Genomic DNA, 57671 nt, shown 5'->3' with positions numbered 1-57671 from the left:
GGCTGCTGGTCGTCGACGCGGCCCGGGGCCGACTGGCGGGGCAGACCTCGCCGCGTATGGACAACGACCGGCACACCTACGCGCCCTGGCTGCCGACTCCGGTGGTCGTCGAGGCGGCGGGCGAGGGCCGGGGCGGTGGCCGGGTGTACGGGGCGGCCCCGGACGGCAGCGTCTTCGGCGCCACCGCGGCGGATCTCTGCAAGGGCTGCGCGCGCTGACTGAGATACGGGTGCCCTCGCGCGAGGGCGCGTGCCCGGCGGAGTGAGACGAGTGGGGCGCGCGGGGGCGCGCGGTGTGGTGCGGCGGGCTTGCGGGTGGCGTCTTGGTGGCTGCGTCTTGGTGGCTCGGTGTCGCGCGAGCCGGGGATGCGGGGGCGGCGCGCCCGGTGGGCATAGGCGTTGGGTACGCCGACCGGCGAGCGGGTGAGCGGCGCGCTGGGTTTCCGTACCGGACGCGTCACCGTATGTGCCGCTGCATGTGTTCGCCGTACGCGTCACCGTATGCGTCGCCCCGGTCGGCTGAGGGGCGGACGACGGCGGCCGAGCCCACTCCTCAGGAGGAGGGGCCCGGCCGCGCGACGGTCGTCAGCCGAGCTTGGAGACGTCGCGGACGGCGCCCTTGTCCGCGCTCGTGGCCATCGCGGCGTACGCCCTCAGCGCCGCCGACACCTTGCGCACGCGGTCCTTCGGCGCGTACACGCCGCCCAGGGCCTCGCGCCGGGCCGCCAGCTCCTCCTCCGTCACAAGGAGGTCGATGGAACGGTTCGGGATGTCGATACGGATCCGGTCGCCGTCCCGCACCAGCGCGATCGTGCCGCCCGAGGCCGCCTCCGGGGAGGCGTGCCCGATCGAGAGCCCCGAGGTGCCGCCGGAGAAGCGGCCGTCCGTCACCAGGGCGCACGCCTTGCCCAGGCCCCGGCCCTTGAGGAAGGAGGTCGGGTAGAGCATCTCCTGCATCCCGGGGCCGCCCTTCGGCCCCTCGTACCGGATGACCACGACATCGCCCTCGGTGATCTCCTTGCGGAGGATCTTGTCGACGGCCTCGTCCTGGGACTCGCAGACCACGGCGGGCCCCTCGAAGGTCCAGATCGACTCGTCGACGCCCGCGGTCTTCACGACACAGCCGTCGACGGCGAGGTTGCCCTTCAGCACGGCGAGACCGCCGTCCTGGCTGTAGGCGTGGGCCACGTCCCGGATGCAGCCGTTCGCCGCGTCCGTGTCGAGCGAATCCCACCGCTCGGACTGCGAGAACGCCTCCGCCGAGCGGCGGCAGCCGGGCGCCGCGTGCCACAGCTCGACCGCCTCGGGCGAGGCCGAGCCGCCCCGGACGTCCCAGGTGTCGAGCCACTCCTTGATGGAGGCGGAGTGGACGGTGTGGACGTCCTCGTTGAGCAGACCGCCACGGTAGAGCTCGCCGAGGATGGCGGGGATGCCGCCCGCGCGGTGCACGTCCTCCATGTAGTACGTCCCGCCGGGCGCCACATTGGGCGCGACCTTCGCCAGACAGGGAACGCGCCGGGACACGGCGTCGATGTCCGCGAGACCGTAGTCCAGCTCGGCCTCCTGGGCGGCGGCGAGCAGGTGCAGGATCGTGTTGGTCGAGCCCCCCATGGCGATATCCAGCGCCATGGCGTTCTCGAAGGCCGCGTGGGTGGCGACGGAGCGGGGCAGGACGCCGGCGTCGTCCTCCTCGTAGTACCGCCGGGTGATCTCGACGACCGTGCGCCCCGCGTTCTCGTACAGCGCGCGCCGGGCGGTGTGGGTGGCCAGGATCGAGCCGTTGCCCGGCAGCGAGAGGCCCATCGCCTCCGTCAGACAGTTCATCGAGTTGGCGGTGAACATCCCGGAGCAGGAACCGCAGGTCGGGCAGGCGTTCTCCTCGATCCGCAGCACGTCCTCGTCGGAGACGGTCTCATCCACCGCGTCGACGATCGCGTTGATCAGGTCGAGCTTGCGGACCGTGCCGTTGACCAGGGTGGCCCGGCCCGCCTCCATGGGGCCGCCGGAGACGAAGACCGTGGGGATGTTGAGCCGCAGGGCGGCGTTGAGCATGCCCGGGGTGATCTTGTCGCAGTTGGAGATGCAGATCAGGGCGTCGGCGCAGTGCGCCTCCACCATGTACTCCACGCTGTCGGCGATCAGGTCGCGCGAGGGCAGGGAGTAGAGCATGCCGCCGTGGCCCATGGCGATGCCGTCGTCGACCGCGATGGTGTTGAACTCACGGGGGACGGCCCCGGCCGCCTTGATCGCCTCGCTCACGATCCGGCCGACCGGCTGGAGGTGGGTGTGGCCCGGGACGAACTCGGTGAAGGAGTTGGCGACGGCGATGATCGGCTTGCCGATGTCCTCGCTCGCTACGCCCGAGGCGCGCATGAGGGCGCGCGCGCCCGCCATATTGCGGCCGTGGGTGACTGTGCGGGACCTCAGCTCGGGCATCGTCGCTCGCTCCTCGGTGATGTGTCTGGGATGGGGCGGAAGAGAGTTTCCCGCCGGATACGAGCCTACGCCCGGCTCCAAGGTATGGACAGCCTGTCCGCGATGTGAGATATGAGGACCGAGGTGTGGGCGGGGGCGCGGTGGCGCCCGGGGTGGCGGGAGAGGGCCGCCGGGAGAACGCGCGGGCTGGCCGGGAGGCGGCGCTCCGGGGCGATCCGCCACCCCCGGGGCGGGGCGGCACGGAGGCCGTCACAGCGGGGCGGCGCGCTCAGGCCGCTCATGAGCCGCACACCGGATCGGAGGCCGCCGCACGCCCCGGAGCGGCCCCTCGGGCCAGATGGCGGCGGGCGAAGGCCAGCGCCTCGGCGAGGTCCGCCTCGCGCTCGGCCGAGGACATCGCGCGCCGGGTGTTCACCTCGACCACCACATGGCCGTCGAAACCGGTGCCCGCCAGCCGCTCCAGCAGCTCGGCACAGGGCTGGTCGCCCCGGCCCGGCACCAGGTGCTCGTCCTTGGCCGAACCCTTGCCGTCGGCGAGGTGGAGATGGCCGAGGCGGTCGCCCATCCGGTCGGCCATCGCCATGGTGTCGCTGCGGGAGGTAGCCGTGTGCGAGAGGTCGAGCGTGAAGTGGCGGTAGTCGTCCTTGGTGACATCCCACTCGGGGGCGTACGCGAGGAGCTCACGGTCGCGGTAGCGCCAGGGGTACATGTTCTCCACGGCGAAGCGGACAGCGGTCTCGTCCGCCATGCGCGCGATCCCGGTCACGAAGTCCCGCGCGTACTGCCGCTGCCAGCGGAACGGGGGGTGCACGACCACGGTCGAGGCGCCCAGCCCCTCGGCCGCCGCGCGAGCGCGCTGGAGCTTGACCCACGGGTCCGTGGACCAGACCCGCTGGGTGATCAGCAGACAGGGCGCGTGAACCGCGTGAATGGGCGTCCCGTGGTAGTCGGAGAGCCTGCGCAGCGCCTCGATGTCCTGGCTCACCGGGTCGGTCCAGACCATGACCTCCACACCGTCGTACCCGAGGCGCGCGGCCATCTCGAAGGCCGTCGCCGTCGACTCCGGATAGACCGAAGCGGTCGACAGGAGGACCTTCGTCTCGGGGACTCGCGTCACGGGTTCCGCCACCTCTGCCACGGGAGACAGGGTACGGGGCCGCACTGACAGGGGCGGAGGTCCGGACGGGGCTGGGCCGCCCGGGTCCCGGCAGGGCTCCGACCGGCCGGGGCCGCCTGCCGCGCGCGGGTGGTGGCGCCGTCCGTGGGTGGGGTGACGCTGCTCCGCGCGCGGGCCGCGGCACTGTTCCGTGGGTACGGTGACGCTGCTCCGCGTGTGTGCGGTGACGCTGTTCTGCCGTCGGGCCCGCGCCGGATTCGGTCGTTCCGCCGTTGGCCGTTCCGCCGACGGCCGGGGAAGCCCCCGTTCCGTAGCGGTCAGGGGCCGTGCCGTACCGGATGGGCGTCCGTTCCGTACCGGTCGGCTGTCGCGCCGTCTCTGTACCGCCGTACCGCCGTACGCGACCGGGGAGCCACGCACGGGACACGGAACCGAGGAGCCACACGCGGAACGCGGGGCCCGCGCGCGACCAAGGAGGCGGAGAAGGTCGCGCCACGCCCCGGGATGTCGCGCCATCCCGGGGATCGAGGGCCCGTCCGCGTACGGGACCGTACCGGCGGCCCGTTCAGCCCACCAGCGGCCCGTTCAGCCCACCGGCGGGTGGTCCAGCCGCCGGTGGGATCAACCCACCGGCAGGTGGTCCAGCCGCCGCAGGATCACGCCCTCCCGCAGCGCCCATGGGCAGATCTCCAGGGTGTGCGCCCCGAAGAGGTCCATCGCACCCTCCGCGACCAGGGCGCCCGCGAGGAGCTGGCGGGCCCGCCCGACCGAGACACCGGGGAGCGCGGCACGCTGGTCGGACGTCATGGTGGTGAGCTTGGGCACCCACTCCTGGAGCGACTTGAGGCTCAGCTCCCGCTGTACCAGCTCGCCCTCGGTGGAACGGGCGGCTCCGGCGATTCGGGCCAGCTGCTTGAAGGTCTTGGAGGTGGCCACGATGTGGTCCGGCTTCCCGAACCGGCTGAACTCACCCACCGTACGGGCGATCTCCGCCCGCACCTGGCGGCGCAGCGCGCGGACGTCCTCGGGGCTCGGCGGGTCACCAGGGAGCGCGGCGGCCGTCAGCCGACCCGCGCCCAGCGGCAGGGAGACAGCCGCGTCGGGGTCCTCGTCCATGCCGTAGGCGATCTCCAGGGAGCCGCCGCCGATGTCGAGGACGAGGAGTTTCCCGGCCGACCAGCCGAACCAGCGGCGGGCCGCGAGGAAGGTCAGCCGCGCCTCCTCCTCGCCGCTGAGGACCTGGAGCTTCACATCGGTCTCGGCATGCACCCGGGCCAGGACCTCATCGGCGTTGGTGGCCTCCCGCACGGCCGACGTCGCGAAGCTCAGGACCTCCTCGCAGCCCTGGTCCTCGGCGGCCTGGAGCGCGCCGCGTACGGTCGTGATCAGCCGGTCGACCCCGGCGGCACCGATCGCCCCCTTGCCGTCGAGCAGCTCGGCGAGGCGCAGCTCCACCTTGTGCGAGTGGGCGGGCAGCGGTCGGGCGCCGGGGTGGGCGTCCACCACCAGCAGGTGCACCGTGTTCGAACCGACGTCGAGGACTCCGAGTCTCATGGACGGAAACGCTACTGCCGTCACGGACATACGCTTGACCTGTGGCAAAGACGAAAAAGGCGAAGCAGGGCAAAGCGAAGCGGCATGAGATGTCTTCCACGTCCTCCGCGCCCCCTGGGAGCGCGCGGAGCGACGAGAAGGGCCTGGACTTTCCCCGGGCCTGGGTGGAGTTTCCCGATCCCGCCGACGACGAACAGGTCTTCCGCTGCGATCTGACCTGGCTGACCTCGCGCTGGAGCTGCGTCTTCGGCAGCGGCTGCCAGGGCATCCAGGCAGGCCGCGCCGACGACGGCTGCTGCACCCTCGGCGCGCATTTCTCGGACGACGACGACGAGAAGCGGGTCGCCGGGCATGTGGCGCGGCTCACTCCGGATCTCTGGCAGTTCCACGACGTCGGTACGGAATCGGGCTGGGTCCAGGAGGATGACGACGGCGACCGGCAGACGCGCCGCTGGGAGGGCTCGTGCATCTTCCAGAACCGGCCGGGCTTCGCCGGGGGCGCGGGCTGCTCCCTGCACATCCTGGCGCTCCGCGAGGGACGTGAGCCCCTGGAGACCAAACCGGACGTGTGCTGGCAGCTTCCCGTGCGGCGGACATACGACTGGATCGAGCGCCCGGACGACACCAAGGTGCTCCAGGTCTCCATCGGCGAGTACGACCGCCGTGGGTGGGGTCCTGGCGGTCATGACCTCCACTGGTGGTGCACCTCCGCCACCTCCGCCCATGGCGCCGGGGAGCCCGTCTATGTGACGTACCGGCCCGAGCTGGTCGAGCTCATGGGCCAGGACGCCTACAACGTGCTCGTCTCCCTGTGTGAGGCCCGTCTCGCCTCCCCGCTCGCCATGGTGGCGCCACACCCGGCGGACAGCTGAGCCGTATCCGGCGGATCCCGCGAGGCGCCCGGTGGCGGGCTGGGCCGCGATCGGTGGGTGGCGGGGTCTTGTCGGGACGCGGCTACGGTGGCGGGCACGCGACCCTGGTGACGCGCCGCTGCTACGGGCTCCCTGGCGGCGCGCGTCCTGGGCTCCTGGGCTCCTGGGCTCCTGAGGTAACGCGCACCGGACGGCTCCCTGGTGACGCGCACACCGGCCACCGGCGCGCGAGGCCGTGATGACGGGCCCGCGCGGCGGCGCTCGGAACGTGCGCCCCCGCTCGCGGCGGACCCGTCTCAGGGAGATGACGGGCTGGCGCTCGGCGTCGGTACCGGTGGCTCGGCCGACGCCGTGGGAGTGGGCGCCGGGGTGGGACTCGCGGAAGCGGTCGGCGTCGGGGTCGCTGCCGGTGGCGGGTCCGTCGGCGCGGGAGCCGGGCCCGCCGGGGGCCGGGCGGGACGCCGTGCGCCCCGGCCCTCGATGGTGACGACCGCCCCCGAGGGGTCGATGCCCAGCCGGGCCCGCCACGGGCCGACGGGTTCGCGGTCCCGGTCGATCGCCACCCTCAGCGTGATCGACTCTCCGGGGTGCAGCACCCCGGAGGAGCGGCTCACCGTGAGCCACCGGGCGTCCGACCACAGCGACCAGGTGACCGGTGTACGCCCGGAGGCGCTGAGCGTGATGAGCGTGCTGTCCCCGGAGGGCTGCGCCGACACGGTCAGCCGACCGGGGCCCAGACCGCCCCGTACGGGGGGCGCGACACCTGGACGCGCGCCCGCGACCTCGACGGAGACTCCGTCCGCCCGCTGGCCCGCGGCGAACCGGGGGCCGGGCTCCGGCTTGGTGTTGCCCGCGCTCTCGTAACGGTCGTACGGGCCCTGTCCCCGGCCCCCGCCCGCCTCCGAGGCGGTGACCGACGCGCCACCACGGTGGCCCTCTCCGGTGAGGGGGGCGCTCCGGTAGGCCGCCCAGAGGGCGAGGACCGGGGCGGCGACGACCGTCGCCACGACCGTGGTCGTCACCGCGCGGGCGCGCAGCCGGTCACGGCGGGCCGCGTCGTCCTTGGGATCGAGCGGGAATCCGCCGCGTCCGAAGCGGGGAGCGGCGGCGCGCGCACGTGACGCGGCGCGCGTCGCGTGCCGGGCGGCGGCGCGGTCCGCCGCGATCAGAGGGAGCCTGGCGGGGGTGACATCCGAGCCAGGCCACGGTCCCTCCGCCTCGGCACGCTCGGCGGCGCCCCGGCAGCGCGGGCAGTCGTCGACGTGCCGGACCAGTTCGGTACGGAGGGCGGCGGAGAGCAGGACACGGTGGTCCCCGGTGAGCCGCGCCACGGAAGGACAGCCCCCGCTCTCGACCACGGCGAGTGCCGCCCGGGTCCGCTCCACCTCGCATGCCCCGGCGGCCAGCAGTTCCCGCGCCGCGACCGGGGCGAGCCCTAGGACAGCGGCGACCTCCCGGGGGGTGAGCCCGTGCCGTACCGCCAGTTCGAGGGCCTCGCGCTGCTCCGGGGAGGTACCGGCGGCCTCGGGCCAGGCGAGGAGGGCCAGCTCGGCGTGGCGGGCCGGATCCCCACCGCCGTCCGCCTCTCCTGGTGGCGCGTCCCAGGCGCCCCTGACCCGGCGCAGACGCACCCGGGAGGCGCGCGGCGCGCGCCCTTGCCACGGGTTCGGCACCTCCATGGGCGACGAACGGCTCACGGCACGCTCCCGCCGGTACACGTGATCCGCGTAGCCCGCGCGATGCACGTGGTTCGCGGGGTCGGTGTGGTCGGTGTGATGCGCTGGGTCCGCGGCGGGCTGGAAGAGGGCGGCCGGCACGGCACGCCCCGGCGGAACGAACCGGCTGGCGGGCGAAGGCTGCGGGGCCCACCCGGCGGCGCGCGTCGGGGCGGGCCCCGGTCCCGGGGAGGCGGGTGTCCAGGCGCCGGGCGCGCCCGGCGGCCCTGAGGAGGCGGGGGCGGAGGACAGAGGCGGCGCGGTGGGGGTCCCCGGTGCCGTGCCCGGCTCTCCGGGTGCTCCAGCGCGGGCGGCGGGCGGCGGGCCGGGTGACGGGCGGCGGGCGGCGGCCTGCCGCTGGGGCAGCGGCGGAGGAGTGCCACGCGGTGAGGCGTGCGCGCGCCGGGCGTGCGCGGGCGCTCGGAACTGCCGCTCCTCGGCCAGCCGCCGCCGACAGGCCCAGCGGGCCACCGCGTACAGCCATGCCTTGCGGCCCGACTCGTCGTCCGGGGCGCGCGCGTGGTGGCGGGCGGCGATGGCCAGGACGTCTCCGAGCAGCGCGGTCGCCGCCTGATGGTCGTGGATCGCGGAGAGACAGTAGGTGAACAGCCCGTCGAGATAGGGCTCATAGCTCATCGGCTGCTGCCGCGTGGCCGGTCGTGGAGCGCGCCGGCGCGCCCGGTGCGCGCCGGTGGTGTGGGTGGGAGGTTCCAGCCTGCTGCTCATCACGCGGCGACCGTAGGCGAGGACCTCACCCGGTTCGTACTTCTTGAGCGCTTTTAATTCTTACGGGTGAACAGTTCGCTCAAAGGGGGACATGAATTTGAGATTCCGCCCGGCGAGTGGGAGGGCGTCGGCCTTACCGCGGGGTGCTCAGGACCGCACAGAGGGGCCGTACAGCGGGACCGTACGGAGAGGGGAAGGCACGACGAGGAAAGGGAGGCGGCGGGCGGCGGGCGGCGGGCGGCGGGCGGCGGGCGGCGGGCGGCGGGCGGATCAGAACGGTCCGGTGAGGGGGACGTGGCGGGGCCTTTCGGTGGGCCGCTGGAACGGCGGATGAGCGGCGACCACCGCTGACCGGCGCGATCACCGGGACACCGGGATGCGGCCAGCTCAGCCACCACCCGGGCCGTTCGGACGAGCCGGTCGGCCGGTCGGCTCTCCCCGGCCACCGCTCGGCCCGCACCGGCGACGGCCGCCGGCCCGCTGTCGGTGCGGGCCGGTCCGTTGTCAGTGGCGGCCGGTACGGTTTTCGCATGGCTGCCCGTACGAAGACCGCGAAGGACCGGCCGTCCTACCGCTGCACCGAGTGTGGCTGGACCACGGCCAAGTGGCTCGGCCGCTGCCCCGAGTGCCAGGCGTGGGGCACGGTCGAGGAGTTCGGCGGCGCGCCCGCCATCCGGACGACGGCGGCCGGACGCGTCTCCACCGCCGCGCTGCCGATCGCGCAGGTCGACGGACGCCAGGCCACGGCGCGCTCCACCGGCGTCCCGGAGCTGGACCGGGTCCTGGGCGGCGGGCTGGTGCCCGGCGCCGTGGTGCTGCTCGCCGGGGAGCCGGGTGTGGGCAAGTCGACCCTGCTGCTGGATGTCGCGGCGAAGGCGGCGAGCGACGAGCACCGGACTCTCTACGTCACCGGAGAGGAGTCGGCCAGCCAGGTCCGGCTCCGCGCCGACCGGATCAACGCGCTCGATGACCATCTCTATCTCGCCGCCGAGACCGATCTTTCAGCCGTTCTGGGCCACTTGGACCAGGTCAAGCCGTCGCTGCTGATCCTGGACTCCGTCCAGACCGTCGCCTCCCCGGAGATCGAGGGCGCCCCCGGGGGCATGGCCCAGGTCCGGGAGGTGGCGGGTGCCCTGATCCGGGCGTCCAAGGAACGCGGGATGTCCACGCTCCTGGTCGGCCATGTCACCAAGGACGGCGCCATCGCCGGTCCCCGGCTGCTGGAGCACTTGGTCGATGTCGTCCTCCACTTCGAGGGTGACCGCCATGCCCGTCTCCGTCTGGTCCGTGGGATCAAGAACCGGTATGGGGCGACCGACGAGGTCGGCTGCTTCGAACTGCACGACGAGGGGATCGTCGGGCTGGCGGATCCCTCGGGTCTCTTCCTCACCCGCCGCGACGAGCCCGTGCCGGGCACCTGTCTGACGGTCACTCTGGAGGGACGCAGACCGCTGGTGGCGGAAGTCCAGGCGCTCACTGTGGACTCCCAGATTCCGTCGCCCCGGCGCACCACCTCCGGTCTGGAGACCTCACGGGTGTCGATGATGCTCGCGGTCCTGGAGCAGCGCGGCCGTATCTCCGCCCTCGGGAAGCGGGACATCTACAGCGCCACGGTCGGCGGGGTACGGCTCTCGGAGCCCGCTGCCGACCTCGCCATCGCCCTCGCCCTGGCCTCCGCCGCCAGTGACACCCCGCTGCCGAAGAACCTGGTCGCCATCGGCGAGGTCGGGCTCGCGGGCGAGGTCAGACGGGTCACGGGGGTTCAGCGCAGGCTCGCCGAGGCTCATCGGCTGGGCTTCACCCACGCCCTGGTCCCGGGCGACCCGGGAAAGGTCCCCGCGGGGATGCGTGTGACGGAAGTGGCTAATGTGGGGGACGCCCTGCGCGTACTGCCACGCGGTCGCCGACAGGCGGCCGAGGGGCCCGGTGAAGCGGGGACGGGCGGACCGGGCACTCCGGCTCCGCGCCGTGTACGCGCGGACGCCACCCGGGAGGGGGAGCCGCGCCGGTAGACTTTGCCCTGGTCTCGCCCATCCGTACGAGCCGGAGGAGTGCAGTGGCAGCCAACGACCGGGCAGCAGCACCCGGAAAGTCCGGCGCGGGCTCCGGCAACGAAGCACTGATCCGCGCCGCCCTGAGCGCGGTCGCCCCCGGCACCGCCCTGCGGGACGGCCTGGAGCGCATCCTCCGGGGGAACACCGGCGGGCTGATCGTCCTCGGGATGGACCGGACGGTCGAGTCGATGTGTACCGGCGGCTTCGTCCTGGACGTGGAGTTCACCGCCACCCGGCTGCGGGAGCTGTGCAAGCTCGACGGCGCGCTCATCCTCGACAAGGACATCACCAAGATCCACCGGGCCGGGGTACAGCTGGTCCCGGACGCCTCCATCCCCACCGAGGAGACCGGCACCCGGCACCGCACCGCCGACCGGGTCTCACGGCAGTGCGGATTCCCGGTCGTCTCGGTCTCGCAGTCCATGCGGCTGATCGCGCTCTACGTGGATGGGGAACGCCGCGTCCTGGAGGAGTCGGCGGCCATCCTCTCCCGCGCCAACCAGGCCCTCGCCACCCTGGAGCGGTACAAGCTCCGCCTCGACGAGGTCGCGGGCACCCTGTCCGCCCTGGAGATCGAGGACCTGGTGACGGTGCGGGACGTGACCGCCGTCGCCCAGCGGCTGGAGATGGTCCGCCGTATCGCCACCGAGATCGCCGAGTACGTGGTGGAGTTGGGGACCGACGGCCGACTGCTCACCCTCCAGCTCGACGAGCTCATCGCGGGGGTGGAGCCCGAGCGGGACCTCGTCGTCCGGGACTATGTCCCCGAGCCGACGGCCAAGCGGTCGCGAACCGTCGAGGAGGCGCTGGCGGAGCTGGACGCCCTCACCCATGCCGAACTGCTCGAACTCCCCATCGTGGCGCGCGCGCTGGGCTACAGCGGCTCGCCCGAGACCCTCGACTCCGCCGTCTCCCCGCGCGGCTACCGTCTGCTGGCCAAGGTTCCCCGACTGCCCGGCGCGATCATCGAACGCCTGGTGGAGCACTTCGGCGGACTCCAGAAGCTGCTCGCCGCGAGCGTGGACGACCTCCAGGCCGTCGACGGCGTGGGCGAAGCGCGGGCGCGCAGCGTGCGGGAGGGTCTGTCCCGTCTCGCCGAGTCCTCCATCCTCGAACGCTACGTCTGATTCCGGCGGCGCGGAGGCCCCACGCGATGTGGAAGCGCTACGCGGCGCGGAGGTCCCACGTGGCCTGACCCGGCGGCGTGAGTCGTGCCTCCACCGGGGCCCCGCGCGGTCCCGAGGCCCACGGGGTGACCGGACGGGGTCCGCTGACACGGTGAGCCTGAGGACAGAGTGGTGCCTGGGGACAGCGTGGGCCTTGGGGAGATGCCCGCGACGAACACGCACCGGCGCGGTCCCTCGGGCCTCTCCCACCGGACGCGAGAACCCCGGGTGCCCGGGTGGTCGGCCACAGCGCCGGAGCGACGGCCGGGACGGGTCTCTCGGGTACGGATCGGGCCTCCCGGTCATGGCCTCCGACCCCGATACGGAGACGGCCTCCCTTGACGGTCGGTCAGCGGGGAGGCCGTGTCACCGGCGCTGAGGCGAGGGCGGCGCGGGGCGCCGGGACCTGCCGCGGGAGCGGCGCCTTCGGGTTCGGGCGCGCTCTAGTCGCGTTCCAGGCGGAAGGGCTGTGGGGCCACCGTGGCACCCGAGAAGCGCGCTTCGACCAGGTAGTTGCCCGCCGTCGCGGCACGAGCGGACGGTGTGGCGCAGCCCGGCTCGGTCTGGCTGCGGTTCCAGTGCACGGTGTGGGTGATCGTCGCCCCGGCCGGAACCTTCAGCAGCACGCTCCCCGGAGCACTCGGGCAGTCCTTCGACGACCAGACCCGGTCCGCGCCCTCGTTGGTCAGCGTGACGGTGAGGACGGCCGCCCGTGGACCGAAGTCCGCCTTGCAGGTCGTCCCGGAGGAGTTGGCGACAGTGAAGCGGAAGGTGGGCTTCTCGTCCGGTTCGTACGCGACGTCCGTACTGAGCGTCACCTTCAGCGCGCCGGGCGGGCAGTTGGGCAGTGCGGAACCGGCCGAGAGGCGCTCGCCGGGCACGAGGGCGCCACCGCCGGAGCCCGTACCGCCACCGGAGCCACCGCCCTCGGCACCGGCGGATCCTCCGCCGCCGCTGCCACCCGTCCCTGACCCCGGGCCAGATCCGGAGCCGCCTCCCGGGCTGGTGCTGGGTCCGGAGTCACCGCCGCTGCCGCCCCCGCCGGCCGGGGCCGACTCCTCACGGCCACCGGGCCGTTCGTCGATCGCGGTCCCGGACCGGGAGGGTCCCGGGGTGATGGTGGAGGGAGCCGCGGCGGAATCACCGTTGCCGCCGTCGTCCTTACCGCCGCCCCCGCCCGAGGAACTGACGGCCCAGATGGCCAGGACGGCCAGCAGCGCGACCACGGAGAACACCACCGCCCTCCGCCGCCAGTAGATGGTGGAAGGGAGTGGCCCGATCGGATTGCGCAGAGATCCCACGCCTCAAACTCTACGAGAGTTCGCCACCAACTCCCGTCCCACCCGCCGCCTTCTCCCCATGTTCTGCCGATCATCATTCCGGAGCGGCTCATTCCAACCCCTTGCTTTCGTCGGGGGTGACCTTGGCCGGTCGCCCCGGGCGGGCACAGGGGGCGGGCTCACTCGCGTCGCCGATCATGGACAGTGGCGTCATCCGCGGGCTCTACCGCGACATCACCGACTGCGCTCACCTCACCCCCGGCTGGATCCAGGGGTTCGCCGAGTTCTTCACCGAGGCGGGGATCCTCCTCTTCGGAGGACTCCTCCTCCTGGCCTGGTGGCGGGCGCCGGGAGGTGACTCCCGTGCGACAGCCGTGGCCCTGCTGGCCCCCTGGCGACCGTGGCCGGATATATCGTCAGCGCGTCCCTGAAGTCTGTCGTCGCGGAGGAACGGCCGTGCCGGACGGTGGTCGAGGCGGCGGCCTCGCTGGCCGCCTGCCCTCCCGACCGGCGACTGGTCCTTCCCCAAGCAACCACGCCTCCGTCACGGGTGCCGCCGCCATGGCCCTCGCCGTGACCTGGCGGAAAATCGCCGCCACCGCGCTCGCACGGGTACTGCTGATGGCGTTCTCGCGGGTCTTCGTCGGCGTCCGCCATCCCCATGACGTGGCCGTCGGGGTGCTGCTGGGCGCGTTTGTCGCCCTGGCCTTCATGACGGCGCTGACCCGTCTGACCACCAGGCTGGTGATCACGGTACGGAGGAGCGGCGTAGACCCGCCGGCCTGGATCACCGGCCCCGAACCCGCCCACGCCCCCAGGCCCGGCCTCCGTCCCACCAGCTGACCACGACTTCGGTCACGGCGGCTGCCACCGGCGCGGCTAGGCGTGTTGTCCCGGAAGGTCTCACCGGCCCGCGACGCCCCGCACGGCGCCAGGACACGCGAGCCCGGCGGGATCCAGCCGAGAGCCCCCGGGCACTTCTCAGCCGATCACGTGGGGACCGATCGACCCAGCCCGGCCCGCCCCCGTACGGTTCCCCACAGCCGCCCGGCATCGAACCGCGCAGGGTGGTGGTGGGCCACTCGGCCTACGGGGACGGGCACGATCCGGGGCACGCGAGCCCGGCACAGCGCTGAGGGACCTCAGCGCCGTCGGCGCCTGGTCAACCCGCGCGCGAGCCGGCTCACCCCCGCCGAAGCTGGCCCGGCCGAGTAGACCGAGGTCGTCCGCTTAGCGGATGAGCCGGAGCGGGTGCGGCATCTGGGGGTCCGGACGTGCCAGGATCGGCAGTGCCATGACTGACACCACCACAGACCTCTCCCCCAGCGACGCTGCGTCCCTCCACTCCCCCGTCATCGCCTGGTTCGACGAGCACGCCCGCGATCTGCCCTGGCGTCGGCCCGAGGCCGGAGCGTGGGGCGTGATGGTCAGCGAGTTCATGCTCCAGCAGACCCCGGTCAACCGGGTGCTCCCGGTCTACGAACAGTGGCTCTCCCGCTGGCCCCGCCCCGCCGATCTGGCGGCCGAGGCACCCGGTGAGGCCGTTCGCGCCTGGGGCAGGCTCGGCTACCCGCGCCGGGCCCTGCGGCTGCACGGAGCCGCGCAGGCGATAACGGAGCGCCACGGCGGAGACGTACCCAAGGACCACGCGCAGCTCCTCGCCCTCCCCGGGATCGGCGAGTACACGGCGGCCGCCGTCGCCTCCTTCGCCTATGGCCAGCGCCACGCGGTCCTCGACACCAATGTGCGCCGAGTCTTCGCCCGCGCGGCGACCGGAGTGCAGTACCCGCCGACGGCGACCACCGCCGCCGAACGCAAGCTCGCCCGCGCTCTGCTCCCCGAGGACGAGGGGACGGCGGCCCGCTGGGCGGCCGCGTCCATGGAGCTCGGTGCCCTCGTCTGCACCGCGCGGAGCGAGGACTGCGGGCGCTGCCCGATCGCCGCGCAGTGCGCCTGGCGGCTGGCGGGCAAGCCCGCGCACGAGGGTGCCGCCCGTCGCGGCCAGAGCTATGCGGGCACCGACCGCCAGGTGCGGGGCAAGCTGCTCGCCGTGCTCCGGGACGCGCACACACCGGTGGCGCAGTCCGCCCTCGACGCGGTCTGGCACGAACCGGTCCAGCGGGCACGGGCGCTCGACGGACTCGTCGCGGACGGACTCGTCGAACCGTTGGAGGACGGCACCTACCGTCTCCCCGGCACCACCGGCACCTGAGCGCCGACGGGGCCGCGCACGCTCCGTAGTCACAGGGGAACATCCCCCGTTACACAACCGATGGATGGCCGTGCGCCCTCCGACGGCTTCCCCGCACAGCGTCGTGACAACCGCTCCGTAGGTTCTGGGGCGTAACGAGACGGCAGTGCACGGGGACGGAGGCGGTTGGAATGGCGCACGGCGAGGTGCTCGAATTCGAGGAGTACGTCCGCAGTCGGCAGGAGGCGCTGCTGCGCAGCGCCCGTCGGCTCGTGCCCGACCCCGTCGACGCTCAGGACCTGCTCCAGACCGCCCTGGTCCGCACCTACGGACGCTGGGAGGGCATCGCCGACAAGTCGCTGGCGGATGCCTATCTCCGCCGCGTCATGATCAACACGCGAACCGAGTGGTGGCGGGCCCGCAAGCTGGAGGAGGTGCCCACCGAGCAGCTCCCGGACGCCAGTGTCGACGACGGCGCCGACCAGCGCGCCGACCGCGCCCTGCTGATGGACGCGCTGAAGGTGCTGGCGCCCAAGCAGCGCAGTGTCGTGGTGCTGCGCCACTGGGAGCAGATGAGCACCGAGGAGACCGCTGCCGCGCTGGGGATGTCTGCCGGTACGGTGAAGAGCACGCTGCACCGGGCTCTGGCCCGGCTCCGTCAGGAGCTGGAGAGCCGGACCCCGGAGGGCGGCGCCCGCACGGACCAGGAACCCGAGCACATCGGTGTCCAGGGCGTGGTGCGCGGCGGTCGGCGTGGCCGTAGGTACGAGGAGCGGGGACGGGAGCGGTGCGCGGCCTGATGGGCGAACGCGGCAGGGGGGCTTGGGCGGCGAGCACCACGGCGATGGCCGGGCTCGCCGCCATCGGCGTGCTCATCTCCGGCTGCTCCACCGGGGGCGCCGGGGTGCGGGACGCGGGCTCCGCCCAGGCGGAGAACCGCGGCGAGGCCACGCAGTCCGCCCCGCGCGTCAATGGTTCCCAGCCCATGCGCAAGGTCAACGCCGCCCGGCTGATCCAGGGAGACCCAAAGGTCAGCGCCCAGCTGAAGGCGGAGCTGAAGCCCTGCGCGGGCAAGGAGTACCCCATGGACACCTCGTATGGAAATCTGACGGGCTCCACCGTGCCCGACGTGGTGGTGAACGTGGTGACCTGCGGCGATGTCGTCGGGCTCGGTACCTTCGTCTACCGCTGGGCGGGGTCGGAGTACCGGAACGTCTTCGCGCTGGAGGAGCCCGCCATCCACGCGACGATCGACCGTGGCGACCTGGTGCTGACCAAGCAGCTCTTCGAGCGGGACGCTCCCGTCTCCTCCCCGACGGGCGAGGAGATCACCACCTACGAGTGGTCGGCCGGGAAGTTCTCCCGGACCCACTGGGTGCGCAACGAGTACAACAGCCCCCTCAATGAGGACGATCTGCTCCCCATTGATGAGCCCCCCGTCGAGAACGAGAGCTGAGAGCGGCGAATGGCCGACATCCATGTCCTGTTCGTCGAGGACGACGACGTCATCCGGGAGGCGACCCAGCTGGCGCTGGAGCGCAACGGATTCACCGTCACCGCCAGACCTGACGGCCTCCAGGGGCTGGAGGCCTTCCGCACCGACCGGCCGGACATCGCGCTGCTCGATGTGATGGTGCCGGGGCTGGACGGGGTGAGTCTGTGCCGACGGATCCGTGATGAGTCCACCGTGCCCGTGATCATGCTGTCGGCGCGGGCCGACTCGATCGATGTCGTCCTCGGTCTGGAGGCGGGCGCCGACGACTACGTCACCAAGCCGTTCGACGGCGCGGTGCTGGTGGCCCGCATCCGTGCCGTACTGCGCCGCTTCGGCCACGCGGGGGGCGGCTCGACCACGGGATCCACCGCCCAGGGCGCCCTGCTGACCTTCGGTGAGCTGGAGATCGACACGGAGGGCATGGAGGTGCGCAAGGGAGGTGTCCTGGTGGCACTCACCCCCACCGAGATGCGGCTGCTGCTGGAGTTCTCCGCCGCACCGGGCACCGTGCTCTCGCGGGACCGGCTGCTGGAGCGGGTCTGGGAGTACGGCTGGGGTGGCGACACCCGGGTGGTGGACGTCCATGTCCAGCGGCTGCGCACCAAGATCGGCCAGGACAGGATCGAGACCGTCCGTGGCTTCGGCTACAAGCTCAAGGCATGAGGGGGCCCGCTCCCACGGCCCGGTGGATGAGGCGGGATCCACGATGAACACGGCCCCACGGCCGGGGCGGGACGCGTCATGAAGCGGTTGGTCATCCGCACCGGAGTGCGGTGGAAGATCAGCATCGCCATCGCCTCGGTCGGCGCGCTGATCGCGCTCGCGCTGAGCCTGATCGTCCATAACGCCACCCGTGTCTCCATGCTCGACAACGCGCGTGACGCGCAGATGAGCCGCCTCCGGATGGCCCAGATCTGGTACGAGAGCGCCAAGGACAAGGGGCCGCGCGCCCACGATGTGAAGGTCAACGATCCGACGCTGCCCAAGGAGCTCCAGCGGCTGATGCAGCAGAAGCGGCGCGGCACCCTGGTGCAGGAACCCGACAGCGGGCCACCGCAGATCTGGGCCGCCGTGCCCCTCGCCGACGGTTCGGTGCTCTCCTCGCGCGTGCCGTTCGCCGGGCGGAGCGCCACCATCCTCAGGGATCTGGACCGGGCGCTGATCATCGGGTCGGTGTCGGTGGTCTTCGGCGGCTCGGCGCTGGGCGTGCTGATCGGCGGACAGCTCTCGCGGCGGCTGCGGCGGGCCGCGGCGGCCGCGGCGGAGGTCGCCGAGGGCAACACCGACGTACGGGTCCTGAACGCGATCAGCGGGGTCGTCCGCGACGAGACCGATGAGCTGGCCCACGCCATCGACGCGCTGACCGACGCCCTCCAGGCCCGGATCGACGCCGAGCGCCGGGTCACCGCGGACATCGCGCACGAGCTGCGCACCCCGGTGACCGGTCTGCTGACCGCCGCCGAGCTGCTGCCCCCGGGACGCCCGACGGAGCTGGTACGGGACCGTGCGCAGGCGATGCGCACCCTGGTCGAGGACGTGCTGGAGGTCGCCCGGCTCGATGGCGCCTCCGAGCGCGCGGAGCTCCAGGAGGTGGCGCTGGGTGAGTTCGTCACCCGCCGGATCGCGATCTTCGGCCAGGACGTCTCCGTCCAGGTCGTGCACGACTCGTGGGTGAGCACCGATCCCCGGCGGCTGGAGCGGATCCTCTTCAACCTGCTCAGCAATGCCGTCAAGTACGGCAAAGCACCGATAGAGGTGACGGTCGAGGGCCGGGTGGTGCGGGTGCGCGACCACGGTCCCGGCTTTCCGGAGGCCTTGCTCCGCGAGGGCCCGAGCCGCTTCCGTACCGGCGCGAGCGACCGGGCGGGCACGGGGCACGGGCTGGGGCTGACGATCGCCTCGGGCCAGGCACGGGTCCTGGGCGCCCGGCTGACCTTCCGCAACGCGGCGCCGGCGGGCCCGTCCTCCCCCGCCGACGAGCCCGCGGCCGCCGGGGGCGCGGTCGCGGTGCTGTGGCTGCCGGAGCACGCGCCGACGGCGACGGGCAGCTTTCCCGTACTGCGCCTGGGCAGCTGACCGGACGGCCGGACACGGCCGGTATCCCCCTCCCCGTACACCGGCGAACACGCTGGTGAGCGTCCCGACGGGCGCTCTGGCACGCGCTCTGCCCCACACTCCGGCGAGCATCTCGACGAGTCCGAGAAGCGAGCGGCACGGCGCCGGAGGCCGACGGAGGGCGGGAAACCGGGTGAGGAGAGGAATCCGGTGGCGGAGGCGCGCGGCCCGGCGGCGGGACGGCGCGCCGGAAACTAACCGACCGCCGTGCCCGCGCGACTCTGTGTCAGCGATGTCCATGCCTCGATGGTGACACCCGCCACTGACAACGGCCCCCGGCGCTGACGCGCGGGGGGCCGTGGCTCAGGAGGCGGCCGCGCCGGGGACGGCGGGCCTCAGGGCGTACCTCAGAGGGTGACGCCCATGGAACGCAGGTAGCTGACCGGGTTCACGGAGCTGCCGTAGTTCGGGGTGGTGCGGATCTCGAAGTGCAGGTGCGGACCGCTGGAGTTGCCGGTGTTGCCGGACAGGGCGATCTGCTGACCGGCCTTGACCTGCTGGCCCGCGCTCACCTGGACCGTGGAGAGGTGGGCGTACTGGGAGTACGTGCCGTTGGTGTGCTTGACGACGACGGCGTTGCCGTAGGCGGGACCGTCACCGGCACCGTTGCCACCGGCCTTGACGACCGTACCGGCGCCGACGGACTTGACCGGGGTGCCGGTCGGGACGGCGAAGTCCTGGCCGGAGTGGTTGCTGGCCCACATGTTGCCGGCCTTGCCGTAGGTGGCGGTCAGGGCGTAGGAGCTGACCGGCTTGGTCCAGCCCTTGGCCGAGATCGCGGCGGTCGGCTTCGCGGCGGCCTTGGCCTGGATGGCCTGCGCCTGGGCCTGGGCCTTGACGGCGCTCGCGGCGCTCACCTTGACGGGGGCGACAGTGGGGGCGCTGGTGTCCGCCGCGAGCGCCACTCCCGTGCCGAGGACCGCGGACGCTCCCAGACCGGCGACAAGCACGGCTGCGGTGCGGTTACGGAGAACGGACGGGCGGGGGCGACGGGAAGTGAAGCGCTGCATACGGATGGAACCTCCGGGACAGATCTGAGCAAAAGCGAACCCGGCACGGGATGTGCGCCGGGCGGTGCTGCCCCACCTTGGTAACCGAACCACCCACTTCACCTCAAACACCCCAACTACGACATTCCGTCGTAGTTGAAGCGTGAGTGACGCACTTCCTTGACACCCCTCAGGCTCGGCCGCCCGCTCCGGCCGGAGGTACGCGAAAGATCTCCGGCAGGAAGGTTTGGATCCGCCGCGACCCCCGCGAAGTGGGGCGCGGACCCCTGCCGCCCCCTTCGCCGTCCACCGGAACGCCCGGATCCGAGCCGCGCGTCGCCCGCCGCGACCGACCGTCGGGCCACGGCGAGCGGAACGGGCCCTCCGGGCGCCATCCGGCACTCCTAACCGGGTTAGTAGGCGCCGGAGGGCCTGTGTGGCTTGTCACCGGCCGGGGCCTGCCGGTGTTACCTGGGCCACGGCCACGGTGTTACCCAGGCCACCCGATCCGGGCCTCCGCAGCGATCGGGAAGGGCGGAGAACGAGGCGTGCCGGTGACCCAGGCCACTCATCGGGCCGTCTATCGAGCCCTGTCGGGCCACCCAGCGTCCCCGGCCCGTCGACCGAGGGTCCGGGCGGGCGCCCTGACCGTGGCCCGCGCCACCCCGGAAGCCGTCCTCACCTCGTGAACCGCGCCGGTCCGGACCTCCCGGTCGCCTCCCTTCGCCACACCGGACCATCCGCGCGGCCCACCCACGGGCCGGGTCCACCGCCCGCCGGCCGGGGCCGCACCCCCAGACCCGGCACCAGCAACAGGCCCGAAGCTCTCCCTCAGGAGCTGCCCGCCGCCCCAGCCACCTCGGCGGACACACCCGTTTCTCCACCCCGGCGCGACCTCCCGCCCCCGGCCGTCAGCCCCGCGCGGCCGTCTTCCCCGCCCCGCCCCCTCCAGGGATCCTCATGCTCATGACCAGATCTCAGACCCAGCCCCGGACCCGGCGTCCCGCACGCCCCCGGACGCGTCCGCTCCTCATCGGCCTCGCCGCCGTCCTGACCGCCTCCCTGAGCTGGAGCTCCCCGGCCGGAGCGGGCCCCTCCGCCAACGGGCTCAAGGCCGCGATCGACACCCTCCTCACCGACCCACGGCTCGACGGCGGCCAGGCGGGTGTGGTCATCGCCGACGCCACCACCGGCGAGCGGCTCTACCAGCGCGACAGCACCGACCGCCAGATGCCCGCCTCGAACACCAAGCTGGCCACCTCCGCCGCGGCGACCGCCCTCCTGGGGCCGGAGTACCGTTTCGCCACCGAGGTCCTCACCCCGGGCCGCCGTATGGGGTCCACCCTCGTCGGCGATCTCTATCTCCGTGGCGGTGGCGACCCCACCACCCTCGCCAAGGACTACGACCGGCTCGCCGCCGATCTCGCCGCCACCGGGGTACGCCGGGTCACCGGCCTCCTTATCGCCGACGACACCCGGTTCGACACCGCCCGCCTGGGCCGCGCCTGGGCCGCCGACGACGAGTCCTCCTACTACTCGGCGCAGATCTCACCACTCACCGTCGCGCCCGACACCGACTACGACTCCGGCACGGTGATCATCGAGGCCGTCCCGGGCGCCAAGCCCGGCGACCGGCCGACCGTGACGGTGACGCCGAAGACCTCGTACGTACGACTAGACATCACCGGCACCACAGTCCCCACGGGGCAATCCGACACCCTCTCCATCGAGCGGCGCCACGGTGACAACACCATCACCATCAGTGGCAACATCCCCCTCGGTGCCCGTGCCACCAAGGAGTGGATCACCGTCTGGGAGCCCACCGGCTATGCCGCCGCGGTCTTCTCCGACGCTCTCACCCGCCATGGCATCCGCCTCGGCGGACCCACACGCCTTGGCCTCCCCACCCCTCCGGGCGCACGCGCCCTGGCCACCCATCACTCCATGCCCCTGAGGGAACTGCTGCTCCCCTTTATGAAGCTCTCCAACAACATGCACGCGGAGGCACTGACCAAGACGCTGGGGTACGAGACGGCCGGGCGCGGCACCTGGAGCGCGGGCCTCGCCGCGATCAACGCTTATCTCGCCCGGGAGGGCGTAACCACCTCCACGCTCCGCCAGGCCGACGGCTCGGGCCTCTCCCGGATGAACCTCTTCCCGGCCGAGCAGCTCGCACGGCTCCTGGTCGCGGTGCGGGACGCCCCCTGGTACCGCGACTGGTACGCCTCGCTTCCCGTGGCCTGTGCGTCAGACCGTGCGGTGGGCGGCACCCTGCGTACGCGGATGTGCGGCACGCCCGCCGCGCTCAACACCCGCGCGAAGACCGGATCCCTGACCGGGGCATCGGCGCTCTCCGGGTATGTCACGGACGCGGGCGGGCGCGAGCTGGTCTACAGCATCGTCCTCAACGACTATCTGGCACCGTCGGTGAAGAGCGTGGAGGACGCGATCGTGGTCACGCTGGCTCGCTCGGACACCGCCACGGGCACGATCCGGAGCACCTCCCCCCGGACGGCCCGGTCCACGGAACCCCCCGCCGACCGTGAGTGCTCCTGGGAGAAACCCGCCCGCTGCTGAGGTCCCCCGCACACAGCGAAGGAGCCGCCCCGGTCCCACACCCGCTATGGGGCGGGGAACCGGCGCGGCTCCTCCATCGATCGCTCCGGCCCGCGGCCGGATCGCCCGCTCTCAGCCGGTGAGCGTGTCCCGCTCACACCGCCGTGAGCGGGTCACGCTCCCTTGGACGCTCAGGCTTCCTTGGACAGGTTCGGCCCGGCGCCGCCGGCCGCCTGCTCGATCGGGGGGACATCCGGCAGGGCGGACTTCTCCTCGCCACGGAAGGTGAACTTCTTCTCCTCACCCTCACCCTCGGTGTCCACCACGACGATGTGACCGGGTCGCAGCTCGCCGAAGAGGATCTTCTCCGAGAGCACGTCCTCGATCTCACGCTGGATCGTCCGGCGCAACGGCCGGGCACCGAGCACCGGGTCGTAGCCCTTCTTAGCGAGCAGCGACTTGGCCGAGGGGCTCAGCTCCAGACCCATGTCACGGTCCTTCAGCCGCTCATCGACCTTGGCGATCATGAGGTCGACGATCTGGATGATGTCGTCCTCGGTGAGCTGGTGGAAGACGACGGTGTCGTCCACACGGTTCAGGAACTCGGGGCGGAAGTGCTGCTTCAGCTCCTCGTTGACCTTTGCCTTCATCCGCTCGTAGCCGGTCTTGACATCGCCCTGGGCCGCGAAGCCGAGGTTGAATCCCTTGGAGATGTCCCGGGTCCCGAGGTTGGTCGTCATGATGATGACCGTGTTCTTGAAGTCCACGACGCGGCCCTGGGAGTCGGTCAGCCGACCGTCCTCCAGGATCTGCAGAAGGGAATTGAAGATATCGGGGTGGGCCTTCTCGACCTCGTCGAAGAGGACGACGGAGAACGGCTTGCGGCGCACCTTCTCGGTGAGCTGGCCGCCCTCTTCGTACCCCACGTATCCCGGAGGGGAGCCGAAGAGGCGGGAAACCGTGTGCTTCTCGCTGAACTCCGACATGTCGAGGGAGATCAGGGCGTCCTCGTCACCGAAGAGGAATTCGGCGAGCGTCTTGGAGAGCTCGGTCTTACCCACACCGGACGGACCGGCGAAGATGAACGAGCCACCGGGGCGCTTCGGGTCCTTCAGACCCGCACGCGTCCGGCGAATAGCCTGCGAGAGCGCCTTGATGGCGTCCTTCTGGCCGATGACGCGCTTGTGCAGCTCGTCTTCCATGCGCAGCAGCCGGGAGGACTCCTCCTCGGTCAGCTTGAAGACCGGAATGCCGGTCGCCGTGGCGAGGACTTCGGCGATCAGTTCACCGTCGACCTCAGCGACGACATCCATGTCACCGGCCTTCCACTCCTTCTCCCGCTTGGCCTTCGCGGCGAGGAGCTGCTTCTCCTTGTCCCGCAGGGAAGCGGCCTTCTCGAAGTCCTGGGAGTCGATGGCCGACTCCTTGTCGCGGCGGACACCCGCGATCTTCTCGTCGAACTCACGGAGGTCCGGCGGCGCGGTCATCCGGCGGATCCGCATCCGGGAACCGGCCTCGTCGATCAGGTCGATCGCCTTGTCCGGCAGGAAGCGGTCCGAGATGTAACGGTCCGCGAGGGTGGCGGCCTGGACGAGGGCCTCGTCCGTGATGGAGACCCGGTGGTGGGCCTCGTAGCGGTCGCGCAGACCCTTGAGGATCTCGATGGTGTGCGGGAGCGACGGCTCGGCGACCTGGATCGGCTGGAAGCGGCGCTCCAGGGCCGCGTCCTTCTCCAGGTGCTTGCGGTACTCGTCCAGGGTGGTGGCACCGATGGTCTGGAGCTCACCACGGGCGAGCATCGGCTTCAGGATGCTGGCCGCGTCGATGGCGCCCTCGGCGGCACCCGCGCCGACGAGCGTGTGCAGCTCGTCGATGAACAGGATGATGTCGCCGCGGGTGCGGATCTCCTTGAGCACCTTCTTCAGGCGCTCCTCGAAGTCACCCCGGTAGCGGGATCCGGCGACCAGGGCACCGAGGTCCAGCGTGTAGAGGTGCTTGTCCTTGAGCGTCTCGGGGACCTCGCCCTTGACGATCGCCTGGGCCAGCCCCTCGACGACGGCGGTCTTGCCGACGCCGGGCTCGCCGATGAGGACGGGGTTGTTCTTGGTGCGCCGGGAGAGCACCTGCATGACCCGCTCGATCTCCTTCTCGCGCCCGATGACCGGGTCGAGCTTGGACTCACGGGCGGCCTGGGTGAGATTCCGGCCGAACTGGTCCAGGACGAGCGAGGTCGAGGGGGTGCCCTCGGCCGGGCCGCCGGCGGTGGCGGCCTCCTTGCTCCCGGAGTAACCGGAGAGCAGCTGGATGACCTGCTGCCGGACCCGGTTCAGATCGGCGCCGAGCTTCACGAGGACCTGGGCGGCGACGCCCTCGCCCTCGCGGATCAGGCCGAGCAGGATGTGCTCCGTGCCGATGTAGTTGTGGCCGAGCTGGAGGGCCTCGCGAAGCGACAGCTCCAGGACCTTCTTGGCACGGGGAGTGAAGGGGATGTGACCGGACGGGGCCTGCTGGCCCTGACCGATGATCTCCTCCACCTGCTGGCGGACCGCCTCGAGCGAAATCCCGAGGCTCTCCAGGGCCTTAGCGGCGACACCTTCACCCTCGTGGATGAGGCCCAGGAGGATGTGCTCGGTGCCGATGTAGTTGTGGTTGAGCATCCGGGCTTCTTCCTGAGCCAGGACGACAACCCGCCGCGCGCGGTCGGTGAACCTCTCGAACATCGTTAATCGCTCCTCAGAGCGGTCAGGCAGTAAGGGGTCGGTCCCCTCCCTGTCCTTCCGCAGCTTAGTCCCGCAAGCGGGGACCGCTCATTCCAACTGCCGACACCCGTCTGTGGCCTCCTGACCCCTGAACGCCGACAACTGCTCCAACCCGATGGTGCGAGACGATGTTCCCGCAGGCCAGGCAGTTACTCTCTCCATCAGTACGCCGATGGCGAACGTAAGGCCGCCCTGCGAGCGTGTCGCCCCTCCCCACTAGGAATGTCTTACCCGCTGGCACTGACAGAACATGCCGCGCGCACGGTTCCCCTCAGCTATGGGCGAACAACCACACGGCGATCCGTACGACATCCCCCACCCCGCACTATTCGTACCGCCGGCACTGACCCCCTGTGACAACGACCCACCGCGGTCACCCTCCCACCCTGCGTAACTCCCGGAGGTGGCCGGGAGTTCCCGGAATATGTCACGGACCGTTGCACAGCCCCGCGCCCCTTTCGGCACTCCCGGTGGAAGCCAGGGGTCCGCACGACGCGGTTCCGACGGGGCCCGCGGAACGCACGGAACGCACGGAACCGGCAGAGCTGACGGTGCCATGACACCGTGGGCGCGATGGTACGAGACCGTGCTCGACTGGGCGTCCACTGACGGCCCACCCGTGGGCCTGCTGACCGGATCCCGCTTCGACGTCCTGGAAGCACCCCTGGAGGCCGGGAAGGCCGCGCTGCGGCGCCTGGACGCGCTCGGCTGCCCTACCGGGCCGGTCGCGGTCGCGGACGGACGTCTAGGGCTGCTGGTGGCCACGGGCAGCGCCGACGAGTTGCCGGGACTGCTCGACTGGCTGGAGTGGGGCGGGATCACCCTGGGACTGACCGCCCGGGGCGCCGGAGGGCGGATGACCGCCCCACCACCTCCGGGCACCGTGGTCCCCATGCCGCCCGCCGGAGGCGGAGGGACCGGCTCCCGGGAGGCCGCGCACTGGCTGCGGCCCCCCGTGCCGGGGCGCGAGGTGGAGCCGACGCTCCCGGCGCTGTCCCCTTTCGGGCGCGGTCCGGGTGCCAACCAGGGCCACGGCCCCGATCTCGTACGACTCCTGGACACGGTGGCCACGGAGTGCCACCGGGCCCGTTTGCTGCGTACGAATGCGCGAGCGCCGCGAAGCGCGCACACGCACGAATACCCAGCGTGCGAATACTCGGCCGACTAAGAGAGTGCTGAGCGTCCCGCTCAGCCGTTCGCCTTCTCGTACGCCTCACGGACCGTGGCCGGGACACGGCCTCGGTCGTTGACCTCGTAACCGTTGGCCTTGGCCCACGCACGGATTTCGGCGGTGTCCTTGTTGCCACTCACCGACGCGCGTCCCTTGCCACGACCCGAAGCGGCGCGACCACCGGTGCGCCGACCGTTCTTGGCATACGGCTCAAGGAGACCGCGGAGCTTGTCCGCATTGGCGGTGGTGAGGTCGATCTCGTAGGTCTTGCCGTCCAGAGCGAACGTCACCGTCTCGTCCGCCTCGCCGCCGTCGAGGTCATCGACAAGAAGGACCTGAACCTTCTGTGCCACCGGATTTCCTTTCATCGAAAATGCAGTACGCGGAAAGGAAACCGCTTTTTCTTGAAAAACTCAAACCCTTGGCAGAGGTTCAGAACCTCAAGAACGCGGGAAACGTGCGCGATTCGGACATAGGGATCGTCCGCAAGCAGTGATCACAGGTGCAGAAGCATCCGGCTGTTGCCCAAGGTGTTGGGCTTCACCCGTTCGAGCCCCAGGAACTCGGCGACACCCTCGTCATAGGAACGGAGCAGCTCCGCGTAGACATCTCCGTCGACCGGTGTCTCACCGATCTCCACGAAGCCGTGCTTGGCGAAGAAGTCCACTTCGAAGGTGAGGCAGAAAACCTTGCGCACACCGAGCCAGCGCGCGGTGTGGAGCAGCTTGTCCAGTACTTGATGGCCGATCCCCGCCCCCTTGAACTGCGGATCCACGGCGAGAGTCCGCACTTCCGCGAGGTCTTCCCACATCACGTGTAGCGCACCGCAGCCGACGACGGTGGCGTCCTCGTCGCGTTCCGCGACCCAGAACTCCTGGATGGCTTCGTAAAGTGTGACGGTCGCTTTGTCGAGCAGGATGCCATCCCGTACGTAGGGATCCACGAGTCGACGGACCGCGGGCACATCGGTGGTCCGGGCCCGTCTGACGGTGACGGCATTTGCTGCGGCATAAGGCATACGGTGACGTTATCGCTCCGGAGCCGCTCCGCCTTCGGCGGGCGGCTCCGCTCCATCACCACCGGACTCGGGAGGATCCTCGGGCACGGCGACCCGATCCACCTGGACCATACGGACAGCGGCCTGGAGCGACTCCCGCTGCTCGGGAGACATCATGCCGAAGAAGGCGACCAGCGCGGCGGCGGGGTTGTCGCTCTGGGACCACGCGTCGTTCATCAGCGCGGCGGAGTAGGCGGCGCGAGTGGATACAGCGGTATATCGATAGGCGCGGCCCTCGACTTCCCTGCGGAGCCAGCCCTTCTGATGAAGATTGTCCATAACCGTCATGACGGTCGTGTAGGCGATGGACCGTTCCTGCTGAAGGTCTTCCAGGACTTCCCGGACAGTTACCGGACGGTTCCACTGCCAGACACGCGTCATCACGGCGTCTTCGAGCTCTCCCAATTGACGGGGCACATTTCCACCATAGTGGGCAAAACCAGAATGGCAGGTAATGACGTAACAAAAAGGACGCATGATGGTGCGGTGTCAACCGCGCGCACGTGCTGGCGAGCATGCTGCGGCGCCCCGCCCATCCCATCAACCATGCGTGAGCGGACGCACGGGGAAGGGGAAGCGGCGCGGGGAAAGAGTCCGAGCGGCGGGGCCGGAGATCCGGCGGAGGTCGCCAGGGTGGACCGCAGGGCCGGGGGCGGAGATCCGGTGGCGTAGCCGACCCGACGGCGTCGAGAAAGCTGGCGACACCGGATCCAGGCGTGACGACTGGGCGGCCCGGCGGAGCGGCTGACCAAAGGACCGATTCGGGTGGCGCGGTGGAGCCGACGGCCTGCCTCCGGGAAGGGGCCATCGACTCCACCGCCCCTGTCTTGTGAGGCAGGGGCAGTGGACGAGGTGGACCGCGCGGGCGGTCCGTGCCAGGTCAGTCCGTACGCGGGGTCTGACGGGTGGCCTCGGCGCGGGCGATCGTGGCGTCCACGATCGCATCCTCCTTGGCCTTGTTCGGGCCGCCCTGGCTCTTGACGATGGTCACGATCAGAGCGGTGAAGAAGGTGGCCATCACCACGGGCGGCACGAGGGCGGATACGTAGTCCATGACTCCCAGAGTAGCTAGCCCGCCGCGAGCCGCTCCGGTGGGGGCGCGGGGCGGCGGCGCGGCGGGAAGACCTCGGAGGGCTTGGGGACGGGTCGCTCACCCGGGGTGGGCTTGGGAGCGGGACTCGGTGTGGCCGGCTCCGGCTTGGGCCGACGCTGAGGCGTCTGAGGCCGACGCTCGGGGGTGGGCTTGGCGGCGGACTCATCGGCGGCCAGGAACGGCTCGTACGGCTCCCCGGACCGACGAGGCTCATCGACCCGTCCGCCAGGAAGCGCCAAGAGGCGGGTGCGAGGTGCTGGAGTGGTGACTCGTCGGGCCAGGCGGCCGCGCACGGAGTGCTCGGCGAGGATCTGACAGCGCTCCAGGACCACGTCGGCGACGGGATTCGTCCGCAGGGTCCGCAGGGCGGCGAGATCCTCGGGGCGCGGGTCGTAGCCCGCCGCCAGGGCGTCCTGGAGCAACTCCAGATATCCCGTGATGGAACCGGGGAGGGCGTCGCGGTACCGGGCGAGGTCGGCGAGGAGGAAGGCGCGCAGCCGGGCGGCCTCGCGCGTGGCCTCGTCGAGAGAGCCCGCCAGGCGGTGGCAGCCCTGGACGTCCTCAGGGGTGAGGGAGGTGGGGTGGAGGGCGACGGCGAGGGCGCGTCGGAGCACACGCAGCTCATCTGCGCTGAAGGCCATACCGCCGCGGGATCCGTATGGCGTGGGCATGGCCCGACGATACGTGGAGGGTGGACAAAATTCACTTAATGGTGGTTATTCGGGCGTGCCGGAGTCCTTTCGACGAGCCGGAGTCCTTTCGACGAGGGGGAGATGGAGGTGAACTACTGGAGGACGGGTGTCGCGTGTGAGGTTTGGCCAGCGGGCGAGGTCCGGCCAGCGGGAGGGCACGGACCTCCCGGGGGCCGGTGGGCTCCTGCCTCGCTCTCGCTCGTTCCAGCCCTTGTGAGGCCGGCCCGGTCGAGGAGCCGCATCCGCCCCGGTCGGCGGGCGGGCACGGCGTCCTCCGGCCGGAATCCTGGTCGGAAGGAGAACCGAGCTTGTGGCCCGGACTGGCCGCCCGAACCGGTAGAAGGCCGTCGGACCCGATCGGGAATCCGGTGTCGGAACGGGTCGGAGAACTCGCCGGAACCGAGGGGAGACGGGCCGAGGGCCTCGACCGGAATCCGGGCGGGGAGCAGGTGGGATCCTCCCCGCCGGATCAGCGACGGGTGGCGAGGAGTTGTGACCACCATGCCCTGAATCCGATGAGGCCGGGAGCTGACCGTCCACAGCTCAGGCCATTAGTCATATGGATCAAGGCCGCTGTGGACAGCGCGCGGCACGAATGACCGGGTTCGGGCGAAGCTTTCGGCATGACACGAACACATGAGCCCGACCGTTGTCCGGGTCCGGCCCTCAGCGCCCGGTCCGCCCCCGTCCGCCCAATCGGCATCCGGCGGGGCTCTCCCCCCTTACGCGGCCGGGCGGGCCTGTCCGGCTGGGCGGGCCTGTCCGGCCCGCTCTGTTCCTCCGGGCCATTCCGCTTCGCCAGACCACTTCGTTCCTCCGAGCCGACCCGGTCATCCAGGCCGGTCTCTCCCCCCATGCCGCCCGGCCTGGGCGCACCACCCGACGCACCACCCGGCCGGTCCTCGGGCGACGCGCGTGCGCCCGCGGTCAGCGCCCCGCGGACAGTGCTCCGTCAACGGGACACTCCCCTACATGCGCGAGACGTTCCGCTCGTAGACCAGTCGCAGCCCGATCAGCGTGAGCCATGGCTCGTGCTCGTCGATCTCGGCCGCGTCACCGAGGACCATCGGTGCCAGACCGCCCGTGGCGATCACGGTGACATCGTCCGGATCGCCCGTGGTCAGCTCCCGCTTCATCCTGCGGACCACACCGTCGACCTGCCCGGCGAAGCCGTAGAGGATGCCGGACTGCATCGCCTCGACCGTGTTCTTGCCGATCACACTGCGCGGTCGGGCCAGCTCGATCTTGCGCAACTGCGCGCCCCTGACGCCGAGGGCGTCGACCGAGATCTCGATACCGGGGGCGATCACCCCACCGGTGTACTCGCCCCGTGCGCTCACCGCGTCGAAAGTGGTCGCGGTGCCGAAGTCGACGACGATCGCGGGGCCGCCATAGAGCTCCACCGCCGCCAGCGCGTTGATGATCCGGTCCGCGCCGACCTCCTTGGGGTTGTCCATGAGGATCGGCACCCCGGTCTTGATGCCGGGTTCGACGAGGACCGACGGCACATCACCGTAGTACCGCCGGGTGACCTCACGCAGTTCGTGGAGGACGGAGGGGACGGTGGAGCAGATGGAGATCCCCTCGATGCCGTCACCGAGTTCCATCCCGAGCAGGGGGTGCATGCCCATCAGGCCCTGGAGCAGCACCGCCAGCTCGTCCGCGGTACGACGGGCATCGGTGGAGATGCGCCAGTGCTCGACGATCTCCTCGCCGTCGAAGAGGCCCAGGACGGTGTGCGTGTTACCGACGTCGATGGTGAGCAGCATCAGAGATCCGCCTCATCGGCTTCACGGAGGTCGAGACCGATGTCCAGGATGGGCGCGGAGTGGGTCAGGGCGCCGACGGCGAGATAGTCGACCCCCGTCTCCGCATAGGCGCGGGCGTTGGCGAGGGTCAGTCGCCCGGAGGACTCCAGGACCGCGCGGCCCGCGACGATCTCCACCGCGTCCTTGGTCTCGGCCGGGGAGAAGTTGTCCAGCAGGATCAGGTCGGCGCCCGCCTCCAGGACCTCGCGGACCTGGTCCAGGGTGTCCACCTCGACCTCGATGGGCAGTTCGGGGAAGGCGTGCCTGACTGCCTTGAAGGCCGCCGCGACTCCGCCCGCCGCGACCACGTGGTTGTCCTTGACCAGGGCCGCGTCGGAGAGCGACATCCGGTGGTTGGCCCCTCCGCCACACCGGACCGCGTACTTCTCCAGGGCCCGCAGTCCGGGTGTCGTCTTACGGGTGTCGCGCACCTTCGCCCCGGTCCCCTCCAGGGCATCGGCCCAGGCGCGGGTGGCGGTGGCGATCCCGGAGAGGCGGCACAGGATGTTCAGGGCGCTGCGCTCGCCGGTGAGCAGCTCACGGGTGCTGGTGGTGACGGAGAGGAGCTTCTGGCCAGCCTCGACACGGTCGCCGTCGGCGACATGACGCTCGACCGCGAACTCACGGGTGGCGACCACGGAGAGGATCGCCTCGGCGATCTGGATGCCCGCGACCACCCCGGGCTCACGGGCGGTGAAGTCACCGGTGCTGACCGCGTCCTCCGGGACGGTCGCCACGGTGGTGACGTCCACCCCGCCGTCGAGATCCTCACTGAGCGCGAGATGTGCGACGTCCTCGACCTGGACGGGGTCGAGCCCGGAGGCGGTGAGCAGAGCGGCCAGGGCGGGGTCCAGGCCGCAGGCGTACTCCTCCGCGTCGGACGGGTCGGTTCCGCAGCCGCAGGAGTCCCCACAGCCGATCTGGATCAGCGGTACGTCGACGGGGGTGGGTCGTTCTTGGGGCGTGCTCACGGCTGGGACTCCCTCATGGCTGTCGGCGGAAACGTGGTGCTCTCCGTCCGCGTGACGAGGAGCGATCGGTCGGGCGCGAGGCGCACGACGACATGGTGGCGCCCGGTGGTGTCATCACGGTCAGGGTGGTCCTCGCGCCAGTGACAGCCGCGGGTCTCCTCGCGGTGCAGGGCGGCGGCGGTCAGCACCCGCGCGACACAGAGCAGGTTGGTGGTCTCCCAGGAGTCCACCCCGGGTTCGGCGTCCTTCTCGCGGTCAACGGCCGTGGCGGAGCGGTCGAGCGCTCCCAGCGTGTCGGCGGCCTCCCGCAGGCTCGCGGCGGAGCGCAGCACACCCGCTCCCTGGGACATGGTCCGCTGGATCCGGGACCGCGCCTCGGGGGCGATCAGCGGAAGCACGGAATCGGAGGAGGTGGTGAGCGGAACGGGCCGCGGGGCGGTGAGAGGAGCGAGGGAGGCGATGTCATCGGCGATGCGCTCGGCGAAGACCAGACCTTCGAGAAGGGAGTTGGACGCCAGCCGGTTGGCGCCGTGCACCCCGGTGCAGGCGACCTCGCCACAGGCCCACAGCCCAGGGACGGTGGTGCGGCCGCGCAGATCAGTCCGTACGCCTCCCGAGGCGTAGTGGGCGGCCGGTGAGACCGGGATGGGTTCGGTGACCGGATCGATGCCATGGGCACGGCAGGCGGCCAGGATGGTGGGGAAGCGGTGCTCCCACATCTCGGCGCCGAAATGACGGGCGTCGAGGTACATGTGGTCGGCGCCCTGTCCCCGCATCCGGCGCATGATCGCCTTCGCGACGATGTCGCGGGGGGCGAGTTCGGCGAGTTCGTGGGCGCCGAGCATAAAGCGGGTGCCGGAGGCATCGACCAGATGGGCTCCCTCACCCCGGACCGCCTCAGAGACGAGGGGCTGCTGGCCCTCGGAGTCGGGGCCGAGGAAGAGCACGGTGGGGTGGAACTGGACGAACTCCAGGTCGGAGACCTCCGCCCCGGCGCGCAGGGCGAGCGCGACGCCGTCGCCGGTGGAGACGGCGGGGTTGGTGGTGGCGGCGAAGACCTGGCCCATGCCACCGGTGGCGAGGACGACGGCGGGAGCGTGGACCGCGCCGACACCGTCGTGCTGACCCTCGCCCATGACATGCAGGGTGACGCCCGCGGTGCGGCCGTCGGAATCGGTCAGGAGGTCAAGGACGAGTGCGTTCTCCACAGTGGTCAGTCCGGCGGCGCGGACCGCCTCGACCAGGGCGCGGGAGATCTCGGCGCCGGTGGCGTCGCCGCCCGCGTGCGCTATGCGGCTGCGGTGGTGACCGCCCTCGCGGGTGAGGGCTATCTCGCCGGTCGCCGAGGTGTCGAAGCGGGCGCCCGTGGCGATCAGCCGCCGTACCGCGTCGGGCCCCTCGGTGACCAGGGCGCGTACGGCTTCCTCGTCACAGAGACCGGCGCCCGCGACGAGGGTGTCCTCCAGGTGCTGCTCGGGTGTGTCGCCCTCGCCGATCGCGGCGGCGATCCCGCCCTGGGCCCACCGGGTGGAGCCATCGTCGAGCCGGGCCTTGGTCACCACGACGGTGGTCAGCCCGGCCGCCGCGCAGCGAAGCGCGGTGGTCAGACCCGCGACACCCGAGCCGACGACAACGACATCGGCGGTGAGGGCCCACCCGGGGGCGGGGGCCGCCAGCCGTATGCCCGTGCCGTACGCGGGTGACAGGGTCACGAGGGAGCTCCGAAGCTGAGAGGGAGGTTGTCGATCAGACGGGTCATGCCGACCTTGGCGGCGACGGCGAGGATCGCGTCACCGGTGTGGTCGTCGGGGACTTCGGTGAAGTCGGCGGGGTCCACGAGGGCGAGATAGTCCAGGACGAGGGGCGGAGTGGCACGGGCGGCCTCGTCGAGGACCGCACGGGCCGCTGCCCGGGCGGCCGCGGCCCCGGCGTGGGCGGCCTGCGCGACCGCGGCGGCGTCAGCGGCGGCACGGGCCTCCCCTATCGCCGAGAGCGCGGCAGCGCGGGCGAGGGTGCCACCGCTGGCCTCCGCCCGTGCCGCGAGCGCCAGCTGGGCGGCGAGTCGGTCACGGGCCGCGAAGAGGGCACGGGAGAGGGTGAGGGCGGTGGTGCGTTCGGCTGGGGAGAGATAGCGGTTGCGGCTGGAGCGGGCGAGCCCGTCGGCCTCACGCACGGTGGGCACCCCGACGATCTCCACGGGGAAGTTCAGATCGCGCGCCATCCGGCGGATGAGGGCGAGCTGCTGGGCGTCCTTCTGTCCGAAGAGAGCCACATCCGGACGGGTGAGGTGGAGCAGCTTGGCCACGACGGTGAGCATGCCGTCGAAGTGACCGGGGCGGCTGGCGCCCTCCAGGCGCTCGCCGAGCGGCCCCGCGGTGATCGTCACCGCGGGCTGTCCCCCCGGGTAGATCTCGGCGGCCGAGGGAGCGAAGACCAGATCGGCGCCCGCGCCGGCGGCGGTGACGAGATCGGCGTCGAGGGTCCTGGGATACCGGTCCAGATCCTCGCCCACCCCGAACTGGAGCGGATTGACGAAGACGGTGACGGCGACGAGCCCCTCGCGCCCCACCCGTTCCCGGGCCGCGCGGATGAGGGCGGCGTGCCCCTCGTGGAGCGCGCCCATCGTCATCACGACGGCCGTGCGGGAGTCGTCACCGGAGGTTCGCGCGCCGAGGGCGGCGTCCAGCTCGGCGATGGTCGGTACGAGGACGAGAGCACTGGTCATGGTCAAGGTGCCACCGTGAGAGATCGGGCCGGCAGGGAGAGAAGAGGTGAGGCTGCCAGGGCAGGCCGCCCCGAAGGGGGTCCTACGACGGCAATAGCCCGCTGATCAGCCATGGCCGCCACCGGGCGGGTGCATCGCCGCCCGCTGGGGTTCACCTGGCGGAGGAGAGGGTGGGGAGAGAGGGAGAAGGGGCCTGCGGGGCCGGCCGTCCGTGGGGCCGGGGCCGGGCCGGTCAGCGCGCCAGTCGGCGCCGACGCGCGCATGGGCTTCGCACGCGTCATCGAGGGCCACCCGGACGCCGGGCGGCCCGTGGAGCGAAGCCGGGACGGAGGCGTCGCGGTGCGAGCTCCGGCCGGGGCACCCGCCGCGAGACGCGCAGGTCCTGGTGGAGGCGCGGTACCCGCCACTCCGGTGAGCGGCGCCTGGCGCCCTCTTGGGTGAACGAGGCTGGTCATCGGGGCGCGTCCTCGGCGAGGACACCGAGAAGGTCCTCGGCCAGCTCCGGCTTGAGGAGGCCATAGGCGAGGGCGCGATCGGCGGTGGTGCGGGCCATCGCGAGATAGCCCGCGACGGTGCCTGGTGCGTGTTTGCGCAGCTCGGCGACGTGGGCGGCCACGGTGCCCGCGTCACCGCGCGCGACCGGACCGGTCAGGGCGGCGTCACCGGAGCGCAGGGCGTTGTCCAGGGCGGCGCCGAGAAGGGGGCCGAGCATGCGGTCAGGCGCGGACACCCCTGCTGTGCGCAACAGCTCCATCGACTGGGCGACCAGCGTGACCAGGTGGTTGGCGCCGAGGGCCAGGGCGGCGTGGTAGAGCGGCCGGGCCTCCTCGGCGATCCACTCGGGCTCCCCGCCCATCTCGATGACCAGCGCCTCGGCCGCGAGCCTCAGCTCGTCGGGGGCGGTCACCCCGAAGGAGCACCCGGCGAGCCGCTGGACGTCCACGCTGGTGCCCGTGAAAGTCATCGCGGGGTGCAGTGCGAGCGGCAGCGCGCCCACACGGGTGGCCGGGGCCAGCACCCGGGCGCCGAACCGGCCGGAGGTGTGTGCCAGCAGCTGGCCGGGCCGTACGGCACCGGTCTCCACCAGCCCTTCGACGAGCCCGGGCAGCGCGTCGTCCGGAACGGTGAGCAGCACCAGCTCGGCACGGGCCAGCACCTCGGCGGGCGGAACGACCGGGACCTCGGGCAGGAGCGCGGCGGCCCTGCGGCGGGAGTCGTCCGAAACCGCCGAGACGGCGACGGGCCGGTGTCCCGCGAGCTGGAGCGCGGCGGCGAGCGCCGGTCCGACCCGACCCGCGCCGACGATGCCCACGGTGAGACGGGCGGGTCTGCTCTGCGCGTCGAGCGGGTCGTGTGGTGGGGTGGGGTTCACGTGGTACGGCCTTCCGTTCCAGTCCGCGGCGGGTACCGGACGATGTGCCGTCATGCTACGCCAGCACCGAAAACCCCTCGGGTTGTCCACAGGCTGTGGGCGATGATCGGCGGATGACCGAGACAAGCGATCAGCGGGGCGGGGCGGACGAGCATCGCGGGGAGCAGGAGGCCCGGCCCGGTGAACCGGCGACGAGCCACCGGGAGCCCCAGCCCCGGCCCGACGCTGTGGCGACCTCTCCCCCGGGCGGGGCGGACACCCCCGGCACCCGGCCCGGCCCTGGCCGCCCCCCGGGCGGCGGCCAGGGCGTGGAACACGGCATGGACCGAGGCGCGCACCAGGGCAGCCACGCGGACCCGGAGCTGGCCCCGGAAGGAAACCAGGGCGCGGACCTGGACCCGGCCCCTGCCCAGGACGCGACTCCCGGCCCTGCCCAGGCCTCAGGCTCGAACCAGCCCCACAGGGCGGACCAGGATGGGAGCGAGCCGGGTGTTCCGGCCGGGGAGATCACGGCGGGGCGGCGGCCTCCGTCCCCCCGCCCCGCCGACCAGGGCGAAGCGTGGGCTGGTGAACGAACCGACGAAAGGGGCGATGACCAGCCCGCCCGCCAGGACGGCACCGACACCACCGACACCGCCACCGACACCGCCACCGCCACCGACGACCAGACCGACAACTACCGACCCGACGAGCGGCCCGACGCTGCGGCCGACCGGAAGCGGCGTCTGGCCGCGTGGCGGGGGTCGGAACGGGCGCTGTGGCGTTCCTCGGCCGAGTACACGATCGGAGAGCGGCTCTCCGCGCTGACGGCGGAGTCTCGGGAGGTGTACGCGTTCGACCAGACGGTCGACATCTACGGGGACGGCATCGTGGCGGAGCTGGAGCGCCGGGTCGCCGACCGCCTCGGTATGGAGGCGGCGGTGTTCTTCCCGAGCGGCACCATGGCCCAGCAGGTCGCGCTCCGCTGCTGGGCGGGGCGCACCGGGAACGACACCGTGGCCCTCCACCCCCGGTCCCATCCACAGGTGCATGAGCGGGACGCGCTCTCCGTGGTCAGCGGGCTGCGTACGGTCCACCCGACGTCGCGTCCCCACTCCCTGCCCACGGCGGCCGAGGTCGCCGAGTGCGAGGAGCCGTTCGGGACGCTGATGCTGGAGCTGCCGCTGCGGGAGGCCGGATTCGCCCTCCCGTCCTGGGAGGAGCTCCAGGAGGTGGTGGCGGCGGCACGGGAACGGGACGCCGTCGTCCACTTCGACGGCGCGCGGCTGTGGGAGTGCGAGACCCACTTCGGCCGTGATCTCGCGGAGATCGCCGCCCTCGCCGACAGCGTGTACGTGTCGTTCTACAAGTCGCTCGGCGGTCTCTCCGGTGCCGCGCTCGCGGGTCCCGCCGAGGTGATGGACGAGGCCCGCGCGTGGCGTCACCGCTACGGTGGCCAGCTCTTCCAGCAGTTCCCGGTGGCGCTCTCGGCCTTGGTCGGCCTGGCACGCGAGCTGCCCCGGCTGCCGTCCTACGTCGCCCACGCCCGGCTGATCGCCCCGGCCCTGGAGTCCGCCCTCCGTGAGGCGGGCCTGCCCTGGTTCCGGGTCCAGCCCTCGCTCCCGCGGACCCACCAGTTCCAGGTCTGGCTCCCCTATCCGAAGGAGAGGCTGGACGACGCCTCGGTACGGCAGGCGGAGGAGACCGGGGTGACCCTTTTCCGGGGCTGGTACGAGAGCGGCGAGCTGCCGGGCATGTCGATGACCGAGGTGACGGTCCAGGCGGAGGGCCTGACCTGGGACGCGGAGGATGTACGGAAGGCGGTGGGCGACTTCCTGCGGAGGCTGGCGCCCTGACCCCGTCCGCCCGCCGGGGGATCGGCCCAGCGGGCGGACACCCCCGGCGCACCGGAGCGGACCGGGCGCGCCTCGCCCACCGGCGCCCCCACCATCTCGCGCCACCACCCCGCTACCGCCGCGCCCACCACCCCACCACGCCCACCACCCCGCCTACCGCCGCGCCCGCCTCGCGCGGCGCGCCCTCCACCCCCTGCTCCCCGTCCGCTCCCCCGGTCCCGCCCCTCCCTCCGCCCCTTCCATCGGCCCGGCCCCTTCCATCGGCCCGGCCCCCTCCGGCGAACCGGCCCGCCCTGGCGCCGCCCGCCCCGGAAGGAGCTCGCGCAGGACCTGCCAGTCGTCGCGGCCCGGCTGGGGAGGGGTGCGCTCGCCCCAGCGGGCCGCGCGATAGGTGTCGACAAGATGCTGGTGAATGGCGTTCATGGCATTCACGTTCGTTCGCCGCCGCTCCCCGGGTCACCTCGATTGACGAGCACCGTCAACCGATGACGCGTGGATCGGCCCGACCCCGCACCATGGGGCGTGTGAGCGTGACCATCGACATCAGCGGGCTCCCTGAGGAGCGCATCGCCTTCGACATCCACCCCCTCGCGGAACTGGGCGTCGCCCTCCACGCCCTGTCCGAGCCGGGCCACCACCCCGGGCTGCACGGCTGGGCCACCGCGACGGCCACCGCGCTCCCGCCCTGCCTCGCCGACCGGCTCCATGAGGCGGACTTCCTGTGGCGGACGACGTTCTCGGACGTCTTCCTGCCCTTCGCCGGTCTGCCCGCGGACGCCGCGCTCCCCGCACTCACCCCACCGACCCGGTCCGCCCCACTCCTCCCATCCGCCCCACTCCCCGCCCCCGCAGGACCGGCCGCCACGCCCACCGGAGCAGCCACGCCCGCCGCCCCCGCAGGACCGGCCACGCCCACCGGACCAGTCCGGGGCGTGGGCCAGGCCCTCACCCTCGCCGGCGAACTCGATGTGCTGGACCGGCTCGACGACGAACGGTTCGTCTCGGCGGCCCTGGAGTTCAGCTGCTCCAGCGACTACACGGCGGGAGGCCCCTCCGCCCTCAGCGACCCCGGCCGCCGTGAGCGCGCGCTGGATCTCGCGGCGACCCGTGGCCCCCGGCAGCTCGACTTCACCAAGCGGCTGCTGCGCGACCCCGCCGGAGTGCGCGCCTGGGTGCGCAGGCTCTTCGAGGACTGTGAGGAGGCGTTCTTCGCGGACACCTGGCGCCGGGTCGCTCCCCAGCTCGCCGCCGACGCCCGCCACAAGACGGAGGTGCTGCGCCGCAAGGGACTCGCCGACGCGCTGCACGCCGTGTCGGGCGCGCTCACGGTGGACGAGCGGCACTCCCGTATCACCGCCGACAAACTCGCCGAGGGGCGGACGACCGCCGTCGACTCCGCGGTCGGGCCGGGGCTGACCCTGGTGCCGTCCAGCTTCGGCTGGCCGCATCTGATGGTGCTGCACGCGCCGGGGTGGCGCCCGGTGATCCACTATCCGATCGCCTCGCCGGGGCTGCCCGGACCGGCCCCCGTCGAACTGCTCCAGCTGCGGATGGAGGCCCTGGCCCATCCGCTGCGGATGCGCCTGTGCCGCAACCTCGCCCGCACTCCGTACACCACCAGCGAACTGGCCAACTCGTTCGGCATCACCGCGCCCGAGGTCTCCCGGCATCTCGCGGTGCTGAAGAAGGCCGGGCTGACCACGACGCGGCGGCGCGGCCGGTACGTCCTGCACCAGCTCGACATGACCACCGTCGCCCGCCTCGGCAGCGACTTCCTGGAGACGGTCCTGCGCTGACCCGACGAGACCCGCCCCGACACCCGCCCCGACCGTGGGGACGAGCGTCAGACGCTACGAAGGTGTCTGACCCCGGTCCACAGCTTCCGAGCGGCCCGTCGGTACGGGCCCCCCGCGAGCCCCCTGGCACCCGGTCAGCGCCCCGCGCCACCGCCACCGCCGCCCGCGCGCACCAGGCCCGTCTCGTACGCGAGGACGACGACCTGCACCCGGTCGCGGAGGTTCAGCTTGGTGAGGATGCGGCCGACATGGGTCTTCACCGTGGCCTCGGAGAGGACCAGCCGGGCCGCGATCTCACCGTTGGACAGGCCCTGGGCGACCAGCATCATCACCTCGCGCTCGCGCTCGGTGAGACGGTCCAGTTCCTTGTTGCCCGGCTCGCCGGGGCCGCTGGGCAGCATCGGGGAGAAACGGTCCAGCAGACGGCGCGTGGTGGACGGCGCGACCACCGCGTCCCCGCTGTGCACCGAGCGGATCGCGGCGAGCAGCTCGGAGGGCGGCACGTCCTTGAGCATGAATCCACTGGCACCGGCCTTCAGTCCGGAGAACGCGTACTCGTCCAGATCGAAGGTGGTCAGGATCAGCACCTTCGGCGGCTGGGGCGCGGCGCAGATCCGGCGGGTCGCCTCCACACCGTCCAGCCTCGGCATCCGGACGTCCATCAGGACGACGTCCACGGCCGTGGCGCGGAGCTGATCGATCGCCTCCGCGCCGTCGCCCGCCTCCGCGACGACCTCCATGTCGGGCTGGGCGGCGAGCACCATCCGGAAGCCGGTACGCAGGAGCGCCTGGTCGTCGACGAGCATCACTCGGATGGACATGTCAGAGGGTCCTCGATCTCTCGTAGTTCGGTGGGGTCGGTGACGGTGACGGGAGGCGGACGATGTCGGACGCCGTGTGAGCGGCGCACGCCGGGCGGCTCCATACGGTTCCGTACAGCAGCGGTCCCGTACACGGCCGTACGGCAGCGGTTCCGTACACGGGCGCCGTACGGCAGTGGTCCCGTACGGCGCCGTACGACGCGATCCACACGGCAGCGGTTCCGTACGGCGTCCCGCGGCAGCCGGTGTACGGCCCACGGACGCCGCGCACCCACCCGCCCCCGCGCCGAGGCGCCGCACGTCCCTTCTCCCGCGGTTCTCATCCAGTCTTGAGCGGCAACAGCGCGCTGATCCGGAACCCGCCGCCCGGCCGTGGCCCCGCGTCCAGCGTGCCGCCGACCATACCGACCCGCTCGCGCATGCCGATGAGCCCGTGTCCCTGTCCGTCGGCGCCGCCGTCCTCGTAGACATCGCGCGGGGCCCCGCGGCCGTCGTCCTCCACCAGCAGTCCCAGGCCATCGTCGAAGTAGACCAGCCGCACGCTGGCGCCGACCTCGGGACCCCCGTGCTTGCGCGTGTTGGTGAGGGCCTCCTGGACGATCCGGTACGCCGTGAGCTCCACCCCGCTCGGCAGTGGCCTCGGGGTCCCCTCGATCTTGAAGTCGACGGTCAGCCCGGCCTTGCGGACCTGTTCCACCAGCTCCTCGATCTGGCCCACATCCGGCTGCGGCACATACTCACCGCTCTCCGGATCGTCCCCGGTACGCAGCACGCCCAGCAGTCGGCGCATCTCGGCGAGCGCCTGCCGACCGGTGGTGGAAATCGTCGACAGGGCCTGTTTGGCCTGGTCAGGGGCGGCGTCCAGGACATAGGCGGCGCCGTCGGCCTGGACCACCATCACGGAGACGTTGTGGGCGACGACATCGTGCAGCTCGCGGGCGATCCGGGCGCGCTCGGCGGCGACGGCGACCTTCGACTGGGCCTCGCGCTCCTTCTCCAGCCGCATCGCCCGCTCCTCCAGCTGGGCGAAGTAGGCCCGGCGCGTCCGTACCGAGTCGCCGAGGACCCAGGCGAGGACGAAGGGGACCGTGAGCACCACGGTCAGAAAGATCTGCTGACCCGCGCTGGCGTTCTCCGACGGCCAGCGGATCTGGGCGAGTGTGGCGGCGGAGAACCCGCCGATGAGCGCGAGGCTGCGGGCCCAGCGGGGTGAGTCCTGGGCGGCGACCGTGTAGACGATCACCATCAGGGCGAAGTCGCTGGGATTGATGGAGACGTCGACGACCAGCTGGGCCAGGCCGGTGACGGCCGCCAGCACCAGCATCTTCTCCGGCATCCGCCGGCGCAGGGCCACGACCAGGCCCAGCCCCACCACGACCGGGACCACGAAGTACCCGGTGGGCTTGGCGAAGGCGGGGTCCGCCGTCATGACCGCCAGAGTGAACACCGACAGGGTCACGGCCCAGAAGGAGTCGACCCAGGTCGGGTGTCGCCGGAAGAAGTCATAGACACGCTGCACGTAACCCAGCGTAGGGAAGGCTGACTGGTGTAGGGGTCAACCGTCAGAGCGATCCGAGCGGCTGGTGCGTACTCCCCAAGGTGGAGACTGTGCGTGTGACGCGTGAAAGATGGCAGGACGACCGGGCCGCGGGTGCTGGCGGGGAGCTGGGGACGGACACGGCGCCCGACCTGGGCGGGGACACCGGTTCGGACCCTGCCGATCCCGCCCCCTCCCTTGGTGGGGGGCAGAGCTGGCGGGGCTGGCGCGAGGCGACCGAGACCGCTCTCTACGGACCGGAGGGCTTCTATCTGCGCCCTGAGGGGCCCGCGGGTCACTTCCGTACCTCCGTCCACGCCTCCCGGCTCTTCGCCTCGGCCGTCGCCCGGCTCCTCCTGGAGACCGCCGAGGCCCACGGGCTCGCCGAACCCGCCTTCGTCGACCTCGGCGCGGGCCGCGGGGAGCTGCTGACGGGGGTGCTCGCCGCGCTCCCGCCCGGAGCGGCGGTCCGGGCGTACGGAATCGAACGCGCTCCCCGTCCCGCCGGGCTCGACCCCCGGGTGACCTGGCTGGACGAGCCCCCCGCCGGGGTCAGCGGGCTCCTCTTCGCCAACGAGTGGCTCGACAACGTGCCCGTCGACGTGGCCGAGGCCGACGACGACGGCGTCCCGCGCCGGGTCCTCGTCGCCGCCGACGGCAGCGAACGGCTCGGCCCCCCGGTCACCGGCCCCGACGCCGACTGGCTCGCCCGCTGGTGGCCGCTGACCGAACCCGGCGCCCGCGCCGAGATCGGCCGCCCGCGCGACACCGCCTGGGCCCGGGCCGTGGGATCCCTGCGGTCGGGCACCGCCATCGCCGTGGACTACGGGCATACGAAGGAGACCCGGCCCTTCTTCGGGACGCTCACCGGCTTCCAGGCGGGCCGAGAGGTACGGCCGGTGCCGGACGGAAGCCGTGATCTGACCGCCCATGTCGCCGTGGACGCGTGCGCGCTGCCAGGGGCGCGGCTGACCACCCAGCGGGAGGCTCTGCTCACGCTGGGGGTCTCGGCCTCCCGCCCCTCGCTGGAGCTGGCCTCGCGGAACCCGAAGGAGTACGTCCGCGCCCTGGCGCGGGCGGGGGAGGCGGGAGAACTGCTGGCGCGCGGGGGACTGGGCGACTTCTGGTGGCTCCGCCAGGACCGCTGACCGGCGTACGCGCGACCAAGGAGCCGCCTTGAGCGCCAACGGCCGTACGGAGCCACCTTGACCGCTGACCGGCATACGCGCGACCAAGGAGCCGCCTTGAGCGCCAACGGCCGTACGGAGCCACCTTGACCGCTGACCGGCATACGCGCGACCAAGGAGCCGCCCAGACCACCGGTGTACGCGCCACCACGCGGCGGCCAGACCACCGACCGGCCCGCCCGCGACCAGGGAGCCGCCCACGCCCCGTCCCACCCCCGCGCCTCCCGGGGGATACTGACCCCATGACGGAGACCACGTTCGGCATCGGCGGCGCCGCGGAAAGCACCGACATGGTGCTCAACATCGGCCCCCAGCACCCCTCCACGCACGGAGTGCTCCGCCTCCGTCTCGTCCTGGACGGCGAGATCATCCAGCACGCCGAACCCGTCATCGGCTATATGCACCGGGGCGCGGAGAAGCTCTTCGAGGCCCGCGACTACCGCCAGATCGTGATGCTGGCCAACCGCCACGACTGGCTCTCCGCCTTCTCCAACGAGCTGGGCGTGGTCATGGCCGTCGAGCGGATGCTCGGGATGGAGGTCCCCGAGCGCGCGGTGTGGATGCGCACCCTGCTCGCCGAGCTGAACCGGGTCCTCAACCATCTGATGTTCCTCGGCTCCTATCCGCTGGAGCTCGGCGGCATCACCCCGGTCTTCCACGCCTTCCGGGAGCGCGAGGAGCTCCAGAACGTGATGGAGGAGATCTCCGGCGGCCGGATGCACTACATGTTCAACCGGGTCGGCGGCCTGAAGGAGGACCTTCCGGCGGGCTGGACGGGCCGGGCCCGGCACACGGTCGCCGAGGTGCGTTCCCGTATGGACGTCTACGACCGGCTGGTCCTCGGCAACGAGATCTTCCGGGGCCGTACCCGCGCGGTCGGTGTCCTCCCCCCCGAGACCGCGCACGCCTTCGGTGTCAGCGGTCCCATCGCCCGTGCCTCGGGCGTCGACTTCGACCTGCGCCGGGACGAGCCGTACCTGGCGTACGGGGAGCTGCGCGACACCCTGAAGGTGGTCACGCGCCCGGAGGGCGACTGCCTGGCCCGGTTCGAGGTGCTGCTGGAGCAGACGCACAACGCGCTGGACCTCGCCGACGCCTGTCTCGACCGGCTCGCGGAGCTGCCGCCGGGCCCGATCAACCAGCGGCTCCCCAAGGTACTCAAGGCACCCGAGGGCCATACGTACGCCTGGACCGAGAACCCGCTCGGCATCAACGGCTACTACCTGGTCTCCAAGGGCGAGAAGACGCCCTACCGCCTGAAGCTGCGCTCCGCGTCGTACAACAACATCCAGGCGCTGATCGAACTCCTGCCGGGCACGCTGGTCCCCGACATGGTGGCCATCCTCGGCTCGTTCTTCTTCGTCGTCGGGGACATCGACAAGTAGGTCCGCGCACCGGCCGGGGACGGGGAGAGGCGGTACGGCGGCCACGCCCCGGGGCCGGCGGAGCCAGGGCGCGGCACCACGAGCACCCGTCCGTACGAGCCCAGAGGTGCGCGCGACAGAGGGACGCGCCCAGGGCCCCGGACAGACCAGGGGCCCGGTCGGCCGGGCGACCCGGCGGCCCTGCCCGCGCCTTATCCGGCGGCGTTGCGCAGAGCCCCGAGGTCGAGCTGTTCGGTCTCGTCGTGCGCGGTCAGATCGATGACGTCCCGGGCCGCGCGCGCCTCCTCGGTCCGCTGCTCGGCCAGCGCCTCCTCGCCGACCACATCGGCCAGGTCCTCCTCCTGCACGGCCGCGACGCGGACGGAGTGCGCCGACGGGATCGCGGGGACCGGCCGCTCCGGCGCGCCCTGCTGTGTGCCGAAGAAGTCGAAACCGCCCTCGGCACGGGGGCTCTCCGTGCGCCGGGCGCCGTACGGGACGATCGCGGCGGCGGGTACGGGGGAGGCGGCGGATACGGGGGGCACGGAGGGTACGGGGGAGGCGGCGGCCGCCGGGTGGGCGAGCTGCCCCGCCCCGGCGCCCGCCGAGGGCTTCCCCTGCGGCTCCTCCCCCTCCCCGGTCCGCCCGGCGGGGGCATCCGGCGTGGCCTCGGCGGCCCGCGTGGCCCGCCGCGCGGCCCCGTCGCGGGAGAGGTCGTCCAGCGCCTTGGCGGCGCGCTCGAAGAGTGCGGCGGAGGGGGCGCCAGGCGACGCGGTGGCGGGGGCGCTGACGGCCCTGCCGGCAGCGGTGGCGTGCTTGGCACCCGGACCCGCGACCAGCGCCTTGGGGGCCGCCGCGCCGGTCAGCGCGGGAGCAGACCCCCGCGCGCCGGGGACAGCGGCCCGACCGGCGCCCGCGGCGCCATCCGTGCTGTCCGTGTCGTCCGGATGCCCGGCGCCCGCGGCGCCTTCGGCGGCCCCTGTGCGCACGAGTTCCGTGTCGGCCTCGATGGCCAGTTGCCGCTGGCCCTCCAGCGCGCTGGCGCGCTCCGTCTCCGCCGTCGCGTAGCGCCGCAGCAGGGCGGCGTGCTCACCGCGCAGGGCCGCCAGTTCCACCCGCTTGGCGCGGAGCTTGGTCTCCAGCCGGGCGCGCAGCTCGCGGGCCTCCTCGGTCTCGGCCTCCAGCTCGGCTATCCGTTCCTCGGTCTGCCAGGCGTCACTCGCACGCCCCCGGGCGAGGTCGGCGACCTGGAGTCCGGCCGAACGGTCCCAGGACCGCATGATGACCGCGCCGCTGACGGCGGCGACGGCGGCCCCGCTGGCCAGGATCCGCAGCACCAGAGGTTCCGTCAGCAGCCACGCTCCGGCGGCGCAGAGCACCGCCGTACCGGCGACCAGCGAGGGCGGCAGCAGCCTGTGCAGGGGCGGGGAATGACGGTGACGTCCACGAGGCATGGCGTGAAATTTACCGTGCGCGCACGCCGCACGGGATAGCGGCCCAGCACTTGTCTTCCCCCGGTCCCTCCGGATCTCTCCCGATCCCTCGCCATCCGCCTTCTCAACGGAGTTACTCCAGCGGGATCTCCCTGGATCTCACGGCTGACCACCCGCTCCCGGCTCTCCCCTGGTTCTGGTGGGCTCTCATGACGCATTCTTACTTTCCGGTCAGACCACGGGACTCCAGAAAACGCTGGGCCACGTCCTTGGGCTTCTCCCGGTCCTGGTCGACCTTGCGGTTGAGCGTGGCGAGCGCTTCCGTGCTCAGTGCCGTGGTGACCTTGCCGAGCGCCTTGGCTATCTCCGCGTCGCCCGCGTCCTTCGCGTTCACCACGGGCAGGACGTTGTCCGCGTTCTGGAGCTTCTTGTCGTCCTCCAGGAAGACCAGACCCTCCACCACGGCGTCGGTGGTGGTGGTCAGGACAAGCTGATCCACCCCGTCCCGCACGGCCTGCTTGGACTGCGGGGTGCCCACGCCCTTGGGGTCGATCCCGGTGACATCGATGCCGTAGAGGCGCTTGAGGCCGGGGGCGCAGAACGGCCGCACCTCGCACTCGTCACCCGCCGCTATCTTCACCTTCAGCCCTGACCTGCCGAGATCACTGAGTGTCTTCAGTTTGTTCTTCGCCGCGAATTCCTCGCTCACCGCGAACGCGTTCTGGTCGACGGCCGGTCCGGGCGGAAGAACCTTCAGTCCACGTGGTTCCGCGAGCTTGGTCAGGGCCGCGACGGTGGCGTTCACATCGCTGGAGGCGACGGGGTTCTCGTCGGGGGCCTTCACCCCGTTCACCTTCGCGTTGAGGAATTCGGCGAGGGTCGCCGCGTATTCCGGGACCACATCGATCTCGCCCTTCTCCAGGGAGGGCTCATACAGCTCACGGTTCTTCACCGTGGTGACGCTGGTGCGGTATCCGGCGTCGGCGAGGACGCCCGCGTACAGCTCCGCGAGGATTCTGGACTCGGTGAACGAGGCCGAACCCACCACCAGGGAGCCCTTGTCGCCCGAACCCTGCCCGTCGCCGCCCTTCGTGCCCTCCAGGCTGTCGCCGCCGCAGGCGGCGAGCGAGCCCGTCAGGGCCACCACGGCCAGGGCCACTCCCGCGGTTCGCGAGATCTTGCTCATCAGGTTCTCCATCCAGGGGTGGCGCGCGGGCTCATCCGCGTGCCCGACTCGATACGGGAGTACTCGATACGGGAGTACTCGGTACGGGGGTGACGGGCGCGGTACGGCCGGGGCGCCCATCACGTCCGGGGCGGCCTCCACTGTCGCGTGCCGTCGCCGTACGACGCGGGCCGAGCAGCCGGTCGGCCGCCACCAGCACGCCCTCCACCAGCAGCGCGAGCAGCGCCGCCAGCAGCGCCCCGGCGACGACCTGAGGGGTGTTGTAGGTGTTGAACCCCGCCGTGATGATCCGGCCGAGCCCGCCCTGGCCGACCATGGAGGCGATCGTGGCGGTGGCGACGACCTGGACGGCGGCCGAACGCAGTCCGGTCATCAGCAGCGGATAGGCCAGCGGCAGTTCGACCCGCAGAAAGACCTGACGCCCCGACATGCCCATGCCCCGGGCCGCCTCCACCACCGCCCGGTCCACCTCGCGCATCCCGACATAGGCGTTGGTCAGCAGCGGCGGCACGGCGAAGAGCACCAGGGCGACGATGGTGGGCAGATAGCCCTCGCTCCGCAGCGGGGTGAGCATGAAGAGGGCGAGGACCGCGAAGACGGGGATCGCCCGCCCGGCGTTGGAGAGGTTGACCGCGACCGCGCCGCCCTTGCCCAGATGTCCCAGCCAGAGCGCGATCGGCAGGGCGATGGCGCAGGCCACCAGCAGCGCGACCCCGCTGACGTACACATGCTCACCGAGCCGGTTCCAGACACCGCTCTCGCCGTCCCAGTTGGTGCCCGTGGTCAGCCAGGTCCACGCGTCGGCCACCACGCCCATCACGCCACCCCCGCCCGGACCCGGATCCGGGTCCATGGTGTCAGCAGCCGCTGGAGCCCGAGGAGCAGCAGATCGGCCACGACGGCGAGCAGCACACAGAGCACGGACGCGGTCAGCACCTGCGCCTTGAACGTGGTCTGCACCCCGTCGTCGATCAGATCACCGAGGCCACCCCGGCCGACGAGGGCGCCGATGGTGGTGAGCGCGACGGTGGAGACCGTGGCCATCCGCAGCCCCGCCATCACGGCGGGCAGCGCCAGCGGCAGTTCCACCTCCCAGAGCATCCGCAGCGGCCCGTACCCCATGCCGCGCGCGGCCTCGCGGGCCTCGGCGGGCACCGCTTCGAGACCCGCCAGGATGTTGCGAACCAGGATGGTGAGCGAGTAGAGCACCAGACCTGTGACGACCAGGGCGGCGGAGAGCCCGAACACCGGCAGCAGCAGCGAGAACATCGCCAGCGACGGAATCGTGTACAGCAGGGTGGTCAGGCCGAGCACCGGCCCGGCGAAGGCGGGCCGGGAGCGGGCGAGCAGTGCCAGCGGGAAGGCGATGGCGAGCCCGATCAGCACCGACGCCACGGTGATCCCGACATGCTCGACCGTGGCCTCGGTCAGCTCCTGACCACGGGTGCGCAGATACTCGCCGCAGATCCAGTCATTGGCCGTCAGACAGCTCTCGGCGGCCAGCCGTGTGCCCACGCTCCACCCCCTCCCCCGGGACCGGACATCCCCAACGGACTCCGGCTACCCGGAACTCCCCCGACAGAACGTATGAACGATGTCCGATGACCCTAACCCCGGCCACTGACAATCGTCGGAAGAGCCACAGGGCGGCAACATGGCCTTCACAACCACCGCGCCACGAGGGAGAGCCATGATCCGCTTCGAGCACGTCACCAAGCGCTATCCGGACGGGACAACTGCCGTCGACGACCTGTCGTTCGAGGTCAGCGAGGGCGAACTGGTCACCCTCGTCGGCCCGTCGGGGTGTGGCAAGACCACCACGATGAAGATGGTCAACCGGCTCATCGAACCCACCAGTGGCCGGATACTCCTGGACGGGGACGACATCTCCACCGTCGACCCGGTCCGGCTCCGCCGCCGGATCGGTTACGTCATCCAGCAGGTCGGTCTCTTCCCGCACAAGACGGTCCTGGAGAACACCGCGACCGTGCCCCACCTCCTGGGCTGGGGCCGCGCCAAGGCCCGCGAGCGCGCCGCCGAACTGCTCGACCTCGTCGGACTCGATCCCTCCGTCCACGGGGACCGCTACCCCGAGCAGCTCTCCGGCGGCCAGCGCCAGCGCGTCGGCGTCGCCCGCGCGCTCGCCGCCGACCCGCCGGTGCTGCTGATGGACGAGCCCTTCGGCGCGGTCGACCCCGTCGTCCGCGACCACCTCCAGAGCGAGTTCCTGCGGCTTCAGTCCCAGGTCCGCAAGACCATCCTCTTCGTCACCCATGACATCGAGGAGGCCGTCCGCCTCGGCGACCGCATCGCGGTGTACGGAGAGGGGCGGATCGAGCAGTTCGACCCGCCCGCCGCGGTACTCGGCGCACCCGCGACCCCGTACGTGGCGGAGTTCGTCGGCGCGGACCGTGGGCTCAAGCGGCTCTCGGTCACGCCCATCGAGGAGAGCGACCTGGAACAGCCGCCCGTCGTCCGTCTCGACGACCCGCTCCCGCGCGAACTGGACGCCCGCTGGGCCGTCGTCCTGGACGCCGCCGGGGATCTCCACGGCTGGATCTCGGCCGACCGCGCCCGCGAGCGGGGGACGGTGCGGGACCACGCCCGCCGCATGGACGCGTGGCTGCCGCTGGGGGCGTCGCTGAAGCAGGCGTTCGCCACGATGCTCCAGCATGACGCCGGGTGGATCGCGGTCATCGACGAGGAGGAGACGGGCCGGTTCCTCGGGGTGCTGACGCCCGCCGGTCTGCACGAGGCGCTGCGGCGGTCGATCGACGCGGACGCCCAGGAGATCCCCCGTACCGAGGTCACCGTGGACTCCATCGCCCGCCCCTGACCCGCGCCGCGCTCCCTAGGCGGCGCGGAGACGGCGGAGACGGCGAAGACGATGGAGACGCGGGACACGCCTCCATCCAGCGCGCGGAGCGTCCGGGCGACGCGCACACGGACGTCCCGACGCCATGCGGACGGGCGGGTCCCTGGGGCGCGGAGACAGACCGTCCCTGGGGCGCGGAGCCGAGCGGTCAGGCACCGAGGCAGACGCCAGGCGGCACGGAGTCAGACCGCCCGGCGGCGCGGAACCCGGCTCTCAGGTCGCGCGGAGGCGGTCGCTCAGCCACTCCAGGGCGGGCGGTATCTCCCGCCGCCAGGTGTGGAAGTTGTGGCCCCCGCTGTCGAGGATGATCGACGACACCTTCCCGGGGGGCCGCACCACGCTCTTCGCCAGGTCGACGAAGCGCAGGGTGCCCGCCAGGTTGGGCTCGCCCTGACGGGAGCTGGTCACCAGGAAGGACGTCGTCCGCTGCGTGGCCCCCTCCAAGCTCCGCAGCAGGTCGGCGTGGCGCCGCGCCGACCCGTCGCCCTGGAAGAGATCACCCGTGGTGAGGTCCTCGGCCGCCTTGTAGTACGCGGACAGGCCCGCCCCCGCCGCGTACCGGTCGGGGTGGTGGAGCGCGAGCTTCAGCGCGCAGTAGCCGCCGGTGGAGTTCCCGATGACGCCCCAGTTGCGGGCGGCGGTGCCGACCCGGTAGCTCCCGGAGATGGCGGACGGCAGGTCCTCGGCGAAGAAGGTCTCGGTCTTCGGCCCCTTGGGGACGTCCACGCACTCGGTGTCCCGCGGCGGCGCGACCGTCGGCCGGAGCATCACCAGGACCATCGGCTGGACCGTGCCCTCCTTGGCCTTCTTGTGGGCGGTCAGCGGATAGCGCAGCCCCTTGATCAGGTTCTCGGCGGTGCCGGGGTAGCCGGTCAGCACGACCGCCGCGGGAAAGGTCCGCTTCGCGTACGCGGGCTGGAAGTACTCCGGCGGCAGATAGACGTACGCGGGGCTGTCGATGCCCGAACGCTCGCCCGCCACCACGACCTTCTGGATCTGCCCGCCCCGCTCCGGCCGGGAGCCCCCGGGCACGTCGGGCGCCTGCGTCCCGACGACCGCGACCCGCTTGCCGCCCGCCGAGTGGTCCACGACCACCCCGAGGTCCTGCTCGCGCCCCAGGAGGTCGGACCACGAACCGTAGAAGAGGTACGCGCGGTTCGCGGCGAGCCCGACGGCGGCGAAGAGCGCGCACTGCGCCGCCAGCAGCAGCGCGATCCGGCCGAGGACCGCGCGCCGGGTACGGCCCGCGAGCCGGGGCCAGAACCAGATGGTGGCGGCGAAGAGCGCGGCGGCGCCCGCCACCGCCATGGCGAGCACGGCGCCGCTGGTGAGGCCCATCAGCCCGGTTCCTTCCTGATTTTTCCCGTGTTCTCCCGGGATCTTGCCGAGATTTTGTCGCGACGGGGCAACCCAGCCCCGCGATCGTCCGTCCTCAAGAGCGCAAATCATCCGGAGCCCGACCGACCTACGGCTTTCGGACACACGATCTCTCGCGGAGCCACGGGTAGCGATGTCTGCAACGATAGATGGGGACAAATCAGGATTGGTTCCAGGGGCTGGGCGCCAGCTGCCCCGGCCGCTGCGGCTGTTGCGCGGCCCACGGCCGGAATCCATCCCCTCACTCATCGGTACGGCCTGCGCCCTCGTCGGCCTGATGGACATCGCGGCGGGGATCTTCCCGTCGTTCCGGCACAGCCGGTTCCACTCCCTGACCGAGGTGCTGCCCGGCACCACCGGCCCGTTCGCCGCCGCCCTCGCGCTCGGCGTCGGCGTGCTGCTCCTGCTGCTGGCACACGGACTCAAGCGCAACAAGCGCCGGGCCTGGCGGGCCGCCGTGGTGCTGCTGCCCGTGGGCGCGGTGCTCCAGTTCGTCCACCGCCAGTCGATCGCCGGAGTGCTCATCTCCCTGGCACTGCTGGCGCTGCTGCTGCTCCACCGGCGCGAGTTCGCCGCCCTGCCCGACCCCCGGGGCCGCTGGCGGGCCCTGGCCAACCTCGTCCTCATGGGCACGGGCTCGCTCGGGCTCGGACTGCTCATCGTCAGCGCCCACCCCGACCGGCTCCAGGGCAGCCCGGGACTCGCCCAGCGTCTGGAGCACACCGTCCTCGGACTGATCGGCGCCGAGGGCCCCATCCGCTACGACGGCGACGCCTCCTGGACCGTGGGCTACTCCCTCGGCGCGCTCGGTCTGCTGACCGCCGTCACCACCATCTATCTGGCCCTGCGCCCCGAGCACCCCGCCGCGCGCCTCACCGAGGACGACGAGCGCAGGCTGCGGGAGCTGCTCGCGCGCCACGGCCACCGCGACTCCCTCGGCCACTTCGCCCTCCGCCGCGACAAGGGCGTGGTCTTCTCCCCCAGCGGCAAGGCCGCCGTCTGCTACCGCGTGGTCTCCGGGGTGATGCTCGCCAGCGGCGACCCGATCGGGGACGTCGAGGCGTGGCCCGGCGCCATCGAGCGCTTCATGGACGAGGCCAAGGCCCACTCCTGGACGCCCGCCGTCATGGGCTGCTCGGAGACCGGCGGCGAGGTGTGGACCCGTGAGACCGGGCTGGACGCGCTGGAACTGGGCGACGAGGCGGTGGTGGATGTCGCGGATTTCTCCCTCTCCGGGCGCGCCATGCGCAATGTGCGCCAGATGGTGAAGCGCATCGAGCGCCATGGATACACCACCCAGGTGCGGCGCGCCCGTGATCTCCCCGAGGAGGAACTGGAGCGCGTCCGCCGCGCCGCCGACGCCTGGCGCGGCACCACCACGGAACGCGGCTTCTCCATGGCACTCGGCCGGATCGGCGACCCCGCCGACGGGGACGCGGTGATCGCCACCGCGCACAATGACGACCCCGACGCCACCACCGCCCCCCTCGGGGACCTCAAGGCCGTCCTCCACTTCGTGCCCTGGGGCGATGACGGCATGTCCCTGGATCTGATGCGCCGGGACCGCGCCGCCGACCCCGGTATGAATGAACTGCTGATCGTCGCCGCCCTTCAGGCCGCTCCTGACCTGGGCGTCAAGCGGGTCTCCCTGAACTTCGCGATGTTCCGCTCCGCGCTCGCCCGGGGCGAGCGGCTGGGCGCCGGGCCGGTGCTGCGCCTCTGGCGGGGCCTGCTCGTCTTTCTCTCCCGCTGGTTCCAGATCGAGTCCCTGTACAAGTTCAACGCCAAGTTCCGGCCGCGCTGGGAACCTCGTTTCGTGGTCTTCCGCACCACCCGTGATCTGCCCCGCATCGGGATGGCGGCGATGCGCGCGGAGGGCTTCGTCGCCCTCTCCCTGCCCCGCCGCACCCCGCGCCCCGCCCGCCCCTGCGCCCATGTCCGACCGGCGTCCGAGACCACGCCCGCCCCGGCGTCCCCGCCCCGGACGCCGGTCGGCGTCGCCTGACGAGCCGACGACAACCCCGCCCCCGACCACGGAGGGGCGCGCCCCGCGGCACGCGTACGGAAGGCGGTCGCCTCCCGTACGCGATACGAAGGACACACGCCGCGGCCCCACGGCAGGCCGCACCCGCCCCGGACGAGGAGGTAGGGGCGGGGAGGGCGGGCCCGCGAGCCGGGCGCACCGGCCCACCGTGCGCCTCCCTGGGTGGCGGGCACGAGCGCTCGGGGGTGACGGGCCGGGTGCCCAGCAAGATCCATAGGAAACGCCCTACGCTGGACGCATGAGTACGTTGCGCGGACTGCCGGAGTGGGGCCGCTGTGCGGTCATGGGGGTCGTCAATGTGACGCCCGATTCCTTCTCGGACGGCGGTCGCTGGTTCGACACCACCGCCGCGGTCAAGCGCGGCCTCGACCTCGTCGCCGACGGGGCCGACCTCGTCGACGTCGGCGGGGAGTCCACCCGGCCCGGTGCCAGCCGGGTCGACGAGGACGAGGAGCTGCGCCGGGTCGTCCCGGTGGTGCGAGGGCTCGCCGCCGAGGGCGTCACGGTCTCCGTGGACACCATGCGGGCCCGGGTGGCCGAGCAGGCCGTGGAGGCCGGTGCCGTGCTCGTCAACGACGTCAGCGGCGGCCTCGCCGACCCCGCGATGATCGGTGTGGTCGCCACGGCGGGCGTCCCCTTCGTGGTCATGCACTGGCGCGGCTTCAGCGAGTCCATGAACAGCCGCGCGGTCTACGGCGATGTGGTCACCGAGGTCATCGACGAGCTGCGGGCCCGGCTGGACGCCGTCGTGGACGGCGGGGTGGACCCGGAGTGCGTCGTCCTCGACCCGGGTCTCGGGTTCGCCAAGGAGGCCCGCCACGACCTGGCCCTCGTCGCCCATATCCGTGACTTCGACGCGCTCGGCCGACCGCTGCTGGTGGCCGCCTCCAGGAAACGATTCCTCGGCCATGTCCTGGCCAAGGACGGCACCCCGCCCCGCGCCCGGGAGCGGGACGCCGCCACCGCCGCCATCTCCGCCATCGCGGCGCACGAGGGCGCCTGGGCCGTACGGGTCCACGAGGTCCGGGCCACCGCCGACGCCGTCCGGGTGGCACGGGCCGTCGGGGCGGCCCGGTGAGCCGTACCGACATCGAGCAGGTCGAGGAAGCCAACACCACCTTCTACGAGACGATGGAGCGCGGCGACTTCGACCGTCTCTCCGAGCTGTGGCTGGACGACGACGTCTCCTGTGTCCACCCGGGCTGGCCGGTGCTCAGCGGGCGCGGCGAGGTGCTGCGCTCCTACGCCCTGATCATGGCGAACACCGAGTACATCCAGTTCTTCCTGACCGATGTGAAGGTCAGTCTCGCCGGGGACACCGCCCTGGTCACCTGTACGGAGAACATCCTCAGCGGCGGGCCCGCGGAGGACGGCGGCGAGCTGGGACCGCTGGTGGGGCAGCTCGTGGTCGCCACGAACATCTTCCGGCGCACCCCGGACGGCTGGAAACTCTGGTCCCACCACGGCTCCCCCGTCCTCACCGAGTCCGATTCCGACGCCGACCCCTCGGAACCTCCCGCCGTCTGACACCCTCATCCCCGGTGGGGGCTCCTCGGCAGCGGAGGCGGTGCCCCTTCCGGGTGGGCCCCGGGCCGCTTCCCTCGCGGCGGGACGGCCCCTCCCTGAGGCCGGACCGCCGCCACGGCACCCCGTGCACGAGCGGTGTCAGAGCCCACGGGTAGATTCGAATGGGCACACGGGCCGCGTTCACCCGCGCCCCTGTCCGCCCGACCTACGAGAGCAGGAGTGATTCGTTGTGGATCGTGTCGCGCTGCGCGGCCTGAAGGCCCGCGGGCACCATGGCGTCTTCCCCCGGGAGCGCGAGGAGGGGCAGACCTTCATCGTGGACCTGGTGCTGGGCTTGGACACCCGCCCCGCGGCCGCCTCCGACGACCTGGCGAAGACCGTCCACTACGGCGTCGTGGCGGAGGAGGTCGTCGCCGTCGTGGAGGGCGAGCCGGTCGACCTCATCGAGACGCTCGCCGAGCGGATCGCGACGACCTGTCTCCGGCACGAAGGCGTCGAGGAGGTCGAGGTCGTCGTCCACAAGCCGGACGCGCCGATCACCGTCCCCTTCGACGACGTCACCATCACGATCACCCGGAGCCGAGTATGAGCGACCCGACCGTCCAGCCCGTGCCCGCCTCCGTGGTGGAGCAGGTCGACGCGGCCGACGTGACCCTCTCCAACCCGCACCGGGCGGTGCTCGCCCTCGGTTCCAACCTGGGCAACCGGCTGGAGACCCTCCAGGGCGCGATCGACGCCCTGGAGGACACCCCCGGCGTCCGGGTCAAGGCGGTCTCCCCCGTGTACGAGACGGAGCCGTGGGGCGTGGAGCCCGGCTCCCAGCCCTCGTACTTCAACGCGGTGGTCATCGTGAAGACCACCCTGCCCCCCGACTCCCTGCTGGAGCGCGGCCAGGCGATCGAGGAGGCGTTCGACCGGGTCCGTGAGGAGCGCTGGGGACCGCGCACCCTCGATGTCGACATCGTTGCCTACGCGGACGTCGTCTCCGCCGATCCCGTACTCACCCTGCCCCACCCCCGGGCACATGAGCGTGCCTTCGTCCTGGCGCCCTGGCACGACCTGGAGCCGGAGGCGAGCCTGCCGGGCCGGGGTCCGGTCGCCGAACTGCTGGCCGCCATCGGGCTCTCCGGTGTGAGCGCACGCGCCGACCTGGAACTGCGGCTGCCCGATTAGTCGTTAGTCTCGACATGCGTCAGCGGGCCGCGGGGCCCTTGGGTTGGTGAGAAAGGGCGGCTCCCTCGGTGAAGCAACTACGGCTCGGTGTCCTCGCCGGTCTCTTCGCCGGGGCCGGGGTCCTGTCCTGGGCGGGAGCCCGGCTCTGGGAGTCCTTCGGCTCCCTGCCGAGCGTGCCCCTGGCGGCCCCGATCGTGCTCGCCGCCATCGCGGCGATCCTCCTGGCGACGGCCCTGTCGCTGCGGGCGCGGCTGAAGGCCCAGCGCGAGCGGCGTCCCGGCGCCAAGGGCGTGGAACCGATGATGGCCGCCCGCGCGGTCGTCTTCGGCCAGGCAAGCGCGCTGGTCGCCGCGCTGGTCAGCGGGGTCTACGGCGGTACGGGCGTCTATCTGCTCGGTTCGCTGGACATCCCCGCCCGCCGGGACCAGGCCATCTACGCGGGCTTCTCCGTGGTCGCGGGCATCGCGGTGATCGCGGCGGCCCTCTTCCTGGAGCGGGTCTGCCGACTCCCGGAAGACAGCGACCCCTCCCACCCCACCGACACCGGCCCCGCCCACGCCTGACCGACGGACCCCGCCGGGCCGGCTCCTGGACGCGTCTGCCAGCTCCGCACTGCCTCTGGGCGGCTCCCCCGGCCGCGTCTACCCGCGGTCCGCCCGTGGGTCCGCCGTGCGGCTCCACCCTGGGATTTCCCGTGGAAGCTTCGCCACCGGATTCGCTCAACGTGGCTCTGCCGGTGATTAGCTCCGTGTGACGGCTCGCTCCACCCGAGGTCGGCTCTGAGCCAAAGGGGCGCGTCGAGTTCTCAGGTGAGTCGCGCGGAAGCCGCGAGGAACGAGCGGCTGAGCACGTCGAGCCTGAGAATCTCGACTAAAGCGCCCCGGAGGAGAAGAACCGCAAAATTAACGCGCCATGATCAGGCTCATCGCCTCGTTGCGGGTCGCCGGGTGACGCAGCTGGCCCCGGACGGCCGAGGTGATCGTCTTCGCGCCCGGCTTGCGCACTCCGCGCATGGTCATGCACATGTGCTCGCACTCCACCACCACGATCACACCGCGCGGCTCCAGGATCTCCATCAGCGAGTCGGCGATCTGCGTGGTCAGCCGCTCCTGCACCTGGGGGCGGCGGGCGTAGACGTCCACCAGCCGGGCCAGCTTGGACAGCCCGGTGATCTTCCCGTCATGGGAGGGGATATAGCCGACGTGGGCGACACCGACGAAGGGGACGAGGTGGTGCTCGCAGGAGCTCATGACCTCGATGTCCTTCACCAGGACCATCTCGTCATGACCGAGGTCGAACGTCGTCGTCAGCACGTCCTCGGGGCGCTGCCGCAGGCCCGCGAATATCTCCCGGTAGGCCCGGGCCACCCGCGCCGGGGTCTCCTTGAGCCCTTCCCGGTCCGGGTCCTCCCCGACCGCGATGAGCAGTTCCCGCACGGCGTTCTCGGCGCGCTTCTCGTCGAACTCGCCGATCGTGCCCTCGCCGTCCAGCGTCACCGGGTCGGTCATTCTGTGCCTCGTTCTCTCGGTACGGCCGCGGCCATGGCAGTCGGCCCTGGCGGTCGGTCCTGGAAATGCCGCGTCCCCCCAGGCTAGAACCTGGG

General features: G+C 72.0%; 49 protein-coding genes (1 of these 49 running past the window's edge). 24 read left to right on the top strand and 25 right to left on the bottom strand.

The window, feature by feature from the left end; translation table 11 throughout:
• A protein-coding gene (locus tag ACFVIM_RS02125) for a serine/threonine-protein kinase (RefSeq protein WP_384297373.1) crosses the window boundary here: on the top strand, positions 1-218 show its final stretch. The gene continues 2176 nt to the left of window position 1, outside the view; only the last 218 of its 2394 coding nucleotides appear in the window; the start codon falls outside the window, past its left edge; it ends in the stop codon at positions 216-218.
• Between the two features lie 366 nt (positions 219-584).
• Here ACFVIM_RS02125 and ilvD read toward each other — a convergent pair whose 3' ends face one another.
• From ilvD to ACFVIM_RS02110, 3 genes are all read right to left on the bottom strand, one after another.
• A complete protein-coding gene (gene ilvD, locus ACFVIM_RS02120; protein WP_384297372.1) occupies positions 585-2435 on the bottom strand; it encodes a dihydroxy-acid dehydratase in 1851 nt (616 codons plus the stop codon).
• 277 nt (positions 2436-2712) lie between these two features.
• Positions 2713-3564, bottom strand: a complete 852-nt coding sequence (locus ACFVIM_RS02115; RefSeq protein ID WP_384297393.1) for a sugar phosphate isomerase/epimerase family protein — start codon at positions 3562-3564, stop codon at positions 2713-2715.
• Positions 3565-4173: 609 nt separating this feature from the next.
• Positions 4174-5106, bottom strand: coding sequence for a Ppx/GppA family phosphatase (locus ACFVIM_RS02110; RefSeq protein WP_384297371.1), 933 nt, complete (start codon positions 5104-5106; stop codon positions 4174-4176).
• Positions 5107-5195: 89 nt separating this feature from the next.
• Between ACFVIM_RS02110 and ACFVIM_RS02105 the strand changes: the two genes are divergently transcribed.
• Positions 5196-5978 carry a hypothetical protein gene (locus ACFVIM_RS02105; RefSeq protein WP_384297391.1) on the top strand — a complete coding sequence of 261 codons (783 nt, stop codon included), beginning with the start codon at positions 5196-5198 and terminating at the stop codon, positions 5976-5978.
• A 296-nt stretch (positions 5979-6274) separates the two neighbouring features.
• On the opposite strand, the gene ACFVIM_RS02100 is transcribed toward ACFVIM_RS02105, so the two are convergent.
• Positions 6275-8419, bottom strand: coding sequence for a hypothetical protein (locus tag ACFVIM_RS02100; protein WP_384297369.1), 2145 nt, complete (start codon positions 8417-8419; stop codon positions 6275-6277).
• A 530-nt stretch (positions 8420-8949) separates the two neighbouring features.
• Between ACFVIM_RS02100 and radA the strand changes: the two genes are divergently transcribed.
• Complete coding sequence (gene radA / locus ACFVIM_RS02095; protein WP_384297368.1) at positions 8950-10431, top strand: DNA repair protein RadA; 1482 nt, start codon at positions 8950-8952, stop codon at positions 10429-10431.
• 44 nt (positions 10432-10475) lie between these two features.
• Entirely contained in the window at positions 10476-11600 is a 1125-nt protein-coding gene (disA, locus tag ACFVIM_RS02090; protein ID WP_384297367.1) for a DNA integrity scanning diadenylate cyclase DisA, read from the top strand.
• 482 nt (positions 11601-12082) lie between these two features.
• Here disA and ACFVIM_RS02085 read toward each other — a convergent pair whose 3' ends face one another.
• Positions 12083-12940: a hypothetical protein gene (locus ACFVIM_RS02085; RefSeq protein ID WP_384297365.1), complete on the bottom strand. Its 858-nt coding sequence runs from the start codon at positions 12938-12940 to the stop codon at positions 12083-12085.
• 176 nt (positions 12941-13116) lie between these two features.
• On the opposite strand from ACFVIM_RS02085, the gene ACFVIM_RS02080 reads away from it, so the two are divergent.
• From ACFVIM_RS02080 to cseC, 7 genes are all read left to right on the top strand, one after another.
• Positions 13117-13350, top strand: a complete 234-nt coding sequence (locus ACFVIM_RS02080; RefSeq protein WP_384297364.1) for a hypothetical protein — start codon at positions 13117-13119, stop codon at positions 13348-13350.
• Between the two features lie 130 nt (positions 13351-13480).
• Entirely contained in the window at positions 13481-13762 is a 282-nt protein-coding gene (locus tag ACFVIM_RS02075; protein ID WP_384297362.1) for a phosphatase PAP2 family protein, read from the top strand.
• Positions 13763-14213: 451 nt separating this feature from the next.
• A complete protein-coding gene (locus ACFVIM_RS02070) occupies positions 14214-15131 on the top strand; it encodes an A/G-specific adenine glycosylase (RefSeq protein ID WP_384297360.1) in 918 nt (305 codons plus the stop codon).
• Between the two features lie 170 nt (positions 15132-15301).
• Positions 15302-15910 (top strand): SigE family RNA polymerase sigma factor, encoded by a 609-nt coding sequence (locus ACFVIM_RS02065; RefSeq protein WP_384297359.1) that lies wholly within the window; start codon positions 15302-15304, stop codon positions 15908-15910.
• Positions 15898-16566, top strand: coding sequence for a hypothetical protein (locus ACFVIM_RS02060; RefSeq protein WP_384297358.1), 669 nt, complete (start codon positions 15898-15900; stop codon positions 16564-16566). The genes ACFVIM_RS02065 and ACFVIM_RS02060 overlap by 13 nt, the downstream gene beginning before the upstream one ends.
• A gap of 9 nt (positions 16567-16575) precedes the next feature.
• Positions 16576-17268, top strand: a complete 693-nt coding sequence (gene cseB, locus ACFVIM_RS02055) for a two-component system response regulator CseB (protein WP_384297357.1) — start codon at positions 16576-16578, stop codon at positions 17266-17268.
• 78 nt (positions 17269-17346) lie between these two features.
• On the top strand, positions 17347-18681 hold the full coding sequence (gene cseC, locus ACFVIM_RS02050) for a two-component system sensor histidine kinase CseC (RefSeq protein WP_384297355.1): 1335 nt from the start codon (positions 17347-17349) through the stop codon (positions 18679-18681).
• A gap of 386 nt (positions 18682-19067) precedes the next feature.
• Here the strand turns inward: cseC and ACFVIM_RS02045 are convergent, their stop codons facing one another.
• Positions 19068-19730 (bottom strand): M23 family metallopeptidase, encoded by a 663-nt coding sequence (locus tag ACFVIM_RS02045; RefSeq protein WP_384297353.1) that lies wholly within the window; start codon positions 19728-19730, stop codon positions 19068-19070.
• A gap of 945 nt (positions 19731-20675) precedes the next feature.
• Here ACFVIM_RS02045 and dacB point away from each other — a divergent pair.
• Positions 20676-22286 carry a D-alanyl-D-alanine carboxypeptidase/D-alanyl-D-alanine-endopeptidase gene (gene dacB / locus ACFVIM_RS02040; protein ID WP_384297351.1) on the top strand — a complete coding sequence of 537 codons (1611 nt, stop codon included), beginning with the start codon at positions 20676-20678 and terminating at the stop codon, positions 22284-22286.
• A 170-nt stretch (positions 22287-22456) separates the two neighbouring features.
• On the opposite strand, the gene ACFVIM_RS02035 is transcribed toward dacB, so the two are convergent.
• Positions 22457-24985, bottom strand: a complete 2529-nt coding sequence (locus ACFVIM_RS02035; protein ID WP_384297349.1) for an ATP-dependent Clp protease ATP-binding subunit — start codon at positions 24983-24985, stop codon at positions 22457-22459.
• Between the two features lie 463 nt (positions 24986-25448).
• Here ACFVIM_RS02035 and ACFVIM_RS02030 point away from each other — a divergent pair, with 463 nt between their 5' ends.
• Positions 25449-26192, top strand: a complete 744-nt coding sequence (locus ACFVIM_RS02030) for an SCO3374 family protein (RefSeq protein ID WP_384297348.1) — start codon at positions 25449-25451, stop codon at positions 26190-26192.
• A gap of 20 nt (positions 26193-26212) precedes the next feature.
• On the opposite strand, the gene ACFVIM_RS02025 is transcribed toward ACFVIM_RS02030, so the two are convergent.
• From ACFVIM_RS02025 to ACFVIM_RS01980, 10 genes are all read right to left on the bottom strand, one after another.
• The gene (locus ACFVIM_RS02025; RefSeq protein ID WP_384297346.1) at positions 26213-26548 is read right to left on the bottom strand and encodes an Lsr2 family protein; all 336 of its coding nucleotides are present in this window, start codon (positions 26546-26548) and stop codon (positions 26213-26215) included.
• Positions 26549-26691: 143 nt separating this feature from the next.
• On the bottom strand, positions 26692-27213 hold the full coding sequence (locus tag ACFVIM_RS02020) for an amino-acid N-acetyltransferase (protein WP_384297345.1): 522 nt from the start codon (positions 27211-27213) through the stop codon (positions 26692-26694).
• 9 nt (positions 27214-27222) lie between these two features.
• Positions 27223-27669, bottom strand: a complete 447-nt coding sequence (locus ACFVIM_RS02015; protein WP_384297343.1) for a BlaI/MecI/CopY family transcriptional regulator — start codon at positions 27667-27669, stop codon at positions 27223-27225.
• Between the two features lie 463 nt (positions 27670-28132).
• Positions 28133-28306 (bottom strand): hypothetical protein, encoded by a 174-nt coding sequence (locus ACFVIM_RS02010; protein WP_384297341.1) that lies wholly within the window; start codon positions 28304-28306, stop codon positions 28133-28135.
• A 14-nt stretch (positions 28307-28320) separates the two neighbouring features.
• On the bottom strand, positions 28321-28986 hold the full coding sequence (locus ACFVIM_RS02005; RefSeq protein ID WP_384297390.1) for a hypothetical protein: 666 nt from the start codon (positions 28984-28986) through the stop codon (positions 28321-28323).
• Between the two features lie 1019 nt (positions 28987-30005).
• Positions 30006-30806: a type III pantothenate kinase gene (locus tag ACFVIM_RS02000; RefSeq protein ID WP_384297340.1), complete on the bottom strand. Its 801-nt coding sequence runs from the start codon at positions 30804-30806 to the stop codon at positions 30006-30008.
• Entirely contained in the window at positions 30806-31816 is a 1011-nt protein-coding gene (gene nadC / locus ACFVIM_RS01995; RefSeq protein WP_384297339.1) for a carboxylating nicotinate-nucleotide diphosphorylase, read from the bottom strand. The genes ACFVIM_RS02000 and nadC overlap by 1 nt, the downstream gene beginning before the upstream one ends.
• Entirely contained in the window at positions 31813-33528 is a 1716-nt protein-coding gene (locus tag ACFVIM_RS01990) for an L-aspartate oxidase (RefSeq protein WP_384297337.1), read from the bottom strand. Before ACFVIM_RS01990 ends, nadC begins: the two co-directional genes overlap by 4 nt.
• Positions 33525-34541, bottom strand: coding sequence for a pantoate--beta-alanine ligase (gene panC / locus ACFVIM_RS01985; RefSeq protein WP_384297336.1), 1017 nt, complete (start codon positions 34539-34541; stop codon positions 33525-33527). The genes ACFVIM_RS01990 and panC overlap by 4 nt, the downstream gene beginning before the upstream one ends.
• A 451-nt stretch (positions 34542-34992) precedes the next feature.
• Positions 34993-35913, bottom strand: coding sequence for a Rossmann-like and DUF2520 domain-containing protein (locus ACFVIM_RS01980; protein ID WP_384297334.1), 921 nt, complete (start codon positions 35911-35913; stop codon positions 34993-34995).
• A 725-nt stretch (positions 35914-36638) separates the two neighbouring features.
• Here ACFVIM_RS01980 and ACFVIM_RS01975 point away from each other — a divergent pair.
• Together ACFVIM_RS01975 and ACFVIM_RS01970 are read left to right on the top strand one after the other, a co-directional pair.
• Positions 36639-37748, top strand: coding sequence for a threonine aldolase family protein (locus tag ACFVIM_RS01975; protein ID WP_384297388.1), 1110 nt, complete (start codon positions 36639-36641; stop codon positions 37746-37748).
• Positions 37749-38278: 530 nt separating this feature from the next.
• Positions 38279-39544 (top strand): DUF5937 family protein, encoded by a 1266-nt coding sequence (locus tag ACFVIM_RS01970; protein WP_384297387.1) that lies wholly within the window; start codon positions 38279-38281, stop codon positions 39542-39544.
• 134 nt (positions 39545-39678) lie between these two features.
• Here the strand turns inward: ACFVIM_RS01970 and ACFVIM_RS01965 are convergent, their stop codons facing one another.
• Positions 39679-40365: a response regulator gene (locus ACFVIM_RS01965; protein WP_384297333.1), complete on the bottom strand. Its 687-nt coding sequence runs from the start codon at positions 40363-40365 to the stop codon at positions 39679-39681.
• Between the two features lie 319 nt (positions 40366-40684).
• Positions 40685-41884 (bottom strand): sensor histidine kinase, encoded by a 1200-nt coding sequence (locus ACFVIM_RS01960; protein ID WP_384297331.1) that lies wholly within the window; start codon positions 41882-41884, stop codon positions 40685-40687.
• 170 nt (positions 41885-42054) lie between these two features.
• On the opposite strand from ACFVIM_RS01960, the gene ACFVIM_RS01955 reads away from it, so the two are divergent.
• Positions 42055-43050, top strand: a complete 996-nt coding sequence (locus ACFVIM_RS01955; protein ID WP_384297386.1) for an SAM-dependent methyltransferase — start codon at positions 42055-42057, stop codon at positions 43048-43050.
• A 281-nt stretch (positions 43051-43331) separates the two neighbouring features.
• Complete coding sequence (locus ACFVIM_RS01950) at positions 43332-44474, top strand: NADH-quinone oxidoreductase subunit D (protein WP_384297330.1); 1143 nt, start codon at positions 43332-43334, stop codon at positions 44472-44474.
• 191 nt (positions 44475-44665) lie between these two features.
• Here ACFVIM_RS01950 and ACFVIM_RS01945 read toward each other — a convergent pair whose 3' ends face one another.
• The 4 genes from ACFVIM_RS01945 to ACFVIM_RS01930 all read right to left on the bottom strand — a co-directional run bounded on the left by ACFVIM_RS01945 (position 44666) and on the right by ACFVIM_RS01930 (position 48575).
• Entirely contained in the window at positions 44666-45907 is a 1242-nt protein-coding gene (locus ACFVIM_RS01945; RefSeq protein ID WP_384297329.1) for a hypothetical protein, read from the bottom strand.
• Positions 45908-46106: 199 nt separating this feature from the next.
• The gene (locus ACFVIM_RS01940) at positions 46107-47072 is read right to left on the bottom strand and encodes an ABC transporter substrate-binding protein (RefSeq protein WP_384297327.1); all 966 of its coding nucleotides are present in this window, start codon (positions 47070-47072) and stop codon (positions 46107-46109) included.
• A 31-nt stretch (positions 47073-47103) separates the two neighbouring features.
• Positions 47104-47889 carry an ABC transporter permease gene (locus ACFVIM_RS01935; protein ID WP_384297326.1) on the bottom strand — a complete coding sequence of 262 codons (786 nt, stop codon included), beginning with the start codon at positions 47887-47889 and terminating at the stop codon, positions 47104-47106.
• Positions 47889-48575 carry an ABC transporter permease gene (locus ACFVIM_RS01930; protein WP_384297384.1) on the bottom strand — a complete coding sequence of 229 codons (687 nt, stop codon included), beginning with the start codon at positions 48573-48575 and terminating at the stop codon, positions 47889-47891. The genes ACFVIM_RS01935 and ACFVIM_RS01930 overlap by 1 nt, the downstream gene beginning before the upstream one ends.
• A gap of 187 nt (positions 48576-48762) precedes the next feature.
• On the opposite strand from ACFVIM_RS01930, the gene ACFVIM_RS01925 reads away from it, so the two are divergent.
• Positions 48763-49908 carry an ABC transporter ATP-binding protein gene (locus tag ACFVIM_RS01925; RefSeq protein ID WP_384297325.1) on the top strand — a complete coding sequence of 382 codons (1146 nt, stop codon included), beginning with the start codon at positions 48763-48765 and terminating at the stop codon, positions 49906-49908.
• 252 nt (positions 49909-50160) lie between these two features.
• Here ACFVIM_RS01925 and ACFVIM_RS01920 read toward each other — a convergent pair whose 3' ends face one another.
• Positions 50161-51285 (bottom strand): alpha/beta hydrolase, encoded by a 1125-nt coding sequence (locus tag ACFVIM_RS01920; RefSeq protein ID WP_384297323.1) that lies wholly within the window; start codon positions 51283-51285, stop codon positions 50161-50163.
• A gap of 172 nt (positions 51286-51457) precedes the next feature.
• On the opposite strand from ACFVIM_RS01920, the gene ACFVIM_RS01915 reads away from it, so the two are divergent.
• The 6 genes from ACFVIM_RS01915 (at position 51458) to ACFVIM_RS01890 (ending at position 56631) form a co-directional block, all read left to right on the top strand.
• Positions 51458-53329 carry a phosphatidylglycerol lysyltransferase domain-containing protein gene (locus ACFVIM_RS01915; RefSeq protein WP_384297322.1) on the top strand — a complete coding sequence of 624 codons (1872 nt, stop codon included), beginning with the start codon at positions 51458-51460 and terminating at the stop codon, positions 53327-53329.
• A 277-nt stretch (positions 53330-53606) separates the two neighbouring features.
• Positions 53607-54446, top strand: coding sequence for a dihydropteroate synthase (gene folP, locus ACFVIM_RS01910; RefSeq protein ID WP_384297321.1), 840 nt, complete (start codon positions 53607-53609; stop codon positions 54444-54446).
• Positions 54443-54895 carry a nuclear transport factor 2 family protein gene (locus ACFVIM_RS01905; RefSeq protein WP_384297319.1) on the top strand — a complete coding sequence of 151 codons (453 nt, stop codon included), beginning with the start codon at positions 54443-54445 and terminating at the stop codon, positions 54893-54895. Before folP ends, ACFVIM_RS01905 begins: the two co-directional genes overlap by 4 nt.
• Before the next feature lie 229 nt (positions 54896-55124).
• Entirely contained in the window at positions 55125-55484 is a 360-nt protein-coding gene (folB, locus tag ACFVIM_RS01900; RefSeq protein ID WP_384297317.1) for a dihydroneopterin aldolase, read from the top strand.
• On the top strand, positions 55481-56068 hold the full coding sequence (folK, locus tag ACFVIM_RS01895) for a 2-amino-4-hydroxy-6-hydroxymethyldihydropteridine diphosphokinase (RefSeq protein WP_384297316.1): 588 nt from the start codon (positions 55481-55483) through the stop codon (positions 56066-56068). The genes folB and folK overlap by 4 nt, the downstream gene beginning before the upstream one ends.
• A 68-nt stretch (positions 56069-56136) precedes the next feature.
• Positions 56137-56631, top strand: coding sequence for a DUF3180 domain-containing protein (locus ACFVIM_RS01890; RefSeq protein ID WP_384297314.1), 495 nt, complete (start codon positions 56137-56139; stop codon positions 56629-56631).
• Between the two features lie 339 nt (positions 56632-56970).
• On the opposite strand, the gene folE is transcribed toward ACFVIM_RS01890, so the two are convergent.
• On the bottom strand, positions 56971-57576 hold the full coding sequence (folE, locus tag ACFVIM_RS01885; RefSeq protein WP_384297313.1) for a GTP cyclohydrolase I FolE: 606 nt from the start codon (positions 57574-57576) through the stop codon (positions 56971-56973).
• Positions 57577-57671: the final 95 nt, after the last annotated feature.

The organism is Streptomyces sp. NPDC057638, assembly GCF_042800315.1.
Classification (GTDB): domain Bacteria; phylum Actinomycetota; class Actinomycetes; order Streptomycetales; family Streptomycetaceae; genus Streptomyces.
The sequence above is the reverse complement of the archived record's forward strand: the minus strand, read 5'-3'. Positions and strand labels throughout refer to the sequence as shown.

Excerpts from the sequence above, each read along its gene's own strand:
- ACFVIM_RS02075 (WP_384297362.1), top strand. The coding sequence starts at position 13,481 with ATGGCCCTCGCCGTGACCTGGCGGAAAATCGCCGCCACCGCGCTCGCA.
- cseC (WP_384297355.1), top strand. The coding sequence starts at position 17,347 with ATGAAGCGGTTGGTCATCCGCACCGGAGTGCGGTGGAAGATCAGCATC.
- panC (WP_384297336.1), bottom strand. The coding sequence starts at position 34,541 with ATGACCAGTGCTCTCGTCCTCGTACCGACCATCGCCGAGCTGGACGCC.
- ACFVIM_RS02070 (WP_384297360.1), top strand. The coding sequence starts at position 14,214 with ATGACTGACACCACCACAGACCTCTCCCCCAGCGACGCTGCGTCCCTC.
- ACFVIM_RS01945 (WP_384297329.1), bottom strand. The coding sequence starts at position 45,907 with ATGCCTCGTGGACGTCACCGTCATTCCCCGCCCCTGCACAGGCTGCTG.
- ACFVIM_RS02010 (WP_384297341.1), bottom strand. The coding sequence starts at position 28,306 with ATGGACTACGTATCCGCCCTCGTGCCGCCCGTGGTGATGGCCACCTTC.
- ACFVIM_RS01950 (WP_384297330.1), top strand. The coding sequence starts at position 43,332 with ATGACGGAGACCACGTTCGGCATCGGCGGCGCCGCGGAAAGCACCGAC.
- radA (WP_384297368.1), top strand. The coding sequence starts at position 8,950 with ATGGCTGCCCGTACGAAGACCGCGAAGGACCGGCCGTCCTACCGCTGC.
- ACFVIM_RS01935 (WP_384297326.1), bottom strand. The coding sequence starts at position 47,889 with ATGGGCGTGGTGGCCGACGCGTGGACCTGGCTGACCACGGGCACCAAC.
- folK (WP_384297316.1), top strand. The coding sequence starts at position 55,481 with ATGAGCGACCCGACCGTCCAGCCCGTGCCCGCCTCCGTGGTGGAGCAG.
- folE (WP_384297313.1), bottom strand. The coding sequence starts at position 57,576 with ATGACCGACCCGGTGACGCTGGACGGCGAGGGCACGATCGGCGAGTTC.
- ilvD (WP_384297372.1), bottom strand. The coding sequence starts at position 2,435 with ATGCCCGAGCTGAGGTCCCGCACAGTCACCCACGGCCGCAATATGGCG.
- ACFVIM_RS01920 (WP_384297323.1), bottom strand. The coding sequence starts at position 51,285 with ATGGGCCTCACCAGCGGCGCCGTGCTCGCCATGGCGGTGGCGGGCGCC.
- ACFVIM_RS02105 (WP_384297391.1), top strand. The coding sequence starts at position 5,196 with ATGTCTTCCACGTCCTCCGCGCCCCCTGGGAGCGCGCGGAGCGACGAG.
- ACFVIM_RS02000 (WP_384297340.1), bottom strand. The coding sequence starts at position 30,806 with ATGCTGCTCACCATCGACGTCGGTAACACGCACACCGTCCTGGGCCTC.
- ACFVIM_RS02005 (WP_384297390.1), bottom strand. The coding sequence starts at position 28,986 with ATGGCCTTCAGCGCAGATGAGCTGCGTGTGCTCCGACGCGCCCTCGCC.
- ACFVIM_RS01915 (WP_384297322.1), top strand. The coding sequence starts at position 51,458 with ATGTCTGCAACGATAGATGGGGACAAATCAGGATTGGTTCCAGGGGCT.
- cseB (WP_384297357.1), top strand. The coding sequence starts at position 16,576 with ATGGCCGACATCCATGTCCTGTTCGTCGAGGACGACGACGTCATCCGG.
- ACFVIM_RS02020 (WP_384297345.1), bottom strand. The coding sequence starts at position 27,213 with ATGCCTTATGCCGCAGCAAATGCCGTCACCGTCAGACGGGCCCGGACC.
- ACFVIM_RS01940 (WP_384297327.1), bottom strand. The coding sequence starts at position 47,072 with ATGAGCAAGATCTCGCGAACCGCGGGAGTGGCCCTGGCCGTGGTGGCC.
- folP (WP_384297321.1), top strand. The coding sequence starts at position 53,607 with ATGAGTACGTTGCGCGGACTGCCGGAGTGGGGCCGCTGTGCGGTCATG.
- ACFVIM_RS01925 (WP_384297325.1), top strand. The coding sequence starts at position 48,763 with ATGATCCGCTTCGAGCACGTCACCAAGCGCTATCCGGACGGGACAACT.
- dacB (WP_384297351.1), top strand. The coding sequence starts at position 20,676 with ATGACCAGATCTCAGACCCAGCCCCGGACCCGGCGTCCCGCACGCCCC.
- ACFVIM_RS01965 (WP_384297333.1), bottom strand. The coding sequence starts at position 40,365 with ATGTCCATCCGAGTGATGCTCGTCGACGACCAGGCGCTCCTGCGTACC.
- ACFVIM_RS02035 (WP_384297349.1), bottom strand. The coding sequence starts at position 24,985 with ATGTTCGAGAGGTTCACCGACCGCGCGCGGCGGGTTGTCGTCCTGGCT.
- ACFVIM_RS02080 (WP_384297364.1), top strand. The coding sequence starts at position 13,117 with ATGGACAGTGGCGTCATCCGCGGGCTCTACCGCGACATCACCGACTGC.
- ACFVIM_RS02030 (WP_384297348.1), top strand. The coding sequence starts at position 25,449 with ATGTCACGGACCGTTGCACAGCCCCGCGCCCCTTTCGGCACTCCCGGT.
- ACFVIM_RS02045 (WP_384297353.1), bottom strand. The coding sequence starts at position 19,730 with ATGCAGCGCTTCACTTCCCGTCGCCCCCGCCCGTCCGTTCTCCGTAAC.
- ACFVIM_RS02110 (WP_384297371.1), bottom strand. The coding sequence starts at position 5,106 with ATGAGACTCGGAGTCCTCGACGTCGGTTCGAACACGGTGCACCTGCTG.
- ACFVIM_RS02100 (WP_384297369.1), bottom strand. The coding sequence starts at position 8,419 with ATGAGCAGCAGGCTGGAACCTCCCACCCACACCACCGGCGCGCACCGG.
- ACFVIM_RS02065 (WP_384297359.1), top strand. The coding sequence starts at position 15,302 with ATGGCGCACGGCGAGGTGCTCGAATTCGAGGAGTACGTCCGCAGTCGG.